The following is a 55,375-nucleotide window of genomic DNA, read 5'->3' as shown; positions in this document are numbered from 1 at the left end:
CGGGCCGGCGGCGAACACGTCGAGATCGCGGAACTGCAGCGTCGGGCTCGCGCTGAAGTATTCGTCGCCGAGATTGCGGCCGCCGACGATCGCGATCTGGTTATCCGCGATCATCGCCTTGTTGTGCATGCGGCGCGTGAAGTGGTTCAGCTTCGTGAAGAAGTTCTGCGTACGCTCGGAGAAACTGCGCTGCGCGCTGCCGAACGGGTTGAACACGCGAATCTCGATCTTGTCGTGTGAATTGAGCGCCGCCATGATCTGGTCGATGTCCTTGAAGTTCAGGTCGTCGACCAGCATGCGCACGCGCACGCCGCGATCCGCCGCATGCAGGGCCGCGCCGAGCAGCAGCTTGCCGGTGTTGTCCTCGTTGGCGATGTAGTACTGCATGTCGAGCGTCTTCGTCGCCGCCCGCGCCAGCGCGATGCGCGCCTGCAGCGCGTCCGTGCCGGTGGGCAACAGGCGTACGGCCGACTGGTCCGGATGTTGTCGCTCCAGTGGCGCGAGCGCGATTTCGAGCGGCGTCGCGTCGGACGCTGGCAGCGCGTGACTCGGCGGACGATCGAACGCCGTCGCGGGTGGACGCGTCGCGCAGGCGGCGACGAGCGTCGCGAGCAAGAGTGACGTGACCACGTTGCGCGCGGCGGCCCTGAATCCATGTTTCGGCGTGACGCGTGTTTCGATGTCTCCGTGTTCCGCGTCACGCGATGCGGCTTGCACCATCCCCCGGCTTTCCGACACTTCGATTCCTCGTTTTAGTTGTGCTGATCCGGCACGTCCCGATGTCTCGGGCGAACGTCGCGATGAAGCAAGGTGCGTTCTCGCGCCGCGCGTCTCGAAATTATTTTATGGGAAATCGGAAAAGGGCCGTGCGGAGGCCCGCGCGCCGCACAGGAAATGCAGTGAACGGACGAAAAAAAGCCCGCTGGCTGAGAGCGGGCTATAACCCCTGTCACAGATGTCTCAAGGAGGAGACGGCTTCATCCTAGCAATGCGCACCGGGCCGACCAACCAAGCATTCGTGCTTTGCAAATCGGCGCGGGCGTCGTGTGCTTATCAGGCGTGGCCGTGCGGCGCGGCGCTCGTAGCGTCGGCGTCGTCGGGTTTCGGCGCGACGCCCGTTTCGATGAACCTCCGGCTGATGCGATGAAACCGCAAGGTCATCAGCACGGCGACGCTCGCCAGACCCGCCGCGAGCCCCCACCACAACCCCTTCGCGCCCAGTTCGAAGTGGAACGCCAGCACGTAGCCGGTCGGAAAGCCTACGCCCCAGTAGCCGAACGCGGCCGCGAGCATCGGAATGCGGGTGTCTTTCAGTCCGCGCAGGCAGCCGGAACCGACCGTCTGCATGCCATCGACGATCTGGAAGACCGCCGCCACGCCGAGCAGCGAGGCCGCGAGCGCGACGGTGTGCGCGTTGGCGGGATCGTCGAGATGCAGATACAGGCCGACGATCACGCGCGGCACGGTGAGCAGCACGAGCCCCGAGCACATCATGAAGCCGACGCCCAGCGCCAGCGCGACGAAGCCCGCATGGCGCGCGGCGAGCGGCACGCCCGCGCCCGCCCAGTAGCCGACGCGCACGTTGGCCGCCTGGCCGATCGCGAGCGGCACCATGAACGCCACCGACGCCACGTTGAGCGCGATCTGGTGCGCGGCGAGCGGCGCTTCCCCGAGCAGGCCGACCATCATGCCGGTGGCGAGAAAGAGCGTCGATTCGACGCCGTAGGTGATCGCGACCGGCCAGCCGATGCCGAACAGTTCGCCCATGAGCGGCAGGCGCGGTCGCGTGCGCGTCACGAAATGCTTGTAGCGCGGCCGCAGATGCAGGAACGCGACGAGCGCGATGGCAATGCCCCAGACGGTGATCGTGGTCGCCGCCGCCGAGCCGAGGAAGCCTTCGCGCGGCAGGCCGTAAGCGCCGTGGATCAGCCCGTAGTTGAGAAAACCGTTGACGAACACGCCGCCGATCGACACCCACAGGAGCCTGCGCGCCGCGCCGATCGCGGGCAGAAACGCGCGCATCATGCCGACGCCGATCAGGCTGCCCGGCGTCCCCCAGCGCAGCACCGCGCAGTATTCGCCGACGTTTTTCGCAAGCGTCGCCGGTTCGTGGAACGCGAGCAGGATCGGCTCGGCGTAGCTCAGCAGCACGAACGCGGGCACGGCGAGCAGCAGCGACAGCACGAAGCCCGTCCAGTAGATGCTTGGCACGCGCTCTTCGGCGTTCGCGCCGCGCGCATGCGCGACCGACACGGAAACCGACGTGAGCACGCCCTGCAGCAGCGTCACCACGACGAAGAACAGATTCGCGCCGAGGCCGCCGGCGGCGAGCGCATCGGGGCCGAGCGAGCCGAGCAGGATGGTGTCGGTGACGCCCATCGCCATTTGCGAGAGCTGCGCGATGGCGAGCGGCGCGGCGAGACGCGCCGTGTCGACGGCATGGCGCGAAATGCTCGGCGGTCCTTGATGCGTGCGTTGCGCGCGCGTGACTTGGGGTTGCATGGTTGAGCGGAAACGAAACGAACAGACCGCAGCGAAGTGCGGCCGGACTGGAACGCGAGGGGAAAAGCGGAGCGCGATGCGAAACACGCGCTGACGGAACGACCGACGCTAAAAACCCGGCGCTGAAACCAGAACGAAAGCGACTAGCTTATTGCGTCGCGCGCGGCGTGTCGATGACGCGCTGACTTATGGCCGGGTTTTGGCAAACGCGCGGCGCATGCGCGCAAGCTCAGTCCGGCGCGCGCACGTGGATGGTCTGGCCGTCGAGCTTCACCTTCTGGCCCGCGCGGATCTTGCAGGTCTTGCGCAGTTCCACTTGGCCGTCGACGGTGACGTCGCCCATCGAGACGCGCGCTTTCGCGGAGCCGCCGCTGTCCGCGAGACCCATCAGCTTGAGCAGATTGTGAAGTTCGACGTAGTCGCCCGTGAGCGTGAATTGGAGTGGCGGCATGGGACAGCGAGGCGCAAAGCAGAGGAAAGACGTCAATGATAAACCAGCGCCGGGCATGCACCGTGCTGTTGGATCGCCAGGACCGGTAACGGGAATGTCAGCACGCTGTCTGGCAACGGTTGGCAAAACAACGGTTGGCAAATGTAGCCAGATGAAACCGTCGGTAACAATGACTGGTTCTTGCGAACTCGGGTGAATTCCCGCCGGTCCGAACGTTTGATCGATGCAGCTTCGGTCATCTTTCCAATCGACAAAAGTCGCGCGTTATTCCATTTGAGCGCGACGCCAACTAAAGAGAGGACTAGCTCATGACTCGTGCACGAATCCTGTTGATCGGTTCCGCCATCGCCACGTTTGCCGCATCGGGCGCTTACGCGCAAACCACGGCACAGCCGCAGCCGATGCAGCCCCAGACCATGCAGCCGATGCAGGCCGCGCCCGGCGCCGCCGCACCGGGGCAAATGCCCGTGCAAGCCCAGCAGCCGGTGACGCCGGCGCAGCAGAACCTGGTCGCCCCGGCGCCGACCGATCCGCTCGTCCAGCGCCGCAACGCCAACGCGCAGGCGAACGCCGAATACAAGGCGTCGAAGAAGGCGTCGAAGGCCGAGCTTGCGGCGCAGAGCAAGCAGGCCAAGGCGCAATACAAGGAAGAGGTCAAGAACGCAAAGGTCAATCGCAAGGCGGACAAGGACGCCGCGAAGGCGGAATTGAACGCCACCGAGCCGAACGCGCCGAAGGACGCGGGCTTGCAGCACTGAGCCTGATGATTAGCCGCGAGGCCGCTGGATGCCGGTCTCGCGGCATCGAAAAAGGGAGAACGACATGAAATACAAGACCAACGCGATCCTGGCCGCGCTCGTTGCGGGAACGCTTGCGAGCGTAAGCGCGGCGTCATTCGCGCAAACGAACTCCGATACACCGACGGCCGCCGATCAGAAGGCCGCGAAGGAGCAGAGCAAGGCCGACAAGAAGGCAGCCGTCGCGCAGGCCAAGGCCGACAAAAAGAAGACGGAAGCCCAGTCCGAAGCCAACGAAGCCGCCGCCGACGCGAAACTGAAGAACGCAAAGAAGGCGGAATAACACCGTTTTCTTAAGCGACGCGAGCTCGGTTCGTTGGGAGAACCGGGCTCGCTGCTTTTGGGGCCAAAAGCCCAGTCGGGCCAAGGGCTTGCGCGTGCGGGTTGTATGGATATACAGTGTGCGTCACTCTTTTCCCGCCGCCCGAATCTCTCGTGCTCACGCTTCCCGACACCGACTCCGCCGCCTCCGAAACCACCGCGAAGGAAGTTGCCGACTACCTCGCGAAGCTCAACGAAGCGCAGCGGCGGGCGGTGGAATTCGGCGTCGAGGAACCGGGGCGTTGCGGCGGGCCGCTGCTCGTCATCGCGGGCGCGGGTTCGGGCAAGACCAATACGCTCGCGCATCGCGTCGCGCATCTGCTTGTGAAGGGCGCCGATCCGCATCGCATTCTGCTGCTCACCTTTTCGCGCCGCGCGGCGCTCGAAATGACACGGCGCGTGACGCGCATCGCGGCGAACGCGCTGGGAAAGCGCAGCGCCATCGCGCAGGGTCTCACGTGGTCTGGCACGTTTCACAGCGTCGGCGCGCGCCTGTTGCGCGATTACGCGGATCTTGTCGGGCTGGCGCCGTCGTTCACGATCAACGACCGCGAGGACTCCGCCGATCTCATGAACCTCGTGCGGCACGAACTTGGGCTTTCGTCGAAGGAGAAGCGTTTTCCGGCCAAGTCGACGTGCTTCTCGATCTACTCGCGCGTGGTGAACACGGGCGCATCGCTCGCCACCGTGCTCGATCAGTCGTATCCGTGGTGCCGTGAATGGGAAGCGGATCTGAAGCGTCTGTTCGCCGCCTACGTCGCCGCGAAACAGGCGCAAAGCGTGCTCGATTACGACGATCTCCTGCTCTACTGGTCGCATCTCGCGGCGGAGCCATCGGTGGCGGCGGATCTCGCGAGCCGCTTCGACCATGTGCTCGTCGACGAATATCAGGACACCAACCGCCTGCAGGCCTCCATCCTTTTGTCGATGAAACCGGACGGGCGCGGCCTCACCGTCGTCGGCGACGACGCGCAGTCCATCTATTCGTTTCGCGGCGCGACGGTGCGCAATATCCTCGATTTCCCCGGCCACTTCGAGCCGGCCGCCGCGACCGTCACGCTCGATCGCAACTATCGTTCGACGCAACCGATTCTCGAAGCATCGAACGCGGTGATCGGCATGGCGAGCGAGCGCTACACGAAGAATCTCTGGACCGACAAGGCATCGGCGCAAAAGCCGCGCGTCGTAAGCGTCGCGGATGAAGCGGATCAGGCACGCTATGTCGTGGAAAAAGTGCTCGAAGCGCGTGAAGGCGGCATGAAGCTCAAGTCGCAGGCCGTGCTGTTTCGCGCCGCGCATCACAGTGCGACGCTCGAAATCGAACTCACGCGGCGCAACATTCCGTTCGTGAAGTTCGGCGGCCTCAAGTTTCTCGATTCCGTTCATGTCAAGGATGTGCTCGCGGTGCTGCGCTGGGCCGAGAATCCGCGCGACCGCGTCGCGGGTTTTCGCGTCGCGCAGTTGTTGCCCGGCATCGGGCCGGCGATCGCGGGGCGTTTGCTGGACAGCGTGAGCGCGCCCGAGGCGGTGGCGTCGAACGCGATCAAGGCGTTTGCCGCGCCCGCCAAAGCCAGCGAGGACTGGCCGCGCTTCGTCGGCATGATGGCGAAGCTGTGCGGCCGCGAATCCGGCTGGCCCGCCGAATTCGAGATGATCCGCCGCTGGTACGAGCCGCATCTGGAGCGCAATCACGAGGACGCGGCGATCCGCATCGGCGATGTGTTGCAGATGGAAAGCATCGCGGCGACCTATGCGACGCGCGAGCGTTTCCTCACCGAACTGACGCTCGATCCGCCCGACGCGACCAGCGACGAATCCGGCGTGCCGATGCTCGACGAAGACTATCTGATCCTCTCGACCATCCATTCGGCCAAGGGCCAGGAATGGCGGAACGTGTTCGTGCTGAACGGCGTGGACGGCTGCATTCCGTCCGATCTGGGCACGGGCAGCGACGAGGAAATCGATGAAGAGCGGCGGCTTTTATACGTCGCGATGACGCGCGCCAAGGAAGACCTGCACATCGTCACGCCGCAGCGCTTCTACGTGCACAACCAGACGCATCTGGGCGACCGCCACGTGTGGGCGCAGCGCACGCGCTTCATTCCGCAGCATCTGATGCCGCACTTCGATGCTGGCGCGTGGCCGCCGGTGGTCGCACCCGCTGCGCCGACGGCGGCGGGGCTGGCGGCGGCCGCGAAAGCGAAGATCGATATCGCGGCGCGCCTGAAGGGAATGTGGGACTAAAACGCGTGTTCAGCGCGGCGCGCGTGACGCTCGCGGCGGGCGCGGCGACGGCGCGAAGATGCTGCGCAGCCACGCGGCGAAGCGCGTGAAGCCGTCGTACGGCTCCTCGACGAACAGTTCCGGCCGCAGCGAGCGCAGATACTCCAGCACCTGCTGCGCTTCCTGCTTCTGGATCGAGCCATAGAAAATGCCCAGGCGCAGCAGACAGCGCAGTTCGCCGAGCTTCTCGCGCGCCGTCGAGCCGACACTCGTTTCCACCGAAATCTTCGTCTCATACACGCGCTGACGCAGCGAATCCGCGAGACGCCACGCGGGCGTCTGCATCTTTTCCTCGACTTCGCGAATGTCCGCCGCCGCCGACTTGATCTGCGAGGCGAGCATGTCCACCTGCGACACGTCGCCCTTGGCTTCGGTGACGATGGCCGTCGCCCATGCGCGCGACGCGTTGATGAGATCCTCGGCCGTCCAGTCGGCGCGGATCGCAAACGCGAAACCATGCTCCGCCGCCTGCCGGATCAGGATCTCGACGACATCCGGAAATTCCTTGTCGAGCGCCCGCTTGGCCCACGCGTACTGGCCGTGCGTGAGCATGCGCTGCACCGCCTGCTCGGTGAGCGGCGTGTTGTTGTCGAGCAGCTTCGCGCGCAGGAAGTCCTCGAACGACGGCGTGACGAATTGTGGATCCAGCTTCAGCGACAGTCGTAGAAACGCTTCGAAGTCGCGATGCAGCGAAGCGATCGTCTCGTCGCGAAACGAAAGTGTGATTTGACGCATGTTGGTTCCCGGTTCCGCCCTTCGGTCGCCCGATGGCGGGAAATGCTTGCGGCGCCGCTGTTCAGGCGGAGTCCATTCGTTTCTGATATCGGCGCGCGTACCGGGAACTTGAGGTTTTTTCGAGGGTTTTTGAAAGCCGTTTGCGTAGCGATGGCTGGAAAACGTTTAGCGCAGCACCGCGAACTGCCAGACGAAGAAGACGGCGAGCGAAATCGCGATCGTCACGAGCGGCCGTTTCGTGAGCGCGCACACGATTATCGCGACCAGCGCAGCCACCAGTTGCGGATTGCGCCAGGTGATTTCGGCACCGTTGCCGTGCGGCGAGACGGTCATCGGCACGATGATCGCGGTGAGCACCGTCACCGGCACAAACGAGAGCGCTGTGCGCACCACCGGCGGAAACGGCAGGCGATCGCCCAGGATGAACACGGCGGCGCGGATCCCGAAGGTGACCGCCGCCATGCCGAGGATCAGGGTGACGTAGTTCATTGCGTGCGCTCCCTGGCGTTCTTCACGCGATGCTTCGTGCCCTTGGCCTGCGGGCGGTTTTCCATCAGCGTGAGCACCATGCCGACCGCCACGCCCACCATCACCGCCGCGAGTAGCCCGAGCTTGTACGGCCAGCCTTGCCACGCGAACGACAGCACGCCAGACGCCACCGCCGCCGCGATGAAACGCACCGCCACCAGTTGCGGCACGATGATCGCGATGAAAGTCGCGACCATCGCGAAGTCGAGGCCGAGCGATTTGAGACCGGGAAACGCCGCGCCGAACAGCAAGCCGAGAAGCGTCCACAACTGCCAGTTCAGATACATCGCGACGCCCGAGCCGAAGAAGTAATGCGGACCGGTCTCGCCCGGTGCGCGCTTCTGGTAATGCGCGTAGGCGACGGCGAACACTTCGTCGGTGAGCACGCCCGCGAGCGCCCAGCGCCAGCGGCGCGGCAGATGGGCGACGTACGGCGCGAGCGTCGCGGAATAGAGCACGTGACGCAGATTGACGACGAGCGTCGTCGCCCAGATCACGGCGAAGCTCGCGTGGGAAGCGATCAGACCCGTGGCGATGAACTGCGCCGAGCCCGCGAACACCACGAGCGACATGAGCTGGCCGTGCCAGAGCGTGAGCGGGCTCGCGGTGACGAGCGTGCCGAAGATGACGCCGAAGGGCGCGGCCCCGACCATCATCGGGATCGTGTCGCGGGCGCCGGCGGCGAATTCGCGCCACGCGAGAGCCGATGATTGCGCGGACGACGGTTGTGCGGGCATTGCTTTCAAGATTTCCTCCTATGGAAGCGAGGATACGAAAAAAGGCGGCCGGAATGCTTGTACGTTCTTGCGCTTTTGCCGCGGCGGCCGTGCGTGTGGATCAACGGTAACGGCCCGGCGGCACGCCGAACGCGCGCTTGAAATGGCGCGTGAAATGGCTTTGATCGGTGAAGCCGCTCGCCGCCGCGACATCGGTGACGGATGCGCCCGCGCGCAACGCCGGCAGCGCGCGCACGATGCGCATCTGGTTGCGCCACGCGTGCGGCGCGAGGCCGGTTTCGCGCGTGAAGAGCCGCGCCGCGTGGAAGGTCGAGAGGCCGACCGTCCGCGCCAGTTCGGCGAGCGTGACGGGTTCGACGAGATCGTCGGCGAGGCGCGATTTCATCGTTGCGACGCGATGCGCGTCGGGCGCGAGCGAGGCCAGGTCCGGACGCGTCAGCGCGTGCCGGCCGATGAGCGTCGTCACGGCATCGACGAGGGCGAGTTCCGCGGCCAGAGGATCGGCGCCGCCTTCCAGCAGGCCATGCGCGCACACCAGACGACGGGCGAGATCGGTATCGCGGATGATCTCATCGGGAAACCAAAGAGATGATTCGTGCCGTCCGGACATGTCGCGCGCGAGCGCTTCGACGAACGGCACCGGAAGATAGAACACGCGGTAACGCCAGCCCGCGTCGACCGCGCGCGCGCCGGTGTGCACCTCGCCCGGGTTGATTACCGGCACCGAGCCCGTTTCGGCCACGTGATGCGCACCGCGATAGTCGTAGCATTCCGCGCCGGCCTCGATCACCGGAACCGTGTAGGCGTCGTGCCAGTGCGGTGTGAATTCGTGGTCGTAATACTCGGCCGTGACCATGTCCGCGTCCGGCACGAGCGGCGAGCGCCAGTAGCGTGCGGCATTGCGGAAATGGGCGGCGGTCATGGCGGGGGATTTCGAGACGGGCGGAATGCGCCAGTTTACAACTTTGCTTCGTCCCGAGCCGGACAGTTGCGCGTCACTTCACCGGTATGGTCGTGCCTTCCGGCACCGGCACGGCGGTCACGCTGTTTTTCGGGCTGCCCGTGGCGATGCGGTCGCTGTAGGTCAGATAGACGAGCGTGTTGCGCTTGGCATCGACGATACGCACCACATGCAGCGTCTTGAAGATGAACGACATGCCGGCGGAGAACACATCGGTCTTTTGCTTGAGCGGCTGGGTGATCTTGATCGGCGCGACCTGGCGACAGGCGATCGACGCTTCGCTCGGATCTTCGGCGATGCCCAGTGTTCCTTTCACGCCGCCGGTCCGCGCCCTCGACACGTAACAGGTGACCCCCTGGACAAGCGGATCGTCATAAGCCTCGACGGTCACGCGATCCGAGCCGGTGAAGCGGAAGTTGGTGTTGACGCTGGCAATTTCCTCCGCGTGCGCGAGTCCCGCGCCGAGAAGTGTTGCGAGCGATGCGGCGAGGGCGAGAGCGGAGCGTTTCATCGCGAACCTTCGGAAAAGAGAAAGGGCGTCGTATTGTATCGACGCCCTGGCTCCGTTGATGCATCGCGTGCGCTTTCGCTTTTGGTCAGTGGAAGATCAGATAGAGAATCACCAGCACCACGACCGGCACACCGAGCAGCCATCCGAGTAGGTAAGGCATGTCGTTCTCCTTCGCGTCTTGGTTTTGACGATTCCAGTATCGCGGGGAAGCTGCGAGCGCGTTAGCGGTGCACGTCCGAAATACGTGTAGGCGACGTCCTATTGGGGCTTTCTCGATGCTTACGGATTCGTAATGTGATCGGACTTAAGCGGCACGGCTCGCTTTCGCCGGCCGGTCGCGATAAAGCGCTCGCACATAGTCCAGATGCGCACCCGCGCACTCGCGCGCCCGCGCCGGATCGCGCGCGACGATCGCCTCGAAGATCGCGCGGTGCTGCGCGAGCAGATTCGCTTCGACCTCGTCGTCGTAGTCGACGAGACGGTGCGACGTGAGCATCGATTCGCGCATCAGCTCATTGAGGCCGTGCATCACGTGCGTGAGCGCCACATTGTGCGTCGCGTCCGCGATCGCCAGATGAAATGCCGCGTCCTTTTCCGCGATGCGCGTGCTTTTCCCGGCGACGGCGGCTTGCAGCGCATCGAACGCCTGCGCGATGCGCGCGAGGTCCTCTTCAGTCGCACGCTCGGCGGCGTAGGCGGTCGACAGCGACTCAAGGCCGTGGCGCAGTTCCAGCACATCTGCGCTGGCGTTCGGCTGCGCTTCGAGCAGCGCCGCGAGCGGATGCGACACGAGCGGCGCGGTAACGTCCGACACCACGAAACCGCCGCGTCCCGCCGCGCGGATGAAACCGTCGGATTCGAGCCGGATCAGCGCCTCGCGCAAGGACGGACGCGACACGTTCAACTGTTCCGCCAGATCGCGCTCGGCGGGCAGACGCTGGCCGGGCAGCAGCGTACCGTTCGAGATCAGTTCCCGGATCTGCCCGGACACGACGTCGGAGATGCGTACGCGAGCGTAAGAATGCGAGTGGACGGGCTGGAAGGTCATCTTCGATGCAATTGAGGGGTAAAACTCCGGAATGCCCCGAGTTTGACACGAAAGAGCCATCTCATTAAAGTCTTGGTCAGACCAAGCTTACCAAAAATCTCCGCTCAACTTCTCATCGGACTCCATGAAAGTCGCCCTGTTCGTTCCCTGTTTCATCGACGCGTTCTATCCGCAAGTCGGAATCGCCACGCTCGAATTGCTCGAGCGTCTGGGGCTGGACGTGGATTATCCGCAGGACCAGACCTGCTGCGGCCAGCCCATGGCCAACAGCGGCGCGCACAAGGAGGCGGCCGGCGCCGAGCGCGTGTTCGCCCGCAATTTCGCCGACTACGATTACGTGGTCGGGCCTTCCGCGAGTTGCACGCATCACGTGCGCGAGCATTTCACCTCGATCGAGCAGACCAGCGACGTGCAGAAGGTGCGTCGCAATACCTATGAACTCGTCGAGTTCCTGCACGACGTGTTGAAGGTGCGCGAATTCCCGTGGGCCGAGTTTCCGCATCGCGTAGGGTTGCACAACAGTTGCAGCGCAGTGCGGCATCTGCGCGAGACATCGAATTCGGAAGTGGCGGGCACGCCGTATTCGAAGCCGCGCGCGCTGCTCGACGGCGTGAAGGGCATCGAGTTCGTGACGCCCGCGCGTCCCGACGAATGTTGCGGCTTCGGCGGCACGTTTTCGGTGACGGAGGAAGCCGTGTCCGTGCGCATGGGACAGGACAAGGTGCGCGATCACGTCGGCGCGGGCGCGGAGTACATCGTCTCGGGCGACATGTCGTGCCTGATGCATCAGCAAGGTTGCGCGGAACGCATGAAGCTCGATGCGAAGTTCATCCACATCGCGCAGGTTCTGAACGGAGTGCGAGGATGAGCAAACCCGTGAGCAAGACCGTTCGGATCGATCACGCGAAAGCCGCGGGCGCGTTCCTGCAGAAGCCCGATCATGTCGCGTTTCACGACAAGCGCCTGTGGGACCTGCGTTCCAAGCGCGACGCGCAGGCGCACGGCATTCCCGAATGGGAGACGATGCGTGATCTCGCATCGGCCATCAAGGAACACACGCTGTCCAATCTCGCCGATTACATCGCACAGTTCGTCGATCAGGCGGAAAAGAACGGCGTCGTCGTGCATTTCGCCGCCAATGCGCAGGAACACAACGAAATCGTCTACCAGTTGATGAGCGCACGCGGCATGACCTCGCTCGTCAAAAGCAAGTCGATGCTCACCGACGAATGCTACATGCGCGACTATCTCGAGCCGCGCGGCATCACGGTCATGGAGACCGATCTGGGCGAGCGCATCCAGCAGCTCGATCATCAAGACCCGAGTCACATGGTCGTGCCGGCCGTGCACAAGTTGCGCGCGGACGTGGCCGAACTGTTCGGCAAGACCATCGGCACCGATCCGAAGAATAGCGACATCCACTATCTCGCCGAAAGCCAGCGCATGAACACGCGGCCGTATTTCGTGCGCGAGAAGACGGCGGGCATGACCGGCTGCAACTTCGCGGTGGCGGACACGGGCACGGTCGTCGTGTGCACGAACGAGGGCAACGCGGATCTTTCCGCGAACGTGCCGCCGCTGCATATCGCATCGATCGGCATCGAGAAGCTGATTCCGAGCGTCGCCGATCTCGGCGTGTTCGTGCGCATGCTGTCGCGCAGCGCGCTCGGCTCGCCGATCACGCAATACACGTCGCACTTTCGCGCGCCGCGTCCAGGCACGGAGATGCACTTCATCCTCGTCGACAACGGCCGCTCCGAACGCCTCGCGATGGATGACTTCTGGTTCTCGCTCAAGTGCATCCGTTGCGGCGCTTGCATGAATACGTGCCCGGTGTATCGGCGAAGCGGCGGGTTGTCCTATGGCGGCACGTATTCCGGGCCGATCGGCGCGATCATCAATCCGACCTACGATCTCAAGCGCTATAGCGCGCTGCCCTTCGCCTCGACGATGAACGGCAGTTGCACCAACGTCTGTCCGGTGAAGGTGAACATTCACGAGCAGATTTACAAATGGCGCGCGGTGATCGCGGAAAAGCATGAAGTGCCGTTCGTGAAGCAGGAAGTGCTGAAGATGGCGGGGCGCCTGCTCGCGAGTCCGACGCTTTATCGCGCAACGGTGGCGTCGCTCGGCGGAGCGCTGAAGCGGCTGCCCAATTTCGTGCTGTACAACCCGCTCAACATCTGGGGACGCGGGCGCGACCTGCCCGAAGCGCCCGCCGAGACCTTTCACGAGTGGTACAAGAAAAACAGGAAGCCTGCCAAATGACGACTCGCGAAGCGTTTTTATCGAAGATTCGCGCGGCGCAACCGGCGTCGCGGCCGCGTCCCGATGTGCCCGTTTTTCCATCGCCCGAAGGCGGCCTGCGCGAGCGCTTCACAGCCGCGCTCGCACCGATGGGCGGAACGTGCATTGAAGCGTCTTCGCTCGATGAAGTGAAAGCGATGATCGCCTCGCGTTTCGGCCCCGATGCGATCGTGGCGTCGGCGGTGCCCGGGATCGAAGGCAATCGCGCGTTGTCGGCGGACACCGTGCCTGCGTCGCTCGAAGATGTCGATGTGGGCGTCGTAAGGGCGCGCTTTGGCGTGGCGGAGACGGGCTCGGTGTGGTTCAGCGAGCGGGAATACGTGGTGAACGCGATCGGCTATCTCGCGCAACATCTCGTCGTGTTGCTCGATCCGGCGCAGATGGTCGAAGGTTTGCAGCAGGTGTACCGGCGCGACGATTTCAAGTCCGCGCGTTACGCGACCCTCGTGACCGGACCGTCGGCGACGGCCGATATCGAAGGCGTATTGATTCGCGGTGCGCAGGGCGTACGCTCGCTGACGGTGGTCTGGTTGGCCTGAAAGATCACTATCGCCGGAAAATGGCCACCGCGATGCCGAACAGCAGCCACTTCACGAAGAAATACACGGTCCGGTTCCACGCTTCCAGCCGCTTGCCAACGAGCCGGAGGGCAGAAAAACAAAAAGCCCAGTCTTTCGACTGGGCTTTTTACTGAAGCCTTTTGGCTCCCCGACCTGGGCTCGAACCAGGGACCTACGGATTAACAGTCCGGCGCTCTACCGACTGAGCTATCGGGGAACATCTACAGCAGAGAAGCGAAATTATAGGGGGCTGCCGCCAGCGTGTCAACGCTCAATCTTCATTCGATACGCATTTTGTTGCAATCGACGAGGACCAGGAACGCGAACGCCGCCGATCAACGCTCAAGCAGATTGAGCTTGTCCTTGACGTCCTTGAACTCGTCCGCTTCCGGCAGCGATCCTTTGGTCTTGGTGATGCTCGGCCAGTTGCGCGCGAGATCGGCGTTGAGTTCGGTGAAGTGCTGCTGGTCCGAGGGCACGTCCTCTTCGGCGTAGATCGCGTTCACCGGGCATTCGGCCACGCACACGGCGCAGTCGATGCATTCGTCCGGATCGATCGCGAGAAAGTTGGGACCTTCGCGGAAGCAATCCACCGGGCACACGTCCACGCAATCGGTGTACTTGCACTTGATGCAGCTTTCGGTCACAACGTGAGTCATTCAGGCTCCTGCATGCGGAATTCGTGGGGGCAACGCCCTGGGCGGCTACATGGGCCGGGAGGTGCGCTTGCCGAAACGCATATTGTAGCGTAACGGTAAAAGCGGGCGCACGCGCGGCGCGGCGCGCCTTATATAGATTCGTGATTAATGTATGCGGCGTCGCGAGAGGCCGGCCGTGCGTCATGCCGATGCGCACATTCGGGTAACATGACCCTAAAGGCACAAAGGCTCGCGGCCAATTCGCGTGGATGTTCCAGTCAGAACCATGATCATCAATTCGCTGCTCGATACCGACCTCTACAAGTTCACCATGATGCAGGTCGTGCTGCATCATTTCCCCGCGGCGCACGTCGAATATCGCTTCCGCTGCCGCACGCCCAACGTCGATCTCGTGCCGTACATCGACGAGATTCGCGACGAAGTGCGCCAGCTCTGCAACCTGCGCTTCGAGGAAGAGGAGCTCGACCATCTGCGGCGCATGCGCTTCATCAAGAGCGATTTCATCGACTTCCTCGCGCTCTTTCATCTGAACGAGAAGTCCATCCGCATCTCGCCGTCGCCGAAGAAAAATGGCGAAATCGATATCGAAATCGAAGGGCCGTGGCTGCATACGATCCTTTTCGAAATTCCCGTGCTGGCGATCGTCAACGAAGTCTATTTCCGCAACACGCAGCGCAAGCCCGAGTTCGAAACCGGCCGCGAGCGCCTGCGCGACAAGATCAAGCTGCTCGCCACACCGCCCGAATATTCCGACTGCAAGATCGCCGATTACGGCACGCGCCGCCGCTTCTCGGGCCAGTGGCACGAAGAAGTCGTGCTGACGCTGAAAGACAAGCTCGGCGCGCAGTTCGCCGGCACGAGCAACGTCTTCTACGCGATGAAGCACGGTCTGCGGCCGCTCGGCACGATGGCGCACGAATACTTGCAGGCATGTCAGGCGCTGGGGCCGCGCCTGCGCGATTCGCAGATCTTCGGCTTCGAGATGTGGGCGAAGGAATATCGCGGCGACCTGGGCATCGCGCTGTCGGATGTGTACGGCATGAAGGCGTTCCTGCGCGACTTCGACATGTACTTCTGCAAGCTCTTCGACGGCGCGCGCCACGATTCCGGCGATCCGTTCGACTGGGGTGAGCGCCTGCTCAAGCATTACGAAGAAAACCGCTGCGACCCGCGCACCAAGGTGCTCGTGTTTTCCGACGCGCTCGACATCCCGAAAGTGCTGCAACTGTACGAGCGCTTTCGCGGACGCTGCCAGCTCGCATTCGGCGTCGGCACGAACCTCACCAACGATCTCGGCTATCAGCCGCTGCAGATCGTCGTCAAGATGGTCCGCTGCAACGGTCAGCCGGTAGCGAAGCTCTCGGATTCGCCGGGTAAGAACATGTGCGATGACAAGGCTTATCTCGCCTATCTGCGTCAGGTATTCGGCATCGAGCAGCCGGTCGAGGAAAGCTGAGCGCGCTTTTTGCGCGTTCGTCCTAGGCCATTCGGCCGAGGTTCGTGCGTGGGGATCGCTCGCTATAATTCGTACGCGTCGCTGATCTGCCCGACGCGCACGCATTCCACGCACGCAACCAAAAGGACGGCACCATGGATACATCGGCCGCGCGCCGCAATATTCTCGCGCGCATACGCAGTGCGCAGGGCCGTCACGGCACGTCGACGGATGCCGAGCGCGCGGCGGCGGACGACTACGTGACGCGTCATCCCGCCGGGCCGCGTCCGCCGCTGCCACAAACGCGGGACGAACTGATCGCGCGTTTCCGTCTGGAAGCCGAGCGTCTTGCCACGACCGTCGCCGAAGTCGAAGCGCTCGACGACGCGCCGCGTGAAGCCGCGCGCTATCTCCAGTCTCTCGATCTTTCCACCGATGTCGTCGCGTGGCCCGCGCTCAGCACGCTGCCGTGGACGCAGGCGGGCATCAATGCGTCGCTGCGCAGACCCGAGGACGCAGATCTCGTCGGCATCACCGGCTGTTTCTGCGCGACGGCCGAAACCGGTTCGCTCGTGCTGCTGTCCGGCGTCGAGACGCCCGCATCCGGCGCGCTTCTGCCGGAGACGCATATCGCCGTCGTGCCGGCCTCGCGTGTCGTCGCGGCGCACGAAGACGCGTTTGCGCTCATCCGTGCCGAGCGGGGCGAGTTGCCGCGCGCGGTGAACTTCGTGTCGGGACCGTCGCGCACGGGCGATATCGAGCAGACCATCGTGCTCGGGGCTCACGGGCCGTATCGCGTGCATGTGATCGTGGTGCGCGGGGCCTGAGCCCGATGCAGCGTTTCCTTGCCGGCGCCGTATGCGCAACGCTCGCGACACTGTGCGCGCCGGTTGCCGCTGCAACTCTGGACGGCGCGGCGCTCCCGGCAACGTGGGGCATTCCGTTCATCGGCGTTCTGTTGTCGATCGCGGTGTTCCCGCTCGTCGCACCGAAGCTCTGGCATCACCACTTCGGCAAGATCGCGGCCGCGTGGACGCTTGCCTTCCTCGCGCCGTTTGCGCTCGTTTTCGGCATCGGCACGGCGGGCGGCGTGCTGGCCCACGCGATGCTCGAAGAATACGTGCCGTTCATCATCCTGCTGACGTCGCTGTATACGGTTGCGGGCGGCATCTGCGTGCGCGGCAATCTGCACGGCTCGGCGCGTCTCAACACCGGCCTGCTCGCGCTCGGCACGGCGCTCGCGAGCATTATGGGCACGACCGGCGCGGCCATGCTGCTGATCCGGCCGCTCCTGCGCGCGAACGACAATCGCAAGCATGCGGTGCATGTCGTCGTGTTCTTCATCTTTCTGGTCGCGAACGCGGGCGGCTCGCTCACGCCGCTCGGCGACCCGCCGCTGTTCCTCGGATTTCTGAACGGCGTCGGCTTCTTCTGGACGACGCTGCATCTCGCGCTGCCCATGCTATTCGTCTGCGCCGTGCTGCTCACGGTGTTCTATCTGCTCGACAGCTACTACTGGCGCAGGCGCGACGCGCGTCCCGCGTTTCTCGATCCGACGCCCGATACGCCGGCGCTCGGCATCGACGGCAAGATCAACTTCGCGCTGCTCGCGGCGATCGTCGCGCTGGTGCTGATGAGCGGCGTGTGGAAACCGGGCATCGCGTTCGATGTCTTCGGCACACAGGTCCAGTTGCAGAATCTCGCGCGCGACGTGCTGCTTGTTGTCGTGCTGCTGGCGTCGCTCGCGCTGACGCCGAAAAACGCGCGCGCGGGTAACGCGTTCGACTGGGCGCCCATCGAGGAAGTGGCGAAGCTGTTCGCCGCGATCTTCGTGACCATCGCGCCGGTCATCACCATCCTGCGCGCGGGCGAGGCGGGCGCGTTCGCGGGCATCGTGCACGCGGTCTCGAACGGGCAAGGCAAGCCGGTCGATATCGCCTATTTCTGGGCAACGGGTCTCTTGTCATCGTTTCTCGACAACGCGCCGACCTATCTCGTGTTCTTCAATCTCGCGGGCGGCGACGCCCACACGTTGATGACCACGGACGCCACGACGCTCGCCGCCATCTCGGCCGGCGCGGTCTTCATGGGCGCGAACACGTATATCGGCAATGCGCCGAATTTCATGGTGAAGGCGATCGCGGAATCGCGCGGCGTGCGCATGCCGAGCTTCTTCGGCTATATGGCGTGGTCGGGCATCGTCCTTCTGCCGCTTTTCGCCGTTCTGGGCTGGCTATTCTTTCAGGAGTGACCGATGAAGAAGAAGGTACTTGTCGCACGTCCCACGTTCCCCGATGTGATCGAGCGCCTGAAACAACATTTCGATGTCGACGTGAACCTGGGCGACGTCCTTCCACAGGAAGAATTCGCGCGTCGCCTCGCCGATCGCGACGGCGCCTTCACCGCGGGCGAGTGGGTCGGCGAGAAGGAGCTGGCCGGCGCGCCGAACCTGAAGGTCGTCGCGAACATGGCGGTTGGCTACAACAACTTCGACATGCAGGCGTTCGACGCGCACGGCGTGCTCGGCACCAACACGCCCGACGTGCTGAACGAAACCACCGCCGATTTCGGCTGGGCGCTGATGATGGCGGCGGCGCGCCGCGTCACGGAATCCGAACACTATCTGCGCGCGGGCAAGTGGCAGAAGTGGTCGTTCGACTCGTTCCTGGGCGCGGATGTCTATGGCTCGACGCTCGGTGTGATCGGCATGGGACGCATCGGGCAAGCGCTCGCGCGACGGGCGAAGGGTTTCAACATGCGCGTGATGTATCACAATCGCTCGCGCGTCGCGCCGGATATCGAGGCGGAGTTGAACGCCGAGTATGCGTCGAAGGAAGACCTGCTCAGGCGCGCGGATCACGTCGTGCTGGTCGTGCCGTATTCGAAGGCGAGCCATCACACGATCGGCGCGGCCGAGCTCGCGCTGATGAAGCCCACGGCCACGCTCACCAACATCGCGCGCGGCGGCATCGTGGATGACGCGGCGTTGATTGTCGCGCTGCGCGAGAACCGCATCGCGGCTGCGGGCATCGACGTGTTCGAAGGCGAGCCGAACTTCAACCCGGACTTCCTCGTGCTCGACAATGTCGTGCTGACGCCGCATATCGCGAGCGCGACCTTAGGCACGCGCCGCGCGATGGCCAATCTCGCCACCGACAACCTCATTGCCGCGCTGGGCGAAGGACCGCGTGCGGGCAATCCGCCTAACCCGATCAATCCGGACGTATTGAAGAAATGATGCAACTGCTGGTTGGCGCGGTCGCCGTGCTGGCGATCGCGCTGGTGGCCGCGCTCATCGCGCTCGTCACGAGCATGCGGCGCCACTCGAACGCCGTCATCTTCGAGGAATTCGAGACGCTCACCGATCGCGTGAACGACATGGGCGAGGCGCATGCGCGCGCGCAGGAAAGGCTCGAGCGTGGCTTGCGCGGCGATATAGCCGAGAGCGCGCGCGTGTCGCGCATGGAATCGCAGAGCGGCTTCACGCAGTTTCATCAGACGCTGTCGACTCAACTGGCGAGCACGTCGAGCGTGCAGAACGCGCAGTTCGACGCGCTCGCGCAGCAACTCGCACAACAGAGCCAGCAGGCGCGCGAGGATCAGGGCAACGCGCTTAAGCGTTTCGCGGATTCAATGTCGCTGCATTTGTCGCAGATGTCGGAGGCGAACGAGCGGCGGCTCGGCGAAGTGCGCGCGACGCTTGAAGCGCGCCTGAAGGACATCGAGGCGAACAACGCGACCAAGCTCGACGAAATGCGCCGCACCGTCGACGAGAAACTACACGCGACGCTCGAACAGCGGCTCGGCGAATCGTTCAAGCTGGTGTCGGACCGGCTGGAGCAGGTGCATCGCGGTCTGGGCGAAATGCAGACGCTGGCAGCGGGCGTCGGCGACCTGAAGAAGGTGCTGACCAACGTGAAGACGCGCGGCATCTGGGGCGAAGTGCAACTGGAGTCGCTTCTGGAGCAGCTACTCACGCCCGATCAATACGCGAAGAACGTCGCGACGATTCCGAAGAGCAACGAGCGTGTCGAGTTCGCGATCAAGCTGCCGGGCCGTCACGATGCGCCGGGTTCGCCGGGCGATGTGGCCACGCCGGTGTGGTTGCCCATCGACGCGAAGTTTCCGCGCGAAGACTACGAGCGTCTGATCGATGCGCAGGAGCGCGCCGATCCTGTCGCGGTGGAAGATGCGTCGCGCGCGCTCGAAGGACGCCTGCGCGCGGAGGCGAAGTCGATCGCGCAGAAATACGTCGCGCCGCCGCACACGACCGACTTCGCGCTGCTGTTTCTGCCCACCGAAGGGCTGTACGCCGAAGTGCTGCGCCGTCCCGGTTTGAGTGATTCGCTGCAACGCGACTATCGCGTGAGCATTGCCGGGCCGACCACGCTGACCGCGCTGCTCAACAGTTTGCAGATGGGTTTCCGCACGCTCGCCATCGAAAAGCGTTCGAGCGAGGTGTGGCAGGTGCTCGGCGCGGTGAAGACCGAGTTCGGCAAGTTCGGCGAGGTGCTGGCGCGCACGAAGACACAACTCGAAACCGTCACGCGCTCGATCGAGGCGGCGCAGACGCGCACGCGGCAGATGAACAAGCGCTTGCGCGATGTCGAGGCGCTGCCGGGAGAGAAGGCGGCGGGATTGCTCGGAGATGCGTTGAGCGATGCGTCATCGCCCGAAGGCGACGACGAGATCTGATGCGCGGAAGACTTACGACGCGAGGCGTTCGAGCGGCTCGCCCGTCACGCGCACGATGCGCCAGTCGGGCAGCACGGTCGCGCCCATCTTCTCGTAAAAGTCGATGGCGTTCTGGTTCCAGTCCAGCACCGACCATTCAAAGCGGCCGCACTGGCGCTCGACCGCGAGCGCGGCGAGCTTCTTGAGCATCTGCGTGCCGAGACCGCTGCCGCGCATCGACGGACGCACGTAAAGATCTTCGAGATACAGACCGCGCTTGCCGAGGAAGGTCGAGAAGTTCTGGAAGTACAACGCATAACTCACGATCTCGCCATCCTGCTCGGCGACCAGCGCTTCCGCCGCCGGACCCGCGCCGAACAGCGCATCGTGCACGCCTTGCTCGGTCGCGATGAACAGGTGCGTGAGCTTTTCGAATTCGGCCAGTTCGTACATCAGCGCGAAGATCGCGGGGATGTCGGCGGGCGTGGCTGCGCGGATCGTGCAACCTGCGGGCGTGGCGCTCATGCTTCCTCCGGCGCGTCCGACAACACGATTTCGATGCCGCCGAAACGCGAGGCCACCCAGTTGTACGCGTGGCACGCAATCCACAGCAGGATGAAGCCGAGAATCGCGTTGAGCAGCAGCGCGCTCGTGACGGTGCTCACTTCCACCGAGCCGTATCGCACGAACGCGACCACCACGCCGAGCAGCACGATCGGCACGCTGAAGGTCAGGTAAACGAGAATCAGCGCTTTTGCGGTCTGTCCCGGTGCAATGGATGAGATCTGCTTTTTCATGGAAGGAAGCCCCGTCTATCGGTGTAGGAGTGTGTGTTCGGGCGACGCGCGTCGGAACGCCGTCAGATCAGTCCGTCGAACGGCACGATCTCGACTTCGTCGCCGCTGTCGATGTCGCCGCGCGCGTGCTCGAGCACGATGAAGCAGTTGGCGTCGCTCATCGAGCTGAGCACGCCAGAGCCTTGCGGCCCGGTCGTGACTACGCGCCAGCGGCCGTCGTCGTCGCGCGTGGCGATGCCGCGCTGGAACTCGGTGCGGCCCGCGCGCTTTTTCATCGGCGCGGCGCTGATCGCGCGGACGACCGTGAGCGCCTGCCGCTCGGCGCCGGACATGGCCAGCAGCGCCTCGCGCACGATGAAGTAGAACGTCGCCATCACGGCGACGGGATTGCCCGGCAGGCCGAAGAACAGCGCCGGTTTGCCCGTGCCCGCGCGCGCGCCCGACCACAGGCGGCCGAAGGCGAGCGGGCGGCCCGGTCGCATCGCGATCTTCCAGAAGGCGACGTCGCCGAGCGAATTCATCAGCTCGCGCGTGAAGTCCGCGTCGCCGACCGAGACGCCACCCGAGCTGATCACCACGTCCGCGCTTTCCGTCGCCTCACGCAACGCGCGTTCGAGCGATGCGCGGTCGTCGCGCACGATGCCGAGATCGATCGTCTCGACGCCCAGGCGCTTGAGCATCGCGAAAAGAGTGTAGCGGTTGCTGTCGTAAAGGCTGCCGGGATCGAGCGTTTCGCCGACCGAACGCAATTCGTCGCCGGTCGAGAAAAATGCAACGACGAGGCGTTTTCTCACGGACACTTCGCCGATTCCGAGCGACGCGAGCAGACCGAGATCCGACGCCCGCACGACGCGGCCCGCGCGCAAGGCCGGCTTGCCCTTCGCGAGATCCTCGCCTGACAGACGGCGGTTCTGGCCGGAGCGCACGCTCGCTACGGGGAAACGGATCGTATCGCCTGCACGCATCACGTGCTCCTGCGGCACGACGGTGTCGCAGCCCGGCGGCATCAGCGCACCGGTCATGATGCGCACGCATTGGCTTGCGTCCGGCGCGGTGGCGAAGGGCCGTCCGGCGAGCGCGGTGCCGGCGACCGCCAGATCGAGCGTGTCGGCACCGCGCGTGAGGGACGCGCTCGCGAACGCGTAGCCGTCCATCGCGGAATTGTCGAAGGCGGGCACGTCGATGGGGGAGATCACGTCGCAGGCGAGCACGCGGCCCAGCGCGTCGTGCAGGCCGACGCGTTCGACCAGCCCGCCCCGGGTGCGCGGCATCGCCCACTGACGCACGATTTCCTGCGCGGCCTCGACAGGCAGCGCATCCGGATCGTAGTGGGCGACGCAGGCGGAGAATTCCTTGGACGTGGTCATGAATGGGAGTGGATCGCGGCCCGAAGCGGGCGAAGAAGCAGCCGCGGGGCCGGACGGTCACCGGGCGCCGGGACAGCGTCAGTCAAGGCACGGCGGCGTGCGTCGAGCGGACTGGCCGGTTGCGTGAATCAGCGGCGTTCCAGTTCGGCCAGCTGCAGCAAATCGTTGATATTGTAAAACGCGCGTTCGTCGTGAAATGTCACTTCGGCCGGCGTGTGGCGCGCGTACCACGCGCGAACCTTGCGCTCTCCGGCGTCGAGCCAGGCGTCCAGATCGTCGGCCAGCGACGTGCGGATCAGCGCGAACACCGGATGCGCCATGACTTCGCCGGACGGCTCGATGGTCGCCGCGTAGGCGATACCGGCATGCTTTGCGTCGAGCGTCTGCATCAGCGTGGCGCCGAGATGGACGTCGATGAAAGGCGCATCGCAGGGCGCGACGAGGACGAATTCCGTGGTCGCGGCGCGCAGCGCGGCCGCGATGCCGGCGAGCGGTCCGGGAAAGTCCGCCCGCGTGTCGGCGACGACGCGGGCGCCGAATGGCGCGCCCAGTTTCGCGTAATCGTCGAGCGAGCGATTGGCGCTGATCAGGAGCGCGTGAGTCTGGGGCGCGAGGCGCCGCATTGCGTGGAGTGCCAAAGGTTCGCCGCGAAACGGCTGCATGCCTTTGTCGACGCCGCCCATGCGCGAGCCGCGCCCGCCCGCGAGCACGAGCCCGGTGACGTTTGAAGATGAATGAGCGTTCAGCACGAGCGAACCGTCGCGCTCAGCCGCCGATATACGACATCTCGACGCGTGGCGCCCGCTCGCGCGCCTCGTCCGATGCGCTGCCACGCAGTTGCGAATAACGGTCGCCGCGCGCTTCCCAGATGCGGGCAACGGCGGTCGCGACTTCCTCGTCGCTCGCGCCGCCGCGAACCAGACCGCGCAGATCGTGACCGCCCACCGCGAAGAGACACAGATAGAGCTTGCCTTCGGTCGAGAGCCGCGCGCGCGTGCACGAACCGCAGAACGCGCGCGTGACGCTTGAAATCACGCCGATCTCGCCGCCGCCGTCGCGATAGCCCCAGCGCTGCGCGGTCTCGGCGGCCGTGTGCGCTTCCAGCGGTTCCAGCGGGAAATACGCGTCGATGCGCTCGACGACCTGCGCCGAAGGCAGCACTTCGCTCATGTTCCAGCCGTTCGACGCGCCGACATCCATATACTCGATGAACCGCAGCACCGCGCCAGTGCCCTTGAAGTGGCGCGCCATCGGCACGATTTCCCGGTCGTTCGTGCCGCGCTTCACGACCATGTTCACCTTGAGCGGATCGAGCCCGATCGCCTGTGCCTTTTCGATGCCGTTCAGCACGTCGGCGACGGCGAAATCGGCGTCGTTCATGCGGCGAAAGAGGGCGTCGTCGAGCGAGTCGAGACTGACCGTGACGCGCGACAGGCCCGCGTCCTTGAGCGATTGCGCCTTGCGCGCGAGCAGCGAGCCGTTGGTCGTCAGCGTCAGGTCCAGCGGACGGCCTTCCGGCGTACGCAGCGAAGCGAGCCGCTCGATCAGGTATTCAATATTTTTGCGCAGCAGCGGCTCACCGCCCGTCAGGCGGATTTTCTCGACCCCGTGCGCGACGAACACGCGCGCGAGCCGCTCGATTTCCTCGAACGAGAGCAGGGCGGCATGGGGCAGAAAGTGGTAGTCCTTGTCGAACACTTCGCGCGGCATGCAGTACACGCAGCGGAAGTTGCAGCGGTCCGTCACCGATATGCGCAAATCGCGCAGCGGGCGCGCGAGCGTGTCCGTGAGCAGCCCGGACGGCGACGACGCGGCGCCGGCGAAATCCGGAACGGCGCTGACATCGGCGAGGGGAATGATGCGTCGGGGCATATTGGCTCGGGGTTCGGCTTGGCCGCTGCGGCCTTGTTGGAATGAGGTATATCACGTCCTATTTTAGCGGAACCGGGACGCCGGGACGCAGAGGCATGGAGTCGCGGTTTTCCCTTGGTCCGGGCGAAAAAAAACGCCATCGACATGAAAATCGATGGCGTTTTTTCTGCGCCGGCCGGTTCGACGGATCGAATCGGCCGGCGCTCGCTGAATGCGCTTTAGTGCGCGCTCTTGCTCGTTTCCACCTGCTGCATCGGCGCGGCGTCGGCCGGCGGCAGCGGCTTGCGCTCGCGCGGCACGCGGATCGGCGCCGGCTCGCGTGCTGCCGCGGCGTTCGCCTCGCGCAACTTGTCCGCGTCGGTGTTGACCCAGACGAGACCGGCGTGCTCCAGCATCGGCTTGAGCGTTTCCACGGCGATCGGCGTCGACGTCGCGGGCGTAGCCGGAGCCAGCGGAGCCGCGGCCTTCACCGGTTCCGTCGCGAGCGTTTCCACTGGCGCGGGTTCGACAGGCTTCACCGGTTCGACGGCGGTTGCTTCGGGCGTCAGCGCGACTGCCGCGGCTTTCAGCGGCTCGGCCGCTTCCGCCTGCTCGACATGCTGCACCGGCGTCGGCGTCGCTGCGACGGGCTCGGGCGCTGCGGCCGGCTTCGCTTCCTCAACCGGCTTCGCCGTTTCCACGGGCTTCGCTTCTTCCGTCACGACGGGCGCGAAAGGATCGGCCGGCTTCGAATCGGCCACCATCGGCGACGGGCCGAACGGATTCTCGACCGCGGGCGCCGGAGCGGGCTTCGCGAAGACGTCGAAATTCGCGGGTTCGGGCGTTTCCGCCTTGGCCTGCGCGGGCTCGGTTTCCACGGCCTTGGCGGCCGGCGCTTCCTCGGCTGCTGCAGGCGTCTGCTCTTGCGGCCGGGCTTCTGCGTGCGCTGCAGCCGGGCGTGCTTCGCGCCGCGCCGCCGCTTCCTGCGCGGCTTCTGCGTCGAAGACGCCGGCTTGCGCGGGCGCGATTTCCGCCTCGCCTTCCGCTTCCGCGACGTCCGCAGCGTGATTCACGGTCATGCCTTCTTCGTCGCGATCGCGACGGCCACCACGACGGCCACGGCGACGGCGGCGACGCTCTTCGCCATCACGCGCTGCTGCCGACTGATCGGCGGATGCGGCATCGATGCCCGCTTGCTGGGCGGCGTCCACATTCACCTGCGCCGTTTCGACGATCTCCGACGCCACCGTTTCGCCTTGCGTCAACGCTTCGATAGCGGCTTCCGGCTGCGGCTTGCGGCGCTCGCCACGTTCGGTGCGTTCGCCTCGCTCACCACGGTCCGGACGCTCGCGGCGTTCCTGGCGTTCGCCTGCTTCCGGACGCGGTGCGCGTTCGGCATTGCGCTCACGCGGCTCACGTGCTTCACGCGGCTCACGGGGTTCACGCGCTTCACGCGGTTCGCGAGCCTCGCGCGGTTCGCGCGGTTCGCGCACTTCACGCAATTCGCGACCCTCACGGCCGCCGCGCGCTTCACGGTCCTCACGGCGCGCGCCTTGACGGCCTGCGCCATTGCCACCCGTCGCCGCGCCTGCCGCCACGCCTTCACGACCGGCGCTACCGCTGCGGCGGTTACGGTTGCGATCGCCGCCACCGGTGCGCTCGCCGCGCTCACGTTGCGGACGCGTAGCCGGTTGCGCCTCGACTGGCGCCGGCGCGGGCGCCGGTGCGGGCTGAATGCCGAACAGATTCTTGATCCACGAGATAAAACCGCCGCTCGCCGGCGCAGGGGCCGGAGCGGGTGCTGCCTCGACAGGCGCGGGCTTGACCGGCGCGCTCGGCGCCGGCTTTTCGGGCGTGATGCCCTTGACGGCCGCTTCCTGCTTCGGCTTCACTTCTTCGCTGCGCTTGCTGTAGCCGGTTTCCGACTCCAGCTCGCTCGCGGCTTCGACAGCCATCTTCCACGACGCGCGCGGATCGTCCAGACGCGCATCGTCGTGGCGCAGGCGCTCCAGCTTGTAGTGCGGCGTCTCCAGATGCTTGTTCGGGATCAGAACGACATTGACCTTGAAGCGCGATTCGATCTTGTTGATTTCCGAGCGCTTTTCGTTCAGCAGGAAAGCGGTCACCTCGACCGGCACCTGGCAATGGATCGCCGCGGTGTTCTCCTTCATCGCTTCTTCCTGAATGATCCGCAGCACTTGCAGCGCGGACGATTCGGTATCGCGGATATGGCCCGTGCCGTTACAACGCGGGCACGTCACGTGGCTGCCTTCGGAGAGCGCCGGACGCAGACGCTGACGCGAAAGCTCCATCAGACCGAAGCGCGAAATCTTGCCCATTTGTACGCGGGCGCGATCGTGCTTGAGGGCGTCTTTGAGGCGTTGCTCGACTTCGCGCTGGCTCTTGGCCGACTCCATGTCGATGAAATCGATCACGATCAGGCCGCCCAGATCGCGCAGGCGAAGCTGACGCGCGACTTCGTCGGCGGCTTCGAGATTGGTGCGCGTCGCGGTTTCCTCGATGTCCGCACCCTTGGTCGCGCGCGCCGAGTTCACGTCGATGGCGACGAGCGCCTCGGTGTGGTCGATCACGATCGCGCCGCCCGAGGGCAGCGGCACCGTGCGCGAGTACGCCGTTTCGATCTGGTGCTCGATCTGGAAGCGCGAGAACAGCGGCACGTCGTCGTGATAGCGCTTCACCTTCGAGAGGTTGTCGGGCATCACGATATCCATGAAGGCGCGCGCCTGATCATGGATTTCGGTCGTGTCGATGAGAATTTCGCCGATATCCGGCTGGAAGTAGTCGCGAATCGCGCGGATGACCAAGCTCGATTCGAGATAAATCAGCATCGGCTGGCCGGCAACGCCGCTCTGCGACGCAGCTTCGATCGCGCGCCACAGTTGCATCAGGTAGTTCAGGTCCCACTGGAGCTCTTCCGCCGAACGGCCGATACCGGCGGTCCGCGCGATGATGCTCATGCCTTCCGGCAGTTCGAGCTGCGCCATGGTTTCGCGCAGTTCCTGCCGCTCGTCGCCCTCGATCCGGCGCGACACGCCGCCGCCGCGCGGGTTATTCGGCATCAGGACGAGGTAGCGACCGGCCAGCGAAATGAAGGTGGTCAGGGCCGCGCCCTTGTTGCCGCGCTCTTCCTTCTCGACCTGAACGATGAGTTCCTGGCCTTCGCGGAGGGCGTCCTGAATGCGCGCGGAGCGCATCTCGACGCCGTCGCGGAAATACTGGCGGGCGACTTCCTTGAACGGCAGAAAACCGTGGCGGTCTTCGCCGTAGTTGACGAAACAGGCTTCGAGCGACGGCTCGATCCGGGTGACGACTCCCTTGTAGATGTTGCCTTTGCGCTGTTCGCGCCCGGCGGTTTCGATGTCGATGTCGATGAGCTTCTGCCCATCGACGATGGCGACGCGCAATTCTTCTTGCTGCGTCGCGTTAAACAGCATGCGTTTCATGAAACGGCTCCAGAGCGGCTCCGCTTTCCTTCATCTTGCGAATCGGCGTCAGTGACGGAAAACGTCACGCGCGCGAAGCGGGAAGGTGGGCGTGCCACGCCTTATTGTGTGTTGTCACAAAGCACGCTGGAGCGGGACTTCTGGCGGGAGAATTGCCGAAAGCAGGCTTGGACCGCCAAACAGGGCGGCCTTGCCGTGGGGCCCATGCGAAGCAACTGCGAGGCGCCGGAGAGCCGCGCGGCTCGTGGCGAGGATGAACGGCGGCGCTGCAGTTCCGCGTCTCAAAATGGACGCGCCGAACCGGCACGCGCTCTTTGCAAGAGCCTGATCCCTCCCAACGGTGGCCGCGGGAGAGAGCGGTCTCGCGCAAACCGGCGCGATGCTTCGTGACCGATCTTCCGTGCTGCCATGCCGCGCGGCGCGGCCGCGGGCTCGATTGCTCCCGTCGGCTCGCGGCCGTGTCTCGCCTCATCGCGGCGTTGTCGCGCTTCGCAGAAATCAGCGCAGCGGCGATACGCCGTCAGTTGTTCGCAAAACCGGCGAGCTTCGATTTGCCTTTTTCTCCCGCTCGATGGCCGGGCCGATTCGGGCTGGCCTCCGGTTTTGATGCCCGGACGCCGTCGCTTCTCGCCGATAAAAATTCTTTTTAACCAAAAATCCGTTACCGTCGGCGATCGACTCGACCGAACGCGCCTGTGGGCTCCGTCCTTGCCGGTGATATCGCCGTGCGTGCAACTCGCTGCTCTTCAATTTTCAGGGTGAGCAACCGACCTTGGGCGCAAGTAAAATAATGGTTTATCGCTTGCGCCGATACAGTCTGATCAATCACGGTCGCTGCTTGATCCAAAGCGTCGACCTTTTCAGGCTGTTCGCAAATTATATTCAGAATGAATGAGTTAGGCAAAACATCCCATAAACAGGTCGCGAGCGAGCAGGCGTCGATGATCGAAGTCGACGAAACCGCCGCCGGCCAGCGGATCGACAATTTTTTGCTGCGCGTCTGCAAGGGCGTCCCCAAAAGCCATATTTACCGGATTCTCCGCAGCGGCGAAGTGCGGGTGAACAAGGGCCGGATCGATGCCGCGTACCGGCTGGAGCAGGGCGATCTGGTGCGGGTTCCGCCGATCCGCATCGCGAAAGCCGACGAGGCGCCGGTCTCCTCAAACGCGCCCGCCGCCGAGTTCCCGATTATCTTCGAAGACGAGCATCTGATCGTCATCGACAAACCCTCGGGCGTCGCGGTGCATGGCGGCAGCGGCGTGGCGTTCGGCGTGATCGAGCAGTTGCGCAACGCGCGGCCGCACGCGAAATTCCTCGAACTGGTGCATCGGCTGGATCGCGAGACCTCCGGCGTGCTGATGCTCGCGAAAAAGCGCGCCGCGCTCGTCGATCTTCATGAGCAGATTCGCGAGAATCGAGTCGACAAGCGCTATTACGCGTGCGGCCACGGCGACTGGCAAAGCGACTGGGGGCGCCGGCGCATCGTGAAGGCGCCGTTGCACAAATATGTTGCGGCGGACGGCGAGCGGCGCGTGCGCATTCAGGAAAACGGTCTGCCGTCACACACGGTCTTCAATCTGATCGAGCGATGGAACGACTACGCGTGGGTCGAAGCCGAACTCAAGACCGGCCGCACGCATCAGATTCGCGTGCATATAGCGAGTCTGGGCCTGCCGATCGTCGGCGACGCAAAGTATGGCGATTTCGCCCTGAACAAAGAGCTGGCGCGTCCGAAGTCCAATCCGGGCCTGAAGCGCATGTTTTTGCACGCATATCGACTGAAAATCACGCATCCGGCCACAGGCGAGCCGCTGCAATTCGAAGCGCCGCTGCCCACCGAGTGCAGACGGTTCATCGAACAACTGAAAAACCGAGAGACAGAATAAATGGCGCGACGGCAATTCGATCTGATCGTTTTCGACTGGGACGGCACGCTGATGGATTCGACCGTCCACATCACGCGCAGCATTCAGGCGGCGTGCCGCGACCTGGGTCTGCCGGTGCCGGCGGATGAATCCGCGAGCTACGTGATTGGCCTGGGCCTCAAGGACGCGCTGCAGATCTGCGCGCCGACGCTCGACACATCCGACTATCCGCGTCTTGCCGAGCGCTATCGCTTCCATTTTCTGACGATGGGCCAGCGAACCGAACTGTTCTCGGGCGTGCGCGAGCTGCTGCAAGAGTTGCGCGGGGAGGGCTATTTTCTCGGCGTTGCGACGGGCAAGAGCCGCGTCGGGCTGAATCGCGCGCTGGATGAGTCGCGTCTGACGAGCGCGTTCGACGGCACGCGCTGCGCCGACGAAACCTTCTCGAAGCCGCATCCCGCGATGCTCCATGAACTCACGCGCGAGCTCGGTCAGGACCTGTCGCGCACGGTGATGATCGGCGACACCACGCACGACCTGCAAATGGCGATCAATGCGGGCGCGGCGGGCGTCGGCGTCGGTTACGGCGCGCATCCGGCGGATTCGCTCGCGGCGCTCAAGCCGCAGTTCTGCGCGGACAGCGTCGCGTCGCTGGCGGGCTGGCTGCGGGAGCACGCATGAGCGAAACGGCGGAGAATGCCGTGCGCGTGTGCGCATCGGATGAACTCGTCGATGGCGGCGCGGGCGTGCGCGTCAACGCGACCGAAGCGAGCGGCGACGCCGTCGTGTTCTTCGTGCGCTACGGCGGCGAGGCGTTCGGCTATCTGAACCGCTGCGCGCACGTGCCGATGGAGCTCGACTGGGCCGAGGGGCAGTTCTTCGAAAGCTCGGGCCTATACTTGATGTGCGCAACGCACGGGGCGATCTACGAACCCGACACCGGCAAGTGCGTGGGCGGCCCTTGCCGCGGCGCGCGGCTGCGGCCGGTGAAGGTCGAAGAGCGCGACACGCCGGAAGGCCGCGCGGTCTTCTGGCTGCCCGACGACGCATTGCGCCCCGCCTGATTCCCTCTTACACACAACAACGCATGTCCGACAATCTTCCGCCGCGCGGCAACGACAACTGGGAGCGCGAGGCGCTCGAACGCATCGCCATGGCCGCGATTCGCGAGCAGCGCGCAGCGCGGCGCTGGCGCATCTTCTTTCGCTTTCTGTTTCTCGGGCTGATCGCGCTGATCGCGTGGGGCGTGTTCGATTTCACCGGCGACCGCGCCGCGAAAGCCGGCAAGCACACGGCGCTCATCGACCTGCAAGGCGAAATCGCCGCCAACAGCGACGCCAGCGCGGACAACATCGACGCCGCGCTGCAAAGCGCCTTCGAGGATGACAACACCGCGGGGGTGATTCTGCGCATCAACAGCCCGGGCGGCAGTCCGGTGCAGGCGGGCATCATCAATGGCGAAATCCGGCGGCTGCGCGCGAAGTATCCGAAAACGCCGTTGTATGTCGTCGTCGACGACATGTGCGCGTCGGGCGGCTATTACGTCGCGGCGGCGGCGGACAAGATCTACGTGGACCGGGCGAGCATCGTCGGGTCGATCGGCGTGCTGATGGACGGCTTCGGCTTCACGGGCCTCATGGACAAGCTGGGCATCCAGCGCCGGATGCACACGTCGGGAGAAAACAAGGGCGCGTTCGACCCGTTTTCGCCCGAAACGCCCGCGATGAATGCGCACGCACAGGACATGCTCGATCAGATCCATACGCAGTTCATCGACGCGGTGAAACTCGGCCGCGGCAAGCGTCTGAAGGACGATCCGGAGCTCTTTTCCGGCATGTTCTGGACCGGCGCGAAGAGCGTGGAACTCGGTCTAGCGGACGGTTTCGGCGACGCGAATTACGTGGCGCGCGAGATCATCAAGCAGCCGGATATCGTCGATTATTCGCAGAAGGAGAGCATCAGCGAGCGCGTGGTGCGGCGCTTCGGCGCATCGGTGGGCGATGCCGCCGTGCGTGCGCTGACGCTCGGCGGCAAGCCTCACTTGCGTTGAGCGCTACGACGCCAGCAGCAGGAAAATCGCCGGACGCTTGTGCAGTTCCGGCGCCGCCTGCTTCTTCCAGTCCGCCGCCGTGCGCGTGACGATCGTCTCTCCCGGCAGCGTCAGATCGACGGCGACGCAGATCAGCGTCGACGGCGCGCAAGCGGCGATGAGCGTGTCGAGCATCGCCTTGTTGCGATAGGGCGTCTCAATGAAAATCTGCGTCTGATTGGCCTTGCGCGACAGTTGTTCGAGTTCGCGCAGGCGCTTGCCGCGCTCGGCGGCGTCGACCGGCAGATACCCATTGAACGCGAAGCTCTGGCCGTTCATGCCCGAAGCCATCAGCGCGAGCAGAATCGAGCTCGGGCCGACGAACGGCACCACTTTCACGCCTTTTTGATGCGCGCGCCGCACGAGCAGCGCGCCCGGATCGGCCACGGCGGGGCAGCCGGCTTCGGACACGAGGCCCGCATCGGCGCCGGCGAGGATCGGCGCGAGCAATTTGTCGATCTCCGCGGGCGGCGTTTTCACGTTCAGCTCGCGCACCTCGATTTCCTGAATCGGACGTTGCGTGCCCACTTTCTTGAGGAAAGCGCGCGTCGTCTTGGCGTTTTCGCCGATGTAGTACGCGAGCGCGGCCGCTTGCGTTCGCACCGGTTCGGGCAGCACATGCGCGAGCGCGTCGGCGTCGCCTTCGCCCAGCGTGTTCGGAATCAGATAAAGAACGCCGCTCATGCTGCCTCCAGAACCGGAAATCCGGCGTTTGCGAGCATGCCGGTCAGCGCGATGAGCGGCAAACCGATGAGCGCCGTCGGATCGTCGGACTCGATCGCCTCCAGAAGCGCGATGCCCAGGCCTTCGGCTTTCGCGCTGCCGGCGCAGTCGTAGGGCGTTTCGGCGCGCAGGTAGGTTTCGATCTGCGCGTCCGAATAGCGCCGAAAACGCACACGCGTGACGATATCGGCGGATTGCGCATCGCCCGTGCGGCTGTCGAACAGACACAGCGCGCTATGGAATTCGACGCTGCGACCACGCATTGCCTGAAGCTGCGCGAAGGCCTTCTCGTGCGTTCCGGGCTTGCCGATCTGCTGGCCGTCGAAGGTCGCGACCTGATCGGAGCCGATCACGAGCGCGCCCGACGGTTCATCGACGCCCGCGGCCACCGCGCGCGCCTTGGCTATCGAGAGCCGCACGGCCGTCGCTTGCGGCGTTTCGCCGTCGAGCGGGGTTTCGTCGATATCGGGCGAAACGACATCGAACGGCACGCGCAGGCGCCCGAGCAGCTCGCGCCGGTAGGGTGAGCTGGACGCCAGAATCAGGCGCGGTGATGTGTTTGGAGCATCGGACATAACGCGGAATCAGCAAAAATGGATGTAAAAACGACGGGCGACGGGCAAGCCCTTAAGTATTTGACTCGAAAGAACAAAGCCGATATGATTTTGGGCTTTTCATCGGTTGGCGAAGCCGTAGGTCCGTCTGACGGCCCTGGAGGCAAGCTCGAGGCAACCCGGTAACGCTCACCACGATTCGTGGCTTGGCGCAAATCCGGGCAAGCCACGCCTGATTTCACGCGGCGGGCGGTGCATACTGAAGCATCTCTGCCCGGTTGAATCGAGGCAGTCCCGCCATCCGCTTGAAAAAGCCAGAACAACTACGGCACATGCAGGAGCGCACATGACTCAGAATCCTGGCAAACCTGCGAGCCCCGCCGATCCGCGCGCGCTCGACCTTTACGACTTCGCCAAGAGCGGCAGGCAGGCAGCGGGCGCGCTGCGCGTGTCGCAGATGCCGCGCATGTTAGCCGAAGTGCCGGTCGATGCGCCAGATCGCGACACCGTGTTCACCTGGCAGGGCGAGGGCTCGACCCAGCCGGAGCTGCAGGACGACGGCGCGGAAGCGCCGCAGCCATATCTGCGTCTCGCGGTGCACGGCTCGGTGTGGCTCACGTGCCAGCGCTGTCTTCAGTCGTACTCGCAGCATCTCGATGTCGATGCAACTTATCGGATCGTTGCGACGGAAGAAGAAGCGGACGAATTTCCGCTCGACGACGATGAAGTCGAAGTGATCGTGGGCTCGCGCCAGTTCGATCTCGTCGACTTGATCGAAGAGGAGTTGTTGTTGTCCTTGCCGCTCGTGCCGAAGCACAACGTGTGTCCCGAGGTGCATGAAAGCCTGCTCGCGGGAGGTTCGGACGAGGCGGGCGACGAGCCGGATGAAAGCGGTGCGGCGGAAGAGGAAGAAAAGCCGAATCCGTTTGCCGTGCTGGAGAAGCTCAAACAGGGTGGTCCGGACGGCAAGAAGCACTGAATTGATTTTGTAGCACGCAACAAACTGGTAGCGCGATGTGCGCACCCGATGGCCGAACGGCCGAGGGCTGTCGGCGGATCGGGCTGTGTTAGAATTCGCAAAATTTTTCTGGAGTAATCATGGCAGTTCAGCAAAACAAGAAGTCGCCGTCGAAGCGCGGCATGCACCGTTCCCACGACTTCCTGACGGGCGCTCCCCTGGCCGTCGAGCCGAGCACGGGCGAAGTGCATCTGCGTCACCACGTGAGCCCGAACGGCTACTATCGTGGCAAGAAAGTCGTCAAGACGAAGAACGACTAAGCGTTCGTCGACGCCTGAAGCGTCCGTCGGGTCCGTTCTGCGGGCTCCCGGGCGCAACTCGCTCTTGACACTTTATCGGTACGACGAGAAGGCGGCATTTCACTGCCGCTTTTTTGTGCCCGAAATTCGTCGCGTTCCATGACTGTAAAGATAACCATCGACTGCATGGGAGGCGACCACGGTCCGGCTGTGACCGTTCCCGCCGCCGTCAGTTTCGTGCGCTCGCATCCCGACGCACACCTCATGCTCGTCGGTATCGAGCAGGCCATTCGCGCGCAGCTGAAGAAGTGCAAGGCTCTCGAAGAGCCACGTCTCTCCGTTGTTGCCGCGAGCGAAGTCGTCACAATGGACGACCCGGTCGAAGTCGCGCTGCGCAAGAAGAAAGATTCGTCGATGCGCGTCGCGCTCAATCTCGTCAAGGAAGGCGAGGCGCAGACCTGCATTTCCGCCGGCAACACAGGCGCGCTCATGGCGGTGTCCCGCTACGTGCTGAAGACGCTCGCCGGCATCGAGCGTCCGGCCATCGCGTTCGCGATGCCGAGCCAGAAAGGCTATACCACCGTGCTCGACCTGGGCGCCAATGTCGATTGCGAGCCGGAGCATCTGCTGCAGTTCGCCGAGATGGGGCATGCGCTCGTTTCCGCGATCGAAGGCCGCGAGCGGCCCACCATCGGCCTGCTCAACATCGGCGAAGAAGTCATCAAGGGCAACGAAACGATCAAGCGCGCGGGCGAGCTGCTGCGCGCGAGCACGCTCAACTTCTACGGCAACGTGGAAGGAAACGACATCTACAAGGGCACGACCGATGTCGTCGTGTGCGACGGCTTCGTCGGCAATGTCGCGCTGAAGACCTCCGAAGGCCTCGCGAAGATGCTCGCCGACATCATCAAGGAAGAGTTCAGCCGCAACCTGGCTTCCAAGCTGATGGCGCTCGTCGCGCTGCCGGTTCTCAAGCGTTTCAAGAAGCGTGTCGATCCCGCGCAATATAACGGCGCGGCGTTGCTCGGCCTGCGCGGACTCGTCATCAAGAGCCACGGTTCGGCCGAGGCCTTCGGGTTTGAGTGGGCTATCAAACGCGGGTATGATGCCGTCAAAAATGGCGTGCTGGAACGCCTGGTGCGCGCGATGGAAGAGAACGCGCCCGCGGCGCGCGCGACCGTTGCGTCCGAAGCGCCGGCTGCCGCGGATCAGTCGAACCCGCAGCCCGCTGTTCAGCCCGCCACCCAGCCAAACTCGCAGCCGAACCCGCCGGGCGAGTCCGGTACTGCGCTACATTCGAAGGCATAATGGCTCAATCCAATCTTTACGCGCGCGTGCTGGGCACCGGCAGCTATCTGCCGTCCGAGCGCATCACGAATCAGGCATTGGCGGACCGTCTCGCCCAGCAGGGCGTCGAGACGAGCGATGAATGGATCGTCGCGCGCACCGGCATTCACGCACGCCATTTCGCGGCTCCGAACCAGACCACGAGCGACCTCGCGCTCATCGCCTCGCAGAAGGCGATCGAAGCGGCGGGCATCGATCCTCAAAGCATCGATCTGATCATCGTCGCGACGTCCACGCCGGACTTCGTGTTCCCGAGCACCGCCTGTCTGCTGCAGAACAAGCTCGGCATCAAGAACAATGGCGCGGCCTTCGACGTTCAGGCCGTGTGCTCCGGCTTCGCCTATGGCGTGGCGACGGCGGACAGCTTCATTCGCAGTGGTCTGAACCGCACGGCGCTTGTCGTCGGCGCGGAGACGTTCTCGCGCATTCTCGACTTCAAGGACCGCACCACGTGCGTGCTGTTTGGCGACGGCGCGGGCGCGGTCATCCTGCAGGCGTCGGACGAGCCGGGCGTGCTGTCGAGCGCGCTGCACGCGGACGGCAGCTATTCGGAAATTCTCTGCACGCCGGGCAACGTGAACGGCGGCGTGGTCGAAGGCAGCGCGTTCCTGCACATGGACGGGCAAGCGGTGTTCAAACTCGCGGTCAACGTGCTGGAAAAAGTCGCGCTCGAAGCGCTCGACAAGGCCAAACTCACGCCCGACGACATTGACTGGCTGATCCCGCATCAGGCCAATATCCGCATCATGCAGAGCACGGCGCGCAAGCTGCATCTGCCGGCCGAGCGCATGGTCGTGACGGTCGGCGAGCACGGCAACACGTCGGCGGCGTCGATTCCGCTCGCGCTCGATGTCGCCGTGCGCGACGGGCGCATCAAGCGCGGCGACAACATTCTCATCGAAGGCGTGGGCGGCGGCTTCACGTGGGGCGCGTCGGTCATCCGCTACTGATCCGCTTAATCGACCCTCTACCTATTCGTAACTGATCCTTCTTCGTCGACGACCCGCGCGCCGCTCGAGCGCGCGGTCCATGAAGACATCGCGGATCATTCCAATCAACGAGGACGATATGAAATTTGCGTTCGTGTTTCCCGGACAGGGTTCGCAGTCGATCGGCATGCTGAACGCATTCGCCGACAACGCCATCGTGCGCGAAACGGTGCAGCAAGCTTCCGACGCGCTCGGGCAGGATCTCGGCAAGCTGATCGCCGAGGGCCCCGCCGAAGAGCTGAACCTGACGACCAACACGCAGCCCGTCATGCTGACGGCCGCCTACGCTATTTACCGAGTGTGGGAAAAGGAAACCGGTTTGAAGCCCGCGCTGGTCGCGGGTCACAGCCTCGGTGAATACACTGCGCTCGTCGCGGCTGGCGCGCTCGCCTTCGCGGACGCCGTGCCGCTCGTGCGCTTTCGCGCGCAGGCGATGCAAAGCGCCGTGCCAGTGGGCGAGGGCGGCATGGCCGCGATTCTCGGCCTCGACGACGACACCGTGCGCGCCGTATGCGCGGAAGCATCGGCTGCGGGCGTGGTCGAAGCGGTGAATTTCAACGCGCCGGCGCAAGTCGTGATCGCCGGCGCGAAGGCGGGTGTCGAGAAAGCGTGCGAAGTGGCCAAGGCGAAGGGCGCGAAGCGCGCGCTGCCGCTGCCGGTGTCGGCGCCGTTCCATTCGTCGCTGCTCAAGCCCGCGTCGGACCAGTTGCGCGACTATCTCGCTAAGGTCGAAATCCGAGCGCCGCAGATTCCGCTGATCAATAACATCGATGTCGCCGTGACCTCCGATCCGGCCGCGATCAAGGACGCGCTCGTGCGCCAGGCCGCCGGTCCGGTGCGCTGGGTCGAATGCGTGCAGGCAATGGCGAAGGACGGCGTCACGCACGTCATCGAATGCGGTCCGGGCAAGGTGCTCGCGGGTCTGACGAAGCGTATCGACGGCAATCTCGTCGGCGCCTCGATCTTCGATCCGGCTTCGCTGGAAGAAACGCGCAAACTGATCGCAGGCTGAGGAATAACCACATGAATCTCGAAAACCAGGTAGCAATCGTCACGGGCGCGTCGCGCGGCATCGGACGCGCGATCGCGCTCGAGCTCGCGAAGCAGGGCGCGACGGTGATCGGCACGGCGACCAGCGAAAGCGGCGCGGCCGGTATCAGCGAAGCGCTGCAGCAGGCGGGCTGCAAGGGCCGCGGCGCGGTGCTGAACGTGAACGACGACGCGGCCGGCGACACGTTCATCGATTCGATCGTGAAGGAATTCGGCGGCCTGAACATTCTCGTGAACAACGCGGGCATCACGAAGGACCAGCTCGCGATGCGCATGAAGGACGACGAATTCGACGCCGTCATCGACACCAACCTGCGCGCGGTCTTTCGTCTGTCGCGCGCGGTGCTGCGCCCGATGATGAAGGCGCGCGGCGGACGCATCATCAACATCACGTCGGTGGTAGGCAGTTCCGGCAATCCTGGTCAGGCGAACTACGCGGCCGCGAAGGCCGGCGTGGCGGGCATGACGCGCGCGCTCGCGCGTGAAATCGGCAGCCGCGGCATCACGGTGAACTGCATCGCGCCGGGTTTCATCGACACCGACATGACCAAGGTTCTGCCCGAAGAGCAGCGCACCGCGCTCACCGCGTCTATCCCGCTTGGCCGACTGGGCAGCCCTGAAGATATCGCGCATGCTGTGTCGTTCCTGGCGTCGCCGTTCGCGGGCTACATCACGGGCACGACGCTGCATGTGAACGGCGGGATGTACATGTAAGGCTTCGGCCTGTACATGTAAGGCCTTAATAGGCATTTCGCCGAAATTCGCTTAATATCCGCGCCGGGACGGGCGCGCAAAATGCTGAAAACGGCATCGTGCGCACCGCACCAGCGCGGCAGAGAAGAATCGATGCAAGGCCGGCGGCAGTCCTCTTGATGAAGCGCACCGGACGGCGGAGCATGGAACTGACGCGCCGTATTTTGCGGGTCCAAACCTGATAAAATGCGCGCACTCGTATTTTTGAACTTTTTTCCCCTCGGAGGGCTGCATGGACAACATCGAACAGCGCGTGAAGAAGATCGTCGCCGAACAACTGGGCGTGGCGGAAGCCGAAATCAAGAACGAAGCATCGTTCGTGAACGATCTGGGCGCTGACTCGCTCGATACGGTCGAACTCGTGATGGCGCTGGAAGACGAATTCGGCATGGAAATTCCCGATGAAGAGGCCGAAAAGATCACCACGGTTCAGCAGGCGATCGACTACGCCCGCGCGAACGTCAAGGCCTGAGGCCGGACGCGTCAGCGACTCAGCGCTCAACCAGCTTGAAGCATCGTCGCTGCAGATCGATTTGAGAGCCACAGGGCTCACAGGGCGGTTTCCTGTGGCCGCTGTGGTTTTTGTTTTTCGTCATTCTATGGATAAGGGGTTACCGTGAGCCGTCGTCGAGTTGTTGTTACAGGCCTGGGGCTCGTTTCGCCTGTCGGCAATACTGTTGCCGACGGCTGGGCCAATCTGGTCGCGGGCAAGTCGGGCATCGCGAATATCACGAAGTTCGACGCCACGAACTTTTCCACGCGTTTCGCGGGCGAAGTGAAGGGCTTCAATATCGAAGACTACATGCCAGCCAAAGAGGCGCGCCATATGGATACCTTCATCCATTATGGTTTCGCCGCGGGCGTGCAGGCCATGCAGGATTCCGGCCTCGAAATCACCGATGAAAACGCGGAGCGCGTGGGCGTGGTGGTCGGGTCGGGCATCGGCGGCCTGCCGATGATCGAAGTGACGCAGACCGAGCTGCTCAATCGCGGTCCGCGCCGCATCTCGCCGTTCTTCGTGCCGGCGTCGATCATCAACATGATCTCCGGCCATCTGTCGATCCGCTTCGGCTTCAAGGGGCCGAACCTGTCGATGGTCACGGCCTGCACGACCGGCCTGCATTGCATCGGCGAAGCGTCGCGCCTGATCGAATACGGCGACGCGGACGTGATGATCGCGGGCGGCGCGGAAGCGACGGTTTCCCCGCTCGGCATCGGCGGCTTCGCGGCGGCGCGCGCGCTCTCGCAGCGCAACGACGATCCGGCGACGGCAAGCCGTCCGTGGGACACCGACCGCGACGGCTTCGTGCTCGGCGAAGGCGCGGGCGTGATGGTGCTCGAAGAGTACGAACACGCGAAAGCGCGGGGCGCGAAGATCTACGCGGAAGTACTCGGCTACGGCATGAGCGGCGACGCGTATCACATGACCGCGCCGCCGGAAGACGGCGACGGCGGCCGTCGCGCCATGGTCAACGCGATGAAGAACGCGCGCATCAACCCCGACGAAGTCGACTACGTCAACGCGCACGGCACCTCGACGCCGCTGGGCGACATCGCCGAGACCATCGGCATCACGCGCGCGCTCGGCGATCAGGCGAAGAAGGCCGTCGTGAACTCCACCAAGTCGATGACCGGCCACCTGCTGGGCGGCGCGGGCGGCCTGGAGTCGGTGTTCACCGTGCTGGCGATCCACAACCAGGTGTCGCCGCCGACCATCAACATCTTCAACCAGGATCCGAAATGCGACCTGGACTACTGCGCGAACACCGCGCGGGACATGAAGATCGACGTGGCGGTGAAGAACTCGTTCGGCTTTGGCGGCACGAACGGCTCGCTCGTCTTCAAGCGTCATAGTTAAGCGCGGCGCGCTCGTCGGAACGGGGTGTCGGAGATGGCGAGCGCGTTCGTGAACCGGCCGCATGGCGATGGAAACGTCGCGCTGCGGCCGTCGCGTTTTCTGGCGGCTGCGCTGCTGGGTTTCGTGGGCTTGGCGGGTGCGGCGGTGTTTCAATGCGTGTTTGGGCACACGGAACACGCAGGGCATGCGTCGATGGCGGGCGCGGCCACGGTCGCGGCGCTCGGGCTCGCGGGGTATCGGTGGATACGCGCCCAGCCGAGCGCCATCCGTCTTCATTCCGACGCGCTCACGCTGTGGAATCGGCGAGGCGAGGCGCGCCACGCACGCATTTCCGGCTGCGCGCAGTGGAGCGGCCGGTTGCTCGCGCTGACGCTGGCGGGCACGGGCGGAAAGCGCGAAACGCTCGTTCTCGCGGCCGATTCCGTCGATGCCGACACCTTCCGCCAGCTTTCCGTGCAGGCCCGCCGCGCCGCGGCTTCCCACCTGTAACGACTGTAACGGCACATGAGCGTACCGTTTGCCTTACAGGCGGTAACGCTACAATAGCCCTCCGCGCAACAGCCCAAGTCAAACGGATTTCCCAGGTGAGCGAAAAAGAAATCGACCAATTGCTGGTCGAGCGTGTCCAGAAGGGTGACAAGGCCGCGTTCGAACTGCTGGTCGCCAAATACCACCGCAAGATCATTCGACTGATCTCGCGCCTCGTGCGCGACCCCGCCGAGGTCGAGGACGTCGCCCAGGACGCCTTCATCAAGGCTTATCGCGCGCTGCCACAATTTCGGGGCGAATCGGCGTTTTACACCTGGCTCTACCGGATTGCTGTCAATACGGCAAAAAACTATCTTGCAACTCAGGGCCGCCGCGCTCCCACTTCTACCGAAGCCGATGCGGAAGAAGCGGAAACTTTCTCCGACGCGGACCAACTAAGGGATATCAACACGCCCGAGTCGATGTTGATGAGCAAGCAGATTGCTCAGACGGTCAACGCCGCGATGGCGTTGCTGCCGGAGGAACTGCGCACCGCCATCACGCTTCGGGAAATTGAAGGACTGAGCTACGAGGAAATCGCCGAAATGATGGATTGCCCGATCGGGACCGTCAGATCGAGAATTTTCCGTGCTCGCGAAGCCATTGCGGCAAAATTGCGTCCGTTGTTGGACACTCCCGAAGGCAAACGCTGGTAAGCAGCACACCACGGGGCAAGGGCGCGATATCTGGGTTAGGTGGTGTCACTACGGGGTGGGGTCAAAGATGGGGCGCATCATGGGGTCGGTCTCGATGCAGAATCAGACGCAAGCGGGTTCGCGCGGCGAGCGCATGTCGGCATTCGTCGACGGTGAGTCGCTGGAGGAAACTGGCAGCATCAGCCAGTTTCTCGCGGAGCTGAAAAACGACGAACGCGCAGCGTGGTCGGAATATCACCTGATCGGCGACGCCCTGCGCTCCGACGATCTCGCGATCAGCCCGGCGCGCAGCAGCGCGTTCATGGCCACGTTCTCCGCGCGTTTCGAAGCCGAGGCGCACGTGCTCGCGCCCGCGGCGTTGCCGGCAGCGGCGGTGAAAGCGCGTGGCGGCATGTTGCGCCGGCGCGTCATGCCGGCGTTCGCTGTGGCCGCGGCCGCCGCTACCTTGACCTGGATCGTGGTGCCGCAACTGCAAGGCGTGGACAGCCATTCCGGCGCGCAGGTCGCGAGCGTCGCTCCGGACTCGGTGCAGCGCGTGGCGATGGCGTCGGTGCCGGCGGTGACGCGGCAGGCGCCCATCGTCGAGGCGAACATCATCCGCGACGCGAATCTCGACCAGTATCTCGAAGCGCATCAGCAATTCTCCCAGCAGCCTGTGATGCCCGGTTCCATGCCTTTGATCCGCGCCGCGGCTACATCGCAAGGCCAATAATTTGATGCTGAGTGTGCGGTTGAATAAAACAAACTACTGGGGGCGGCTGCCGGCATTGATGCTCTGCGCAGCCGCGTTGTTGACAGCGGTATCGAGTTCGTACGCTCAGGGCGACGATCCCGCCGCTACTCGCAAATCAGCCGCCACTCTGCTCAACCGCATTCACGAAGCGGCCCAGCAGCAGAACTACGAGGGCACCTTCGTCTATCAGCGTGGCGCGACTGTGCAATCGTCGCGAATCACGCACGTCGCCACTCGCGGCGACGGCGAATACGAATCGCTGGAAAGTCTCGATGGCGCGCCTCGAAAGATGCTGCGCCACGATGACGACATGTTCACCTTCGTGCCCGAGCGACACCTTCTCGTGGTCGAGCATCGGCAAAGCCGGGATTCGTTCCCGGCGCTGCTCTCCACAAGCGGCGATCAGGTCTTGTCCGTCTACGAACCGAAGCTTCTGGGCGCCGACCGCGTCGCGGGCGTGGAAAGCCAGGTGCTCGAGCTCGACCCGAAAGATTCCTATCGGTTTGCATACAAGCTTTGGGCCGACGCAAAAACCGGCCTTCTGCTGCGCGCGCAGACGCTCGATCCGGACGGTCAGGTGCTCGAACAGCTTTCGTTCTCGCAAGTGCGTATCGGCGGCCCCGGCGACAAGGCCCCGATCGCGAACGGCATTCGCAGCACGTCGGGCTGGACCATCGTGCGTCCGCCGGTGCAGCCGGTCGACATGGAAGCTCAGGGCTGGCAGATGACGCCGAATATCGCCGGCTTTCGCAAGATTCGCGAATTGCGTCGTCCGATGGCGTCGAGCCAGCAAGGCCAGCCGCCGATTCCGGTCGATCAGGCCGTGTTCTCCGATGGCCTCGCGACCATCTCGGTGTTCGTCGAACCGGTGGAGAAGAGCACGCGGAAGGAGGGCGCGGGCAATAGCGGCGCCACGCACGTTCTGGTGAAGCGTCGCGGAGATTTCTGGATTACCTTGCTGGGTGAAGTGCCGCAAGCCACATTGCAGCAATTTGCTTCTACCATAGAATACAAGCCTTCCAGGTAATCCCGTTCCCGGCCTCCGACATATGAGTAACTTCTCGCTGCGCAGGTTCATCGCGGCCGCGGCGCTCGCCGTGTGCCTGCCGTTCGTCTCGCAAACTGCGGCGGCGGCGCCTATGGTGAACCTGCCCGACTTCACGACGCTTGTCGACAAGGTGGGGCCGTCGGTCGTGAACATTCGCACGACTTCGCGCGTGGGCTCCGGCAGCGACCTGCGCGGCCTGCCGCCCGGCATGGATGAAGGCGACATGTCCGAGTTCTTCCGGCGTTTCTTCGGCATCCCGATGCCCGGCCAGCCGCCGCGCGGTGGCGGAGGCGGCGGCAACAACGGCGGCGGCAGCCAGGGCGACCAGGGCAAGGGCGGCAGCCGCAATGCGCCGGACGACAACCAGGACAACTCGGAGCAGAGCAGCGGCGTCGGTTCGGGCTTCATCCTGTCGACCGATGGCTACGTAATGACCAACGCTCACGTCGTGGACGACGCGGACACCATCTACGTGACGCTCACCGACAAGCGCGAATTCAAGGCGCGGCTCGTCGGCGTGGACGAGCGCACGGACGTGGCCGTGGTTAAGATCAGCGCGACGAACCTGCCCGCCATCACCATCGGCGATTCGAACAAGGTGCGCGTCGGCGAATGGGTGCTCGCGATCGGCTCGCCGTTCGGCCTCGACAACACTGTGACGGCAGGCATCGTCAGTGCGAAGGGGCGCGACACGGGCGACTATCTGCCGTTCATCCAGACCGATGTGGCCGTGAATCCTGGCAACTCGGGTGGTCCGCTCATCAACATGGCGGGCGAGGTGATCGGTATCAACTCGCAGATCTACAGCCGCACGGGCGGTTTCATGGGCATCTCGTTCGCGATTCCAATCGACGAAGCCATGCGCGTTGCCGATCAGTTGAAGACTTCGGGCAAGGTGGTGCGCGGGCGCATCGCGGTGGCGATCGGCGAAGTGACGAAGGACGTCGCTGATTCGCTCGGGCTGCCGAAGGCGCAGGGCGCGCTCGTGTCGAGCGTCGAATCGGGCGGTCCGGCCGACAAGGCGGGCGTGCAGCCGGGCGACATCATCGTGAAGTTCAACGGGGTGAACGTCGAAACCGCGACGGATCTGCCGCGCATGGTGGGCGACACCAAGCCCGGCACGAAGACCACGCTCACGATCTGGCGCAAGGGCCAGACGCGCGATCTGCCGATCACCGTCGCCGAAATGCAGCCGGACAAGGTCGCGAAGACCGAGCAGAAGAAGTCGCCGCAGCCGAAGGAACGCGCGAGCAACTCGCTCGGCCTCGCGGTGAGCGACATTCCGCCTGAGCAGAAGAAAGCGCTGAAGCTCAGCAGCGGCGTGCAGGTCGACGCGGTGGAAGGCCCGGCCGCGCGCGCGGGCTTCCAGAAGGGCGACATCGTCATGCGCGTCGGCGATACGGATATCACCAGCGCGAAGCAGTTCCTCGAAGTCGCGCAAGGCCTGGACGCCAGCAAGATGGTCGCGATTCTCGTGCGTCGCGGTGACAACACCCAGTTCGTGCCGCTGCGTCCGCGCGTGCCGGCGCAGAAATAAGCACGATGACATCGAAACCGGGCGTGGCTTTCATCCTGTACGGGCGCGCCTGGTGTCATCTGTGCGAGGACATGCGGGCCGCACTCGAGCCCATCGCCGCGCGGCACGGACTGGGCATCGAATGGATCGATATCGACGAAGATCCGCTGCTGGAAGCGCGTTATAACGAGCGCGTGCCGGTGCTGATGCTCGACGGCGTCGAGCTATGCCATTACCGGCTCGACACCGGCGCCGTGCAAGCGGCGCTGCTCGCGCGCCAGCCGTGAGGCCCATTGCGGCGAACCCGGCGGCGAAAACCGGCGGGGCCAACCCGTTTTCGGCTAAAATGCAGAAGTTTTCCCCAAATTTTCGAGGCGTGCTCCGCGTTGGTGAGGGCGCGCCTTTTTCGCTTTTTTTGGCTTGATCGGCACTGAATGGATCATATTCGTAACTTCTCGATCATTGCGCACATCGACCACGGCAAATCGACGCTCGCCGACCGCATCATCCAGTTGTGCGGCGGCCTGTCCGACCGCGAGATGGAAGCGCAGGTGCTCGATTCGATGGACCTGGAGCGCGAGCGCGGCATCACGATCAAGGCGCAGACCGCGGCGCTGACCTACAAGGCGCGCGACGGCAAGGTTTACAACCTCAATCTGATCGACACGCCGGGGCACGTCGACTTCTCCTACGAAGTCAGCCGCTCGCTGTCCGCGTGCGAAGGCGCGCTGCTCGTCGTCGATGCCTCGCAGGGCGTCGAGGCGCAGACGGTGGCGAACTGCTACACGGCCATCGAACTGGGCGTGGAAGTCGTGCCGGTGCTCAACAAGATCGACCTGCCGGCCGCGAACCCCGAAAACGCGATCGCCGAGATCGAAGACGTGATCGGCATCGACGCGGCCGACGCCACGCATTGCAGCGCGAAAACCGGCCTCGGTGTCGAGGACGTGCTCGAATCGCTGATCGCGAAAGTGCCGGCGCCGAAGGGCGATCCGGACGCGCCGCTGCAGGCGCTCATCATCGATTCGTGGTTCGACAACTACGTCGGCGTCGTGATGCTGGTGCGTATCGTCAACGGTACGCTCAAGCCGAAGGACAAGATCAAGATGATGGCGACCGACGCGCAGTATCCGGTCGAGCACGTCGGCGTGTTCGCGCCGAAATCGACCAATCTCGCGCAGTTGTCGGCGGGGCAGGTGGGCTTCGTGATCGCGGGCATCAAGGAACTGACGGCCGCCAAGGTGGGCGACACCGTCACCGTCGCGAACCGTGCCGCCAGCGAGCCGCTGCCTGGCTTCAAGGAAGTGAAGCCGCAGGTGTTCGCGGGTCTGTATCCGGTCGAAGCCAACCAGTACGACGCGCTGCGTGAATCGCTCGAAAAGCTGAAGCTGAACGACGCTTCGCTGCAATTCGAGCCGGAAGTGTCGCAGGCGCTGGGCTTCGGTTTCCGTTGCGGCTTTCTGGGCCTCCTGCACATGGAAATCGTGCAGGAGCGTCTGGAGCGCGAATTCGACATGGACCTCATCACCACCGCGCCGACGGTGATCTACGAGGTCGAGCAGCGCGACGGCACCACGATCATGGTCGAGAATCCGGCGAAGATGCCGGAGCCGCAGAAGATCGAGGAAGTGCGCGAGCCGATCGTCACCGTGAACCTTTACATGCCGCAGGAATATGTCGGCTCGGTCATCACGCTGTGCACGGCCAAGCGCGGTTCGCAGATCAACATGCAGTATCACGGCCGCCAGGTCCAGTTGACCTACGAAATTCCGATGGCGGAAATCGTGCTCGACTTCTTCGATCGCCTGAAGTCCACGTCGCGCGGCTATGCGTCGATGGACTACGAGTTCAAGGAATATCGCGCGGCGGACGTGGTCAAGGTCGACATGCTCATCAACGGCGACAAGGTCGATGCGCTCTCCGTCATCGTGCACCGTTCTCAGAGCCAGTACCGCGGCCGCGAAGTGGCGGCGAAGATGCGCGAGCTGATTCCGCGTCAGATGTACGACGTGGCGATCCAGGCGACCATCGGCTCGAACATCATTGCGCGCGAGAACATCAAGGCGTTGCGCAAGAACGTGCTCGCGAAGTGCTACGGCGGCGATATCTCGCGCAAGAAGAAGCTGCTTGAAAAGCAGAAGGCCGGCAAGAAGCGCATGAAGCAGGTCGGCTCTGTCGAGATCCCGCAAGAGGCCTTCCTGGCGATTCTGCGCGTCGACGAGTGACGCCGGCGCCGCGAGGCAAACAACGATAACAACCGGAAGCGATTGATGAATTTTGCATTGATTCTTTTGATTCTCGTCGTGTTGACGGGTATTGCATGGGTTCTCGACAAGCTGTTGTTCCTGCCGCAGCGGCGTCGCGCCGCCGAGGCCGCGGTTGCCGAATTCGACCGGCAGCAGGAACGCGTGGGCGAGCGTTTCGCCGATGAAAACGCCGACCAGACGCGCGCCCGCCTGCGCGACGACAAGCTGCGCCAGCCGTGGTGGCTCGAATACACGGCGAGCTTCTTTCCCGTGATCCTCGCGGTGTTCGTGGTGCGTTCGTTCATCATCGAGCCGTTCAAGATTCCGTCCGGTTCCATGGTGCCGACGCTGCTCGTCGGCGACTTCATCCTCGTGAACAAGTACGAATACGGCCTGCGTCTGCCGATCACGAACACGAAGATGACCGACGGCAGCCCGCTCAAGCGCGGCGACGTTGTCGTGTTCCGCTATCCGAAGGACGAGTCGGTCGACTACATCAAGCGCGTGATCGGCCTGCCGGGCGACACGATCGCATACGAGGACAAGAAGCTCACGATCAACGGCAAGCCGGTGCCCGAAACGCCGCTGCCCGATTACTTCGACGACGAACGCATCGGCTACGCGAAGCAGTTCGAGGAAGACCTCGACGGTCGCAAGAACGCGATCCTCAACAATCCGCAAGTGCCGCCGTTCGTCGTCGGCGCCGACGACTTCCCGTTCCGCGACAACTGCAACTACAACGCGCAGGGCGTCACGTGCAAGGTGCCGCCGGGCAACTACTTCATGATGGGCGACAACCGCGACAACAGCGCGGACAGCCGCTACTGGGGTTTTGTACCGGACAAGAACGTCGTCGGGCGCGCGTTCTTCATCTGGATGAACTTCAGCAATCTGAAGCGCGTCGGCTCGTTCCAGTGACGGGTCATCACGCCGGCGCGTCTTTCGAAGACGGCCGGCGTTCCTGATTATTAAAACAAGCTTCGAAACGGCGTGAAGAAGGTCGGCTAACACCGTCTCGCCACGCGTTTTCCGGCGACAGGCGGCGCAGTCGTCCGCCCGCGCGCCCGCGTTATACTCTCTCCATGCCATCTTCTCCGTTGGAAAGCCGGCTGCGGTACGAATTTCGCAATGCGGAATTGCTGCGCCAGGCGATGACCCACCGCAGTCACAGCGCCACGCATAATGAACGGCTCGAATTTCTCGGCGATTCCGTTCTAAATTGCGTGGTAGCCGCGCTTTTGTTCCAACGATTCAGCAAACTCGACGAAGGCGACCTTTCGCGCGTGCGTGCGAATCTGGTCAAGCAGCAGTCGCTTTACGAGATCGCGCAGGCCTTGAACGTCTCCGAAGGACTGCGGCTCGGCGAAGGCGAACTGCGCAGCGGCGGCTTCCGCCGTCCGTCCATTCTCGCCGACACGCTCGAAGCCATTTTCGGCGCGATTTTCCTCGACGGCGGTTTCGACGCCGCGTTCACCGTCATCAAGCGCCTCTACACACCGGTGCTGGATCACATCGATCCGCGGACTATCGGCAAGGACGCGAAGACACTGCTTCAGGAATACCTGCAAGGTCACAAGATCGCGCTGCCGACCTATACCGTCGTCGCGACACACGGCGCCGCGCACAATCAGCAATTCGAAGTCGAATGCACCGTGCCCAAGCTCGACGTGAAAGTGTCCGGCTCCGGGGCGAGCCGCCGCGCCGCCGAGCAGGCTGCGGCGAAGAAAGCGCTCGACGAAGTGATGGCCGCTGCGCCCAGCCTCGCCGTGAAGCCGAAGCGCAAGGGCGCGCGCGCGGCGAAGCAGGGCGAGCTCGAAGTCGTGCCCGGCGTGACCGGCATTCAGGCGGCGCTCGATCTGCGCTCGCCCGACCGGCGCGAGCGTCATCACGGCGCGCACGGCGTGCCGCACGTCACCGACGAGCGCCCCGCGAGCACCACGCCGCCGCTCGCCGTGATCCGCGCGACGCACGTCGAGCCGTCTGCGGGCGCGTATGCTGCCGCCGACAAGCCGGAACGCGCGGTGATCCACAGGCCGGAGAAGGTGGCGAAGAGCGAAGCAGCGCAGACGCCGGAACGAAGCCCGGGTCCGGAAACGCACGACGACGACTCCAAGCCCGCTTCAGACGCGCGCGCCAGCACGGACGCCGTGCGCGCCGCCGACGCCGGCCACTGACCCGCGCCGTCGCGCATCGCGCGCCATTGCGCTCCCACGAATCCTTGCCGCACACATCTATGAACGCTCCTACTTCCTCCGGTTTTCGTTGCGGCATGGTCGCCATCGTCGGCCGCCCCAACGTCGGCAAATCGACGCTGATGAACGCGCTCGTCGGTCAGAAGGTGAGCATCACGTCGCGCAAGGCGCAGACGACGCGCCACCGCATCACCGGCATCAATACCTTCGACGACGCGCAGTACATCTTCGTCGACACGCCCGGTTTCCAGACGCGCCACAGCGGCGCGCTCAACCGTTCGCTGAACCGCGCGGTGACGTCCACGCTCACGTCGGTCGATGCGATTCTCTTCGTGATCGAAGCCGGCCGCTTCGGCCCCGACGACCAGAAAGTGCTCGACCTGATTCCAACCGGTACGCCGACGCTTCTGATCGCCAACAAGCTCGATCGAGTCGGCGACAAGGCGACGCTCTTTCCGTTCATGCAGCAGATGTCGCAACTGCGCGAGTTCCGCGAGATCGTGCCGTTGTCGGCGATGAAGAGCGATGACATCAAACGGCTCATGTCGGTCGTGAAGCCGTATCTGCCGGAAGGCGAGCCGATCTACGGTGAGGACGACCTGACCGATCGCAGCGAGCGCTTCCTCGCGGCGGAAATCCTGCGCGAGAAAGTGTTCCGCTGGACCGGTGACGAATTGCCGTACACGAGCACCGTGCTGATCGACAAGTTCGAAACCGAAGGGCGCTTGCGCCGCGTGTTCGCGACGATTCTCGTCGATCGCGACACGCACAAGGCGATGATCATCGGCCAGAAGGGCGCGAAGCTGAAGCAGATCAGCACCGAGGCGCGTCTCGACATGGAGAAGCTGTTCGACGGTCCCGTTTATCTCGAGACCTTCGTCAAGGTCAAGAGCGGCTGGGCCGACAACGAAGCGGGACTGCGCGCATACGGCTACGAATGAGCCACGGACGGCACTCATGGACGACGGCACGAACGACGCGTGGATGATGCCTCCCGCCGACGATCGTCCCGACGACGATTTCGACGCGAGCGAGCGTCCGGCGGCGCGCGTCGCGAAGAAGCGGGCGCGGGCTTCCACGTCGTCCGTTGCTGAGGGAGGGGAGAAAAGACCGCGCGCCGCGCCGCGTTCCGACTTTCGCATCGCCGAGCAGCCGGGCTTCGTGCTGCACAGTCATCCGTACCGCGAGACGAGTCTGATCATCGACGTGTTTTCGCGCGACTACGGCCGCGTCGCGCTGGTCGCGAAGGGCGCCAAGCGGCCGCATTCCGCGTTGCGCGGCGTGCTGCAGACGTTTCAGCCGCTCGGTCTCTCGTGGTCCGGAAAAGGCGAAGTCCGCACGCTGACAACGGCCGAATGGGTCGGCGGCATGTTGCCCCTGACCGGCGACGCGCTCCTTTGCGGCTTCTACGTCAACGAATTGCTCGTGAAATTCTGCGCGCGCGAAGACGCGCATCCGGCGCTTTTCAACCATTACGTGCTGACGCTTTCGCGCCTCGCGCACGATGAACCCGCCGTGCAGGTGTTGCGTTCGTTCGAGCGCGTGCTCCTGCGGGAAACCGGCTACGCGATGAATCTCATGCGTACCGTCACGCGTCAGCCCGTCGTGCCCGAAGGCCGCTATGTCTTCGATCCCGACCGCGGCGTGCGCGAAGCCTCCGACGATCTGCCCGCGCAATGGCCGGTCATCGCCGGCCAGACGCTCATCGACATGGAGCGCGACGATTACACGAGTCCGCAAACGGCCGCGCAGAGCAAGACGCTCATGCGCTTCCTGCTGAACCATTACCTGGGCGGCACGCCGCTCGCCACCCGTCAGATACTGATCGACCTGCAAAAACTATGAGCTTCTTTCTCTCATCGCCTGCGAGCGTGATCGATCTCGGCGTGAACATCGATCACGTCGCCACGCTGCGTAACGCGCGCGGCACGTCCTATCCCGATCCGATCCGCGCGGCGCTCGCCGCCGAGGAAGCGGGCGCGGACGCGATCACGCTGCATCTGCGCGAGGATCGCCGTCATATCGTCGATGCCGATGTGCGCACGCTGCGACCGCTTCTGAAAACGCGCATGAATCTCGAATGCGCGGTGACGCGCGAGATGCTCGACATCGCGTGCGAGATCAAACCGCGCGATGCCTGTCTCGTGCCGGAGAAGCGTCAGGAAGTGACGACCGAAGGCGGACTCGATGTCGCGGGCCAGTTCGAGGAAGTGAAGGCCGCGTGCAAGCAGCTCGCCGATGTGGGCGTGCGCGTGTCGCTGTTCATCGATCCGGACGAGACGCAGATTCGCGCCGCGCAGGAAGCGGGCGCGCCGGTCATCGAACTGCATACCGGACGTTATGCCGAAGCGCACGATGAAGCCGAACAGCAGCGCGAGTTCGAGCGCGTCGCGAAGAGCGTCGATTTCGGTAATTCGCTCGGCCTCAAGGTCAACGCGGGCCACGGCCTGCATTACACCAACGTGCAGGCGATCGCGGCGCTGCCGGGCATCGTCGAGCTGAATATCGGGCACGCGATCGTCGCGCATTCCATCTTCGCCGGCTGGGACAACGCCGTGCGCGAGATGAAGGCGATCATGGTGGCCTCGCGCCTCGCGTCGGTCAACGCACGCTGAGCGCCGACAACATGGCGATCTACGGAATCGGCACGGATGTCGTGCAGGTGAGCCGCGTCGCGGCGGTCATGGAGCGCACCAAAGGACGCTTCGCCGAGAAGGTGCTCGGGCCGGACGAGCTGCGCGTCTATCACGCGCGTCGCGCGCGTTCGGAAGTGCGCGGCCTCGCGTTTCTCGCGACGCGCTTCTCCGCGAAAGAAGCCTTCTCGAAGGCGATCGGCCTCGGCATGCGCTGGCCGATGACCTGGCGCGCGCTGCAGACGCTCAACGAGCCGAGCGGCAAGCCAGTCTGCGTCGCGTCGGGCGAACTGGCCGAATGGCTCGCGCAACGCGGCATCACCTCGCAGGTGACGGTGAGCGACGAGCGTGACTACGCCGTGTCGTTCGTGATCGCGGAAGTGGGCGATTACGCCTGAGTTCAATCCAACCAAGACAACAAGCCAATTGAATCCGATGAAACGCACTCCCGGCCCCGTCATGTTCGACGTCGCTGGCACGACGCTCACCGACGCGGATACCGAGCGCCTGACGCATCCGATGACCGGCGGCATCATTCTCTTCGCGCGGCATTTCAAGGACCGCGCTCAACTCGTTGCGCTGACCGATGCGATCCGCGCCGTGCGTGATGACATCATCATCGCGGTCGATCATGAAGGCGGCCGCGTGCAGCGCTTTCGCACCGACGGATTCACGGTGCTGCCCGCACCGGGCCGACTCGGCGAGCTGTGGGACCGCGACGTGCTCGCCGCGACCAAGACCGCGACCGCGTTCGGTTACGTGCTCGCGTCGGAATTGCGCGCATGCGGCATCGACATGAGTTTCACGCCGGTGCTCGATCTGAACTACGGACAATCGAAGGTGATCGGAGATCGCGCGCTGCACGGCGATCCGCGCGTCGTCACCTTGCTCGCGAAGAGTCTGAATCATGGTCTCGCGCTCGCGGGCATGGCGAACTGCGGCAAGCACTTTCCGGGTCATGGTTTCGCGGAGGCCGATTCGCACGTCGCGCTGCCCACCGACGACCGCACGCTCGATGAAATCCTCGACGCCGATGTGCGTCCGTACGACTGGCTTGGCATGTCGCTCGCTTCGGTCATTCCGGCGCACGTGATCTACACGAAGGTCGACGACAAACCCGCCGGCTTCTCGCGTATCTGGCTGCAGGACATTCTGCGCGGCAGGCTCGGCTTCACCGGTGCGATCTTCAGCGACGACCTCTCGATGGAAGCGGCGCGCGCCGGCGGCACGCTCACCGAAGCCGCGACGGCCGCGCTCACGGCGGGCTGCGACATGGTGCTGATCTGCAATCAGCCGGAAGAGGCAGGCCGCGTGTTGGAGGAGTTGCGCTACAGGCCGCCGAAGGCGTCGGAGCAGCGCATCAGGCGGATGCGACCGCGCGGCAAGGCGCCTCGCTGGAGCAAGCTGCAGGCGCAGGCGGAGTATCAGGCGGCGCGGGCGCTGATCAGCGAAATGCTCGGCTAAAACGACAACGCCACGGTTCGAACCGTGGCGTTTTGCTTTGGGCGAGAGCGCGAATCAAGACGATTCGAGCTTCATGCGCTGCAGCTTGTTGTAAAGCGTCTTCGGGCTGATGCCGAGCAGGGTCGCCGCGCGATGCCGCGTGCCGCCGACCGCTTCGAGCGTCGCGCGAATCAGCATGTCCTCGACGTCCGCGAGCGCGGTGCCGACGGTCACCTGCACGCTGCTGCCGTTCAGGCCGCGACCGCCGATTCCCCCCGGCTCATCGACACGCAGCGTCTCTATGGTCTCGCCCGACGCGTGATACGTGCGGCGCACGCGCTCGCGCATCTCGCGCACGTTGCCCGGCCAGTCGGTCGCGAAGCATTCGCGAATGAACGCCGGACTCACGCGCTTCGGCGACCCGCTGGTGATCCCGGCTATGTGATTCTCGCGATTGAGTTCGTCGACGAGCGTTTCCGCGATCAGCGCGATGTCGTCGTCGCGTTCGCGCAGCGGCGGCAGCATGATCGACGACGCCGAGAGGCGCTGGAACAGGTCCTCGCGGAGCGCGCCGATCGCGACGGCCTCACGCATCGGCAGGCGCGACGAGGCGATCAGCCGGAAGTCCGTCATGATCCGGTTGCTGCCGCCGACGCGCAAGAAGGTCTGCGAATCGAGCGCGCGCAGCAGCGCTTCCTGCTGCGGGGGCGGCAAGGATTCGATCTGATCGAGGAACAGCGTGCCGCCGCCCGCCTGTTCGAGCAGGCCCGGCTCGCGATTCTCCGCGCCGGCAAACGCGTTGCGCTCGTGGCCGAAGAGAATGCTTTCCATGGAGCGCTGCGCACCGTCGCCGGCGTTGCGGCTCGCGGCGCAGTCGAAGGTCACGAACGGGCCCTTGCGGCGCCGGCTCAACTGGTGAATCGTGCGCGCCGCGATCTTCTTGCCCGTACCCGGCTCGCCGCACAGCAGCACGGCGGCTTCGGTCGGCGCGGTATGTTCGATTAGATCGTAGACGTGCTGCATCGCCGGGCTGCGGCCGATCATGTCACCGAAGTGGCCGAGATCGCGCAGCGTCGTGCGCAAAGACTGGACTTCCTCGGTGAGCTCGTAAGGACGCGGAATGCGCGCAAGCAGGCTGCGCAGGCGCGGAATGTTCACGGGCTTGAGCAGATAGTCCCAGATACCGTGGCGCAGGCCTTCAATCGCGCTTTCGACCGTCGCGTTGCCGGTCATCACGATCACGGGCAGCGCGCCGTCGGGAGGTTGCGACGGCAGGCTCGGCAGCAGGTCCAGGCCGCTGCCGTCCGGCAAATTCAGGTCGATGAGCACGACGTCGGGGATGAACCGTGTCAGCGCGGAACGCGCCTCGGCGAGCGTCGTCGCGGTATCGACGGAAAAGCCGTCTGCCGTCAGGATCGCTGACAGACCGGAGAGGCTATTGGGATCGTCTTCGACAATCAATGCGTGTGGCATGGCGGACCAACGTATCAAGGTGGACTGTAATGCGCCGTCGCCGCATGCGGCGACGGATCGGCGCAGCATGGAATTCGGGCGTTTCGTGGGCGGGACCCGGCGTCCCGGCGTCTCGACGCGACATCCGGCGCGCGTCCCGCTGCGTTGTTTGTCCTGCGTTACTCGTGCATCTCTATGCTGCGAAACGTCTCATCGCGGGCGGACGTGCAGGTCGTTGCCGATCGATTGCACGCCGGGCACGCCACGCGTCACGGCAAGCGCTCTCTGCATTTGTGCTTCCGAATCCACATAGCCCGACAACTGGACGGCGCCACGATAAGTGGCGACGCTCATCGGCAGGGCTTTCAGTTCGGGATCCGCGACCAACGCCGACTTCACGCGCGCAGCAAGCGCGGCATCGTCATTGGCGGGCGCAACCTGCGGCGCTTGGGCGG

58 protein-coding genes, 1 tRNA gene and 1 pseudogene (1 of these 60 cut by a window edge) are annotated in these 55,375 nt (G+C 64.4%); 38 read left to right on the top strand and 22 right to left on the bottom strand.

Annotated features, from left to right (window positions below; genetic code table 11):
- The 3 genes from AWB79_RS31350 to AWB79_RS31340 all read right to left on the bottom strand — a co-directional run.
- Window positions 1-720, bottom strand: partial view of a phospholipase D family protein gene (locus AWB79_RS31350; protein ID WP_232471079.1) — the 5' portion only. It extends 963 nt beyond the left edge of the window; 720 of the gene's 1,683 nt are visible here — the first part of the coding sequence; the start codon lies at window positions 718-720; its stop codon lies beyond the left edge, outside the window.
- 333 nt (window positions 721-1,053) lie between these two features.
- Window positions 1,054-2,502 (bottom strand): MATE family efflux transporter, encoded by a 1,449-nt coding sequence (locus AWB79_RS31345; RefSeq protein ID WP_061171331.1) that lies wholly within the window; start codon window positions 2,500-2,502, stop codon window positions 1,054-1,056.
- A 229-nt stretch (window positions 2,503-2,731) separates the two neighbouring features.
- Window positions 2,732-2,953: an RNA-binding S4 domain-containing protein gene (locus AWB79_RS31340; protein WP_061171330.1), complete on the bottom strand. Its 222-nt coding sequence runs from the start codon at window positions 2,951-2,953 to the stop codon at window positions 2,732-2,734.
- Between the two features lie 308 nt (window positions 2,954-3,261).
- Here AWB79_RS31340 and AWB79_RS31335 point away from each other — a divergent pair, with 308 nt between their 5' ends.
- The 3 genes from AWB79_RS31335 to AWB79_RS31325 all read left to right on the top strand — a co-directional run bounded on the left by AWB79_RS31335 (window position 3,262) and on the right by AWB79_RS31325 (window position 6,315).
- The gene (locus AWB79_RS31335) at window positions 3,262-3,711 is read left to right on the top strand and encodes a hypothetical protein (protein WP_061171329.1); all 450 of its coding nucleotides are present in this window, start codon (window positions 3,262-3,264) and stop codon (window positions 3,709-3,711) included.
- 64 nt (window positions 3,712-3,775) lie between these two features.
- On the top strand, window positions 3,776-4,033 hold the full coding sequence (locus AWB79_RS31330) for a hypothetical protein (RefSeq protein ID WP_061171328.1): 258 nt from the start codon (window positions 3,776-3,778) through the stop codon (window positions 4,031-4,033).
- A 152-nt stretch (window positions 4,034-4,185) separates the two neighbouring features.
- On the top strand, window positions 4,186-6,315 hold the full coding sequence (locus tag AWB79_RS31325) for an ATP-dependent helicase (protein ID WP_061171327.1): 2,130 nt from the start codon (window positions 4,186-4,188) through the stop codon (window positions 6,313-6,315).
- A gap of 9 nt (window positions 6,316-6,324) precedes the next feature.
- On the opposite strand, the gene AWB79_RS31320 is transcribed toward AWB79_RS31325, so the two are convergent.
- The 6 genes from AWB79_RS31320 to AWB79_RS31295 all read right to left on the bottom strand — a co-directional run bounded on the left by AWB79_RS31320 (window position 6,325) and on the right by AWB79_RS31295 (window position 10,874).
- Entirely contained in the window at window positions 6,325-7,089 is a 765-nt protein-coding gene (locus AWB79_RS31320) for a DUF4088 family protein (protein ID WP_061171326.1), read from the bottom strand.
- Between the two features lie 165 nt (window positions 7,090-7,254).
- A complete protein-coding gene (locus tag AWB79_RS31315) occupies window positions 7,255-7,578 on the bottom strand; it encodes a branched-chain amino acid transport AzlD family protein (RefSeq protein ID WP_061171325.1) in 324 nt (107 codons plus the stop codon).
- Window positions 7,575-8,354, bottom strand: a complete 780-nt coding sequence (locus tag AWB79_RS31310; protein ID WP_061171324.1) for an AzlC family ABC transporter permease — start codon at window positions 8,352-8,354, stop codon at window positions 7,575-7,577. The genes AWB79_RS31315 and AWB79_RS31310 overlap by 4 nt, the downstream gene beginning before the upstream one ends.
- Window positions 8,355-8,454: 100 nt before the next feature.
- A complete protein-coding gene (locus AWB79_RS31305) occupies window positions 8,455-9,276 on the bottom strand; it encodes a helix-turn-helix transcriptional regulator (protein WP_061171323.1) in 822 nt (273 codons plus the stop codon).
- A 73-nt stretch (window positions 9,277-9,349) separates the two neighbouring features.
- Window positions 9,350-9,826: a CreA family protein gene (locus AWB79_RS31300; protein WP_061171322.1), complete on the bottom strand. Its 477-nt coding sequence runs from the start codon at window positions 9,824-9,826 to the stop codon at window positions 9,350-9,352.
- Window positions 9,827-10,130: 304 nt separating this feature from the next.
- Window positions 10,131-10,874 (bottom strand): FadR/GntR family transcriptional regulator, encoded by a 744-nt coding sequence (locus AWB79_RS31295; RefSeq protein WP_061171321.1) that lies wholly within the window; start codon window positions 10,872-10,874, stop codon window positions 10,131-10,133.
- Window positions 10,875-10,998: 124 nt separating this feature from the next.
- On the opposite strand from AWB79_RS31295, the gene AWB79_RS31290 reads away from it, so the two are divergent.
- From AWB79_RS31290 to AWB79_RS31280, 3 genes are read left to right on the top strand one after another with little or no spacing between them, the layout of a single operon-like run.
- Complete coding sequence (locus AWB79_RS31290) at window positions 10,999-11,742, top strand: (Fe-S)-binding protein (RefSeq protein WP_061171320.1); 744 nt, start codon at window positions 10,999-11,001, stop codon at window positions 11,740-11,742.
- On the top strand, window positions 11,739-13,142 hold the full coding sequence (locus AWB79_RS31285; RefSeq protein WP_061171319.1) for a lactate utilization protein B: 1,404 nt from the start codon (window positions 11,739-11,741) through the stop codon (window positions 13,140-13,142). The genes AWB79_RS31290 and AWB79_RS31285 overlap by 4 nt, the downstream gene beginning before the upstream one ends.
- The gene (locus tag AWB79_RS31280) at window positions 13,139-13,720 is read left to right on the top strand and encodes a LutC/YkgG family protein (protein WP_061171318.1); all 582 of its coding nucleotides are present in this window, start codon (window positions 13,139-13,141) and stop codon (window positions 13,718-13,720) included. Before AWB79_RS31285 ends, AWB79_RS31280 begins: the two co-directional genes overlap by 4 nt.
- Before the next feature lie 7 nt (window positions 13,721-13,727).
- Here AWB79_RS31280 and AWB79_RS41105 read toward each other — a convergent pair.
- From AWB79_RS41105 to fdxA, 3 genes and pseudogenes are all read right to left on the bottom strand, one after another.
- Window positions 13,728-13,832, bottom strand: a pseudogene (locus tag AWB79_RS41105) (lipid A hydroxylase LpxO); the annotation flags it as partial.
- 50 nt (window positions 13,833-13,882) lie between these two features.
- Window positions 13,883-13,958: transfer RNA gene (locus tag AWB79_RS31275), tRNA-Asn, on the bottom strand.
- 118 nt (window positions 13,959-14,076) lie between these two features.
- A complete protein-coding gene (gene fdxA / locus AWB79_RS31270) occupies window positions 14,077-14,400 on the bottom strand; it encodes a ferredoxin FdxA (RefSeq protein ID WP_061171317.1) in 324 nt (107 codons plus the stop codon).
- 265 nt (window positions 14,401-14,665) lie between these two features.
- On the opposite strand from fdxA, the gene pncB reads away from it, so the two are divergent.
- The 5 genes from pncB to AWB79_RS31245 all read left to right on the top strand — a co-directional run bounded on the left by pncB (window position 14,666) and on the right by AWB79_RS31245 (window position 20,530).
- Window positions 14,666-15,856: a nicotinate phosphoribosyltransferase gene (gene pncB, locus AWB79_RS31265; protein ID WP_061171316.1), complete on the top strand. Its 1,191-nt coding sequence runs from the start codon at window positions 14,666-14,668 to the stop codon at window positions 15,854-15,856.
- A gap of 134 nt (window positions 15,857-15,990) precedes the next feature.
- Window positions 15,991-16,662 carry a LutC/YkgG family protein gene (locus AWB79_RS31260; RefSeq protein WP_061171315.1) on the top strand — a complete coding sequence of 224 codons (672 nt, stop codon included), beginning with the start codon at window positions 15,991-15,993 and terminating at the stop codon, window positions 16,660-16,662.
- Window positions 16,663-16,667: 5 nt separating this feature from the next.
- Complete coding sequence (locus AWB79_RS31255) at window positions 16,668-18,086, top strand: sodium:proton antiporter (protein ID WP_061171314.1); 1,419 nt, start codon at window positions 16,668-16,670, stop codon at window positions 18,084-18,086.
- 3 nt (window positions 18,087-18,089) lie between these two features.
- Window positions 18,090-19,073: a 2-hydroxyacid dehydrogenase gene (locus tag AWB79_RS31250; RefSeq protein WP_061171313.1), complete on the top strand. Its 984-nt coding sequence runs from the start codon at window positions 18,090-18,092 to the stop codon at window positions 19,071-19,073.
- Complete coding sequence (locus AWB79_RS31245; protein ID WP_061171312.1) at window positions 19,070-20,530, top strand: DNA recombination protein RmuC; 1,461 nt, start codon at window positions 19,070-19,072, stop codon at window positions 20,528-20,530. The genes AWB79_RS31250 and AWB79_RS31245 overlap by 4 nt, the downstream gene beginning before the upstream one ends.
- 12 nt (window positions 20,531-20,542) lie before the next feature.
- Here AWB79_RS31245 and AWB79_RS31240 read toward each other — a convergent pair whose 3' ends face one another.
- The 6 genes from AWB79_RS31240 to AWB79_RS31215 form a co-directional block, all read right to left on the bottom strand.
- Window positions 20,543-21,034 carry a GNAT family N-acetyltransferase gene (locus tag AWB79_RS31240; RefSeq protein WP_061171311.1) on the bottom strand — a complete coding sequence of 164 codons (492 nt, stop codon included), beginning with the start codon at window positions 21,032-21,034 and terminating at the stop codon, window positions 20,543-20,545.
- Window positions 21,031-21,306 (bottom strand): hypothetical protein, encoded by a 276-nt coding sequence (locus tag AWB79_RS31235; protein WP_061171310.1) that lies wholly within the window; start codon window positions 21,304-21,306, stop codon window positions 21,031-21,033. The genes AWB79_RS31240 and AWB79_RS31235 overlap by 4 nt, the downstream gene beginning before the upstream one ends.
- Before the next feature lie 62 nt (window positions 21,307-21,368).
- Window positions 21,369-22,673 (bottom strand): molybdopterin molybdotransferase MoeA, encoded by a 1,305-nt coding sequence (gene moeA, locus AWB79_RS31230; RefSeq protein ID WP_061171309.1) that lies wholly within the window; start codon window positions 22,671-22,673, stop codon window positions 21,369-21,371.
- 128 nt (window positions 22,674-22,801) lie between these two features.
- Window positions 22,802-23,356, bottom strand: a complete 555-nt coding sequence (mobA, locus tag AWB79_RS31225; protein WP_232471081.1) for a molybdenum cofactor guanylyltransferase MobA — start codon at window positions 23,354-23,356, stop codon at window positions 22,802-22,804.
- 82 nt (window positions 23,357-23,438) lie between these two features.
- Window positions 23,439-24,545 (bottom strand): GTP 3',8-cyclase MoaA, encoded by a 1,107-nt coding sequence (gene moaA, locus AWB79_RS31220; protein ID WP_061171307.1) that lies wholly within the window; start codon window positions 24,543-24,545, stop codon window positions 23,439-23,441.
- 218 nt (window positions 24,546-24,763) lie between these two features.
- Window positions 24,764-27,988, bottom strand: coding sequence for an Rne/Rng family ribonuclease (locus AWB79_RS31215; RefSeq protein WP_061171306.1), 3,225 nt, complete (start codon window positions 27,986-27,988; stop codon window positions 24,764-24,766).
- A gap of 386 nt (window positions 27,989-28,374) precedes the next feature.
- Here AWB79_RS31215 and AWB79_RS39790 point away from each other — a divergent pair, with 386 nt between their 5' ends.
- From AWB79_RS39790 to AWB79_RS31195, 5 genes are all read left to right on the top strand, one after another.
- Window positions 28,375-28,638, top strand: coding sequence for a hypothetical protein (locus AWB79_RS39790; protein WP_157695889.1), 264 nt, complete (start codon window positions 28,375-28,377; stop codon window positions 28,636-28,638).
- Between the two features lie 237 nt (window positions 28,639-28,875).
- Entirely contained in the window at window positions 28,876-29,874 is a 999-nt protein-coding gene (locus AWB79_RS31210; protein ID WP_061171305.1) for an RluA family pseudouridine synthase, read from the top strand.
- Window positions 29,875-30,534, top strand: coding sequence for an HAD-IA family hydrolase (locus AWB79_RS31205; protein ID WP_061171304.1), 660 nt, complete (start codon window positions 29,875-29,877; stop codon window positions 30,532-30,534). It begins immediately after the preceding gene.
- Entirely contained in the window at window positions 30,531-30,917 is a 387-nt protein-coding gene (locus AWB79_RS31200) for a Rieske (2Fe-2S) protein (RefSeq protein WP_061171303.1), read from the top strand. Before AWB79_RS31205 ends, AWB79_RS31200 begins: the two co-directional genes overlap by 4 nt.
- 23 nt (window positions 30,918-30,940) lie before the next feature.
- Window positions 30,941-31,903: a S49 family peptidase gene (locus tag AWB79_RS31195; RefSeq protein ID WP_061171302.1), complete on the top strand. Its 963-nt coding sequence runs from the start codon at window positions 30,941-30,943 to the stop codon at window positions 31,901-31,903.
- A gap of 3 nt (window positions 31,904-31,906) precedes the next feature.
- Here AWB79_RS31195 and AWB79_RS31190 read toward each other — a convergent pair whose 3' ends face one another.
- Entirely contained in the window at window positions 31,907-32,626 is a 720-nt protein-coding gene (locus AWB79_RS31190) for an SAM-dependent methyltransferase (RefSeq protein ID WP_061171301.1), read from the bottom strand.
- Window positions 32,623-33,240: a Maf-like protein gene (locus tag AWB79_RS31185; protein WP_061171300.1), complete on the bottom strand. Its 618-nt coding sequence runs from the start codon at window positions 33,238-33,240 to the stop codon at window positions 32,623-32,625. The genes AWB79_RS31190 and AWB79_RS31185 overlap by 4 nt, the downstream gene beginning before the upstream one ends.
- A gap of 325 nt (window positions 33,241-33,565) precedes the next feature.
- Here AWB79_RS31185 and AWB79_RS31180 point away from each other — a divergent pair, with 325 nt between their 5' ends.
- From AWB79_RS31180 to nagZ, 22 genes are all read left to right on the top strand, one after another.
- Complete coding sequence (locus tag AWB79_RS31180) at window positions 33,566-34,198, top strand: DUF177 domain-containing protein (protein WP_061171299.1); 633 nt, start codon at window positions 33,566-33,568, stop codon at window positions 34,196-34,198.
- A gap of 119 nt (window positions 34,199-34,317) precedes the next feature.
- Window positions 34,318-34,497 carry a 50S ribosomal protein L32 gene (rpmF, locus tag AWB79_RS31175; RefSeq protein ID WP_014191965.1) on the top strand — a complete coding sequence of 60 codons (180 nt, stop codon included), beginning with the start codon at window positions 34,318-34,320 and terminating at the stop codon, window positions 34,495-34,497.
- A gap of 138 nt (window positions 34,498-34,635) precedes the next feature.
- The gene (gene plsX, locus AWB79_RS31170; RefSeq protein ID WP_061171298.1) at window positions 34,636-35,784 is read left to right on the top strand and encodes a phosphate acyltransferase PlsX; all 1,149 of its coding nucleotides are present in this window, start codon (window positions 34,636-34,638) and stop codon (window positions 35,782-35,784) included.
- Window positions 35,784-36,773 carry a beta-ketoacyl-ACP synthase III gene (locus AWB79_RS31165; RefSeq protein WP_061171297.1) on the top strand — a complete coding sequence of 330 codons (990 nt, stop codon included), beginning with the start codon at window positions 35,784-35,786 and terminating at the stop codon, window positions 36,771-36,773. The genes plsX and AWB79_RS31165 overlap by 1 nt, the downstream gene beginning before the upstream one ends.
- 118 nt (window positions 36,774-36,891) lie before the next feature.
- Window positions 36,892-37,824: an ACP S-malonyltransferase gene (gene fabD / locus AWB79_RS31160; protein ID WP_061171356.1), complete on the top strand. Its 933-nt coding sequence runs from the start codon at window positions 36,892-36,894 to the stop codon at window positions 37,822-37,824.
- A gap of 11 nt (window positions 37,825-37,835) precedes the next feature.
- Window positions 37,836-38,576, top strand: coding sequence for a 3-oxoacyl-ACP reductase FabG (fabG, locus tag AWB79_RS31155; RefSeq protein WP_061171296.1), 741 nt, complete (start codon window positions 37,836-37,838; stop codon window positions 38,574-38,576).
- A 271-nt stretch (window positions 38,577-38,847) separates the two neighbouring features.
- Entirely contained in the window at window positions 38,848-39,087 is a 240-nt protein-coding gene (gene acpP / locus AWB79_RS31150; protein WP_004197638.1) for an acyl carrier protein, read from the top strand.
- A 144-nt stretch (window positions 39,088-39,231) separates the two neighbouring features.
- Window positions 39,232-40,473 carry a beta-ketoacyl-ACP synthase II gene (gene fabF / locus AWB79_RS31145; protein ID WP_061171295.1) on the top strand — a complete coding sequence of 414 codons (1,242 nt, stop codon included), beginning with the start codon at window positions 39,232-39,234 and terminating at the stop codon, window positions 40,471-40,473.
- Window positions 40,474-40,506: 33 nt separating this feature from the next.
- Window positions 40,507-40,962, top strand: a complete 456-nt coding sequence (locus AWB79_RS31140) for a protein YgfX (RefSeq protein ID WP_232471078.1) — start codon at window positions 40,507-40,509, stop codon at window positions 40,960-40,962.
- A 95-nt stretch (window positions 40,963-41,057) separates the two neighbouring features.
- Window positions 41,058-41,657 carry an RNA polymerase sigma factor RpoE gene (gene rpoE / locus AWB79_RS31135; RefSeq protein ID WP_008342103.1) on the top strand — a complete coding sequence of 200 codons (600 nt, stop codon included), beginning with the start codon at window positions 41,058-41,060 and terminating at the stop codon, window positions 41,655-41,657.
- Window positions 41,658-41,736: 79 nt separating this feature from the next.
- On the top strand, window positions 41,737-42,369 hold the full coding sequence (locus AWB79_RS31130; RefSeq protein ID WP_061171354.1) for a sigma-E factor negative regulatory protein: 633 nt from the start codon (window positions 41,737-41,739) through the stop codon (window positions 42,367-42,369).
- A gap of 4 nt (window positions 42,370-42,373) precedes the next feature.
- Complete coding sequence (locus AWB79_RS31125) at window positions 42,374-43,417, top strand: MucB/RseB family sigma factor regulatory protein (RefSeq protein WP_061171353.1); 1,044 nt, start codon at window positions 42,374-42,376, stop codon at window positions 43,415-43,417.
- 22 nt (window positions 43,418-43,439) lie between these two features.
- Window positions 43,440-44,975, top strand: a complete 1,536-nt coding sequence (locus AWB79_RS31120) for a DegQ family serine endoprotease (protein ID WP_061171294.1) — start codon at window positions 43,440-43,442, stop codon at window positions 44,973-44,975.
- A gap of 5 nt (window positions 44,976-44,980) precedes the next feature.
- Window positions 44,981-45,241, top strand: coding sequence for a glutaredoxin family protein (locus tag AWB79_RS31115; protein WP_061171293.1), 261 nt, complete (start codon window positions 44,981-44,983; stop codon window positions 45,239-45,241).
- 147 nt (window positions 45,242-45,388) lie between these two features.
- Window positions 45,389-47,179, top strand: coding sequence for a translation elongation factor 4 (gene lepA, locus AWB79_RS31110; RefSeq protein ID WP_061171292.1), 1,791 nt, complete (start codon window positions 45,389-45,391; stop codon window positions 47,177-47,179).
- A gap of 45 nt (window positions 47,180-47,224) precedes the next feature.
- Window positions 47,225-48,118 (top strand): signal peptidase I, encoded by an 894-nt coding sequence (gene lepB / locus AWB79_RS31105; RefSeq protein WP_061171291.1) that lies wholly within the window; start codon window positions 47,225-47,227, stop codon window positions 48,116-48,118.
- A 164-nt stretch (window positions 48,119-48,282) separates the two neighbouring features.
- Entirely contained in the window at window positions 48,283-49,374 is a 1,092-nt protein-coding gene (gene rnc, locus AWB79_RS31100) for a ribonuclease III (protein ID WP_074169458.1), read from the top strand.
- 59 nt (window positions 49,375-49,433) lie between these two features.
- Window positions 49,434-50,333: a GTPase Era gene (era, locus tag AWB79_RS31095; RefSeq protein ID WP_061171290.1), complete on the top strand. Its 900-nt coding sequence runs from the start codon at window positions 49,434-49,436 to the stop codon at window positions 50,331-50,333.
- Between the two features lie 16 nt (window positions 50,334-50,349).
- Window positions 50,350-51,237 (top strand): DNA repair protein RecO, encoded by an 888-nt coding sequence (recO, locus tag AWB79_RS31090; RefSeq protein WP_061171289.1) that lies wholly within the window; start codon window positions 50,350-50,352, stop codon window positions 51,235-51,237.
- Window positions 51,234-52,007, top strand: coding sequence for a pyridoxine 5'-phosphate synthase (pdxJ, locus tag AWB79_RS31085; protein WP_061171288.1), 774 nt, complete (start codon window positions 51,234-51,236; stop codon window positions 52,005-52,007). Before recO ends, pdxJ begins: the two co-directional genes overlap by 4 nt.
- 11 nt (window positions 52,008-52,018) lie before the next feature.
- A complete protein-coding gene (acpS, locus tag AWB79_RS31080) occupies window positions 52,019-52,423 on the top strand; it encodes a holo-ACP synthase (protein ID WP_061171287.1) in 405 nt (134 codons plus the stop codon).
- Between the two features lie 37 nt (window positions 52,424-52,460).
- Complete coding sequence (nagZ, locus tag AWB79_RS31075) at window positions 52,461-53,489, top strand: beta-N-acetylhexosaminidase (protein ID WP_061171286.1); 1,029 nt, start codon at window positions 52,461-52,463, stop codon at window positions 53,487-53,489.
- A gap of 54 nt (window positions 53,490-53,543) precedes the next feature.
- Here the strand turns inward: nagZ and AWB79_RS31070 are convergent, their stop codons facing one another.
- Window positions 53,544-54,941 carry a sigma-54-dependent transcriptional regulator gene (locus tag AWB79_RS31070; RefSeq protein ID WP_061171285.1) on the bottom strand — a complete coding sequence of 466 codons (1,398 nt, stop codon included), beginning with the start codon at window positions 54,939-54,941 and terminating at the stop codon, window positions 53,544-53,546.
- A 189-nt stretch (window positions 54,942-55,130) separates the two neighbouring features.
- The coding region (locus tag AWB79_RS31065) for a BON domain-containing protein (RefSeq protein WP_157695888.1) at window positions 55,131-55,375 on the bottom strand (245 nt) is incomplete at its 5' end.

Origin of the sequence: Caballeronia hypogeia, from assembly GCF_001544875.2 — a bacterium.
In the GTDB taxonomy this organism is placed as follows: Bacteria; Pseudomonadota; Gammaproteobacteria; order Burkholderiales; family Burkholderiaceae; genus Caballeronia; species Caballeronia hypogeia.
The sequence above is the reverse complement of the archived record's forward strand: the minus strand, read 5'-3'. Positions and strand labels throughout refer to the sequence as shown.

Excerpts from the sequence above, each read along its gene's own strand:
- AWB79_RS31235 (WP_061171310.1), bottom strand. The coding sequence starts at position 21,306 with ATGAAAAAGCAGATCTCATCCATTGCACCGGGACAGACCGCAAAAGCG.
- AWB79_RS31130 (WP_061171354.1), top strand. The coding sequence starts at position 41,737 with ATGGGGTCGGTCTCGATGCAGAATCAGACGCAAGCGGGTTCGCGCGGC.
- AWB79_RS31205 (WP_061171304.1), top strand. The coding sequence starts at position 29,875 with ATGGCGCGACGGCAATTCGATCTGATCGTTTTCGACTGGGACGGCACG.
- recO (WP_061171289.1), top strand. The coding sequence starts at position 50,350 with ATGGACGACGGCACGAACGACGCGTGGATGATGCCTCCCGCCGACGAT.
- AWB79_RS31315 (WP_061171325.1), bottom strand. The coding sequence starts at position 7,578 with ATGAACTACGTCACCCTGATCCTCGGCATGGCGGCGGTCACCTTCGGG.
- mobA (WP_232471081.1), bottom strand. The coding sequence starts at position 23,356 with ATGGGCGGCGTCGACAAAGGCATGCAGCCGTTTCGCGGCGAACCTTTG.
- rnc (WP_074169458.1), top strand. The coding sequence starts at position 48,283 with ATGCCATCTTCTCCGTTGGAAAGCCGGCTGCGGTACGAATTTCGCAAT.
- AWB79_RS31290 (WP_061171320.1), top strand. The coding sequence starts at position 10,999 with ATGAAAGTCGCCCTGTTCGTTCCCTGTTTCATCGACGCGTTCTATCCG.
- AWB79_RS31340 (WP_061171330.1), bottom strand. The coding sequence starts at position 2,953 with ATGCCGCCACTCCAATTCACGCTCACGGGCGACTACGTCGAACTTCAC.
- AWB79_RS31330 (WP_061171328.1), top strand. The coding sequence starts at position 3,776 with ATGAAATACAAGACCAACGCGATCCTGGCCGCGCTCGTTGCGGGAACG.
- AWB79_RS31120 (WP_061171294.1), top strand. The coding sequence starts at position 43,440 with ATGAGTAACTTCTCGCTGCGCAGGTTCATCGCGGCCGCGGCGCTCGCC.
- AWB79_RS31300 (WP_061171322.1), bottom strand. The coding sequence starts at position 9,826 with ATGAAACGCTCCGCTCTCGCCCTCGCCGCATCGCTCGCAACACTTCTC.
- AWB79_RS31210 (WP_061171305.1), top strand. The coding sequence starts at position 28,876 with ATGAATGAGTTAGGCAAAACATCCCATAAACAGGTCGCGAGCGAGCAG.
- plsX (WP_061171298.1), top strand. The coding sequence starts at position 34,636 with ATGACTGTAAAGATAACCATCGACTGCATGGGAGGCGACCACGGTCCG.
- AWB79_RS31115 (WP_061171293.1), top strand. The coding sequence starts at position 44,981 with ATGACATCGAAACCGGGCGTGGCTTTCATCCTGTACGGGCGCGCCTGG.
- AWB79_RS31215 (WP_061171306.1), bottom strand. The coding sequence starts at position 27,988 with ATGAAACGCATGCTGTTTAACGCGACGCAGCAAGAAGAATTGCGCGTC.
- lepA (WP_061171292.1), top strand. The coding sequence starts at position 45,389 with ATGGATCATATTCGTAACTTCTCGATCATTGCGCACATCGACCACGGC.
- era (WP_061171290.1), top strand. The coding sequence starts at position 49,434 with ATGAACGCTCCTACTTCCTCCGGTTTTCGTTGCGGCATGGTCGCCATC.
- AWB79_RS31180 (WP_061171299.1), top strand. The coding sequence starts at position 33,566 with ATGACTCAGAATCCTGGCAAACCTGCGAGCCCCGCCGATCCGCGCGCG.
- fabD (WP_061171356.1), top strand. The coding sequence starts at position 36,892 with ATGAAATTTGCGTTCGTGTTTCCCGGACAGGGTTCGCAGTCGATCGGC.
- nagZ (WP_061171286.1), top strand. The coding sequence starts at position 52,461 with ATGAAACGCACTCCCGGCCCCGTCATGTTCGACGTCGCTGGCACGACG.
- moeA (WP_061171309.1), bottom strand. The coding sequence starts at position 22,673 with ATGACCACGTCCAAGGAATTCTCCGCCTGCGTCGCCCACTACGATCCG.
- AWB79_RS31335 (WP_061171329.1), top strand. The coding sequence starts at position 3,262 with ATGACTCGTGCACGAATCCTGTTGATCGGTTCCGCCATCGCCACGTTT.
- AWB79_RS31190 (WP_061171301.1), bottom strand. The coding sequence starts at position 32,626 with ATGAGCGGCGTTCTTTATCTGATTCCGAACACGCTGGGCGAAGGCGAC.
- fdxA (WP_061171317.1), bottom strand. The coding sequence starts at position 14,400 with ATGACTCACGTTGTGACCGAAAGCTGCATCAAGTGCAAGTACACCGAT.
- fabG (WP_061171296.1), top strand. The coding sequence starts at position 37,836 with ATGAATCTCGAAAACCAGGTAGCAATCGTCACGGGCGCGTCGCGCGGC.
- AWB79_RS31285 (WP_061171319.1), top strand. The coding sequence starts at position 11,739 with ATGAGCAAACCCGTGAGCAAGACCGTTCGGATCGATCACGCGAAAGCC.
- moaA (WP_061171307.1), bottom strand. The coding sequence starts at position 24,545 with ATGCCCCGACGCATCATTCCCCTCGCCGATGTCAGCGCCGTTCCGGAT.
- AWB79_RS31200 (WP_061171303.1), top strand. The coding sequence starts at position 30,531 with ATGAGCGAAACGGCGGAGAATGCCGTGCGCGTGTGCGCATCGGATGAA.
- AWB79_RS31125 (WP_061171353.1), top strand. The coding sequence starts at position 42,374 with ATGCTGAGTGTGCGGTTGAATAAAACAAACTACTGGGGGCGGCTGCCG.
- AWB79_RS31320 (WP_061171326.1), bottom strand. The coding sequence starts at position 7,089 with ATGCGTCAAATCACACTTTCGTTTCGCGACGAGACGATCGCTTCGCTG.
- AWB79_RS31185 (WP_061171300.1), bottom strand. The coding sequence starts at position 33,240 with ATGTCCGATGCTCCAAACACATCACCGCGCCTGATTCTGGCGTCCAGC.
- acpP (WP_004197638.1), top strand. The coding sequence starts at position 38,848 with ATGGACAACATCGAACAGCGCGTGAAGAAGATCGTCGCCGAACAACTG.
- AWB79_RS31260 (WP_061171315.1), top strand. The coding sequence starts at position 15,991 with ATGGATACATCGGCCGCGCGCCGCAATATTCTCGCGCGCATACGCAGT.
- rpmF (WP_014191965.1), top strand. The coding sequence starts at position 34,318 with ATGGCAGTTCAGCAAAACAAGAAGTCGCCGTCGAAGCGCGGCATGCAC.
- AWB79_RS31195 (WP_061171302.1), top strand. The coding sequence starts at position 30,941 with ATGTCCGACAATCTTCCGCCGCGCGGCAACGACAACTGGGAGCGCGAG.
- AWB79_RS31240 (WP_061171311.1), bottom strand. The coding sequence starts at position 21,034 with ATGAGCGCCACGCCCGCAGGTTGCACGATCCGCGCAGCCACGCCCGCC.
- AWB79_RS31070 (WP_061171285.1), bottom strand. The coding sequence starts at position 54,941 with ATGCCACACGCATTGATTGTCGAAGACGATCCCAATAGCCTCTCCGGT.
- AWB79_RS31280 (WP_061171318.1), top strand. The coding sequence starts at position 13,139 with ATGACGACTCGCGAAGCGTTTTTATCGAAGATTCGCGCGGCGCAACCG.
- AWB79_RS31245 (WP_061171312.1), top strand. The coding sequence starts at position 19,070 with ATGATGCAACTGCTGGTTGGCGCGGTCGCCGTGCTGGCGATCGCGCTG.
- AWB79_RS31310 (WP_061171324.1), bottom strand. The coding sequence starts at position 8,354 with ATGCCCGCACAACCGTCGTCCGCGCAATCATCGGCTCTCGCGTGGCGC.
- AWB79_RS31140 (WP_232471078.1), top strand. The coding sequence starts at position 40,507 with ATGGCGAGCGCGTTCGTGAACCGGCCGCATGGCGATGGAAACGTCGCG.
- acpS (WP_061171287.1), top strand. The coding sequence starts at position 52,019 with ATGGCGATCTACGGAATCGGCACGGATGTCGTGCAGGTGAGCCGCGTC.
- AWB79_RS31305 (WP_061171323.1), bottom strand. The coding sequence starts at position 9,276 with ATGACCGCCGCCCATTTCCGCAATGCCGCACGCTACTGGCGCTCGCCG.
- AWB79_RS31255 (WP_061171314.1), top strand. The coding sequence starts at position 16,668 with ATGCAGCGTTTCCTTGCCGGCGCCGTATGCGCAACGCTCGCGACACTG.
- pncB (WP_061171316.1), top strand. The coding sequence starts at position 14,666 with ATGATCATCAATTCGCTGCTCGATACCGACCTCTACAAGTTCACCATG.
- AWB79_RS31295 (WP_061171321.1), bottom strand. The coding sequence starts at position 10,874 with ATGACCTTCCAGCCCGTCCACTCGCATTCTTACGCTCGCGTACGCATC.
- AWB79_RS31165 (WP_061171297.1), top strand. The coding sequence starts at position 35,784 with ATGGCTCAATCCAATCTTTACGCGCGCGTGCTGGGCACCGGCAGCTAT.
- lepB (WP_061171291.1), top strand. The coding sequence starts at position 47,225 with ATGAATTTTGCATTGATTCTTTTGATTCTCGTCGTGTTGACGGGTATT.
- AWB79_RS31345 (WP_061171331.1), bottom strand. The coding sequence starts at position 2,502 with ATGCAACCCCAAGTCACGCGCGCGCAACGCACGCATCAAGGACCGCCG.
- AWB79_RS31250 (WP_061171313.1), top strand. The coding sequence starts at position 18,090 with ATGAAGAAGAAGGTACTTGTCGCACGTCCCACGTTCCCCGATGTGATC.
- pdxJ (WP_061171288.1), top strand. The coding sequence starts at position 51,234 with ATGAGCTTCTTTCTCTCATCGCCTGCGAGCGTGATCGATCTCGGCGTG.